The 50,453-nt window shown below is 67.1% G+C and carries 46 protein-coding genes and 2 pseudogenes; 30 read left to right on the top strand and 18 right to left on the bottom strand.

What is annotated here, in order from left to right:
* Nucleotides 1-706, top strand: a 706-nt coding sequence (locus I73_RS26500; RefSeq protein WP_022979972.1) for a 4'-phosphopantetheinyl transferase superfamily protein, incomplete at its 5' end; no start/stop codon positions are given.
* A 20-nt stretch (nucleotides 707-726) separates the two neighbouring features.
* On the opposite strand, the gene I73_RS07060 is transcribed toward I73_RS26500, so the two are convergent.
* Genes I73_RS07060 through I73_RS07050 form a run of 3 tightly spaced genes read right to left on the bottom strand, consistent with a single transcriptional unit; the run spans nucleotide 727 to nucleotide 3,237 of the window.
* Nucleotides 727-1,683 (bottom strand): glycosyltransferase family A protein, encoded by a 957-nt coding sequence (locus I73_RS07060; protein WP_022979971.1) that lies wholly within the window; start codon nucleotides 1,681-1,683, stop codon nucleotides 727-729.
* Nucleotides 1,684-1,700: 17 nt separating this feature from the next.
* Nucleotides 1,701-2,210 carry a serine O-acetyltransferase gene (locus tag I73_RS34570; protein ID WP_022979970.1) on the bottom strand — a complete coding sequence of 170 codons (510 nt, stop codon included), beginning with the start codon at nucleotides 2,208-2,210 and terminating at the stop codon, nucleotides 1,701-1,703.
* A 13-nt stretch (nucleotides 2,211-2,223) separates the two neighbouring features.
* The gene (locus I73_RS07050; RefSeq protein ID WP_255348159.1) at nucleotides 2,224-3,237 is read right to left on the bottom strand and encodes a glycosyltransferase family 2 protein; all 1,014 of its coding nucleotides are present in this window, start codon (nucleotides 3,235-3,237) and stop codon (nucleotides 2,224-2,226) included.
* 651 nt (nucleotides 3,238-3,888) lie between these two features.
* Between I73_RS07050 and I73_RS26495 the strand changes: the two genes are divergently transcribed.
* The 25 genes from I73_RS26495 (at nucleotide 3,889) to I73_RS06930 (ending at nucleotide 27,688) form a co-directional block, all read left to right on the top strand.
* A complete protein-coding gene (locus I73_RS26495) occupies nucleotides 3,889-5,064 on the top strand; it encodes a WecB/TagA/CpsF family glycosyltransferase (protein ID WP_234409439.1) in 1,176 nt (391 codons plus the stop codon).
* A complete protein-coding gene (locus I73_RS07040) occupies nucleotides 5,064-6,464 on the top strand; it encodes a Wzz/FepE/Etk N-terminal domain-containing protein (protein ID WP_022979967.1) in 1,401 nt (466 codons plus the stop codon). The genes I73_RS26495 and I73_RS07040 overlap by 1 nt, the downstream gene beginning before the upstream one ends.
* 2 nt (nucleotides 6,465-6,466) lie before the next feature.
* Nucleotides 6,467-7,369 carry a cellulose synthase operon protein YhjQ/BcsQ gene (locus tag I73_RS26490; RefSeq protein ID WP_022979966.1) on the top strand — a complete coding sequence of 301 codons (903 nt, stop codon included), beginning with the start codon at nucleotides 6,467-6,469 and terminating at the stop codon, nucleotides 7,367-7,369.
* 50 nt (nucleotides 7,370-7,419) lie between these two features.
* Nucleotides 7,420-8,589 carry a hypothetical protein gene (locus I73_RS26485; RefSeq protein WP_051049088.1) on the top strand — a complete coding sequence of 390 codons (1,170 nt, stop codon included), beginning with the start codon at nucleotides 7,420-7,422 and terminating at the stop codon, nucleotides 8,587-8,589.
* The gene (locus I73_RS30780) at nucleotides 8,577-8,948 is read left to right on the top strand and encodes a hypothetical protein (RefSeq protein WP_148289714.1); all 372 of its coding nucleotides are present in this window, start codon (nucleotides 8,577-8,579) and stop codon (nucleotides 8,946-8,948) included. Before I73_RS26485 ends, I73_RS30780 begins: the two co-directional genes overlap by 13 nt.
* A 69-nt stretch (nucleotides 8,949-9,017) precedes the next feature.
* Nucleotides 9,018-9,896 (top strand): hypothetical protein, encoded by an 879-nt coding sequence (locus I73_RS07025; RefSeq protein ID WP_022979965.1) that lies wholly within the window; start codon nucleotides 9,018-9,020, stop codon nucleotides 9,894-9,896.
* Between the two features lie 18 nt (nucleotides 9,897-9,914).
* Nucleotides 9,915-11,303 (top strand): oligosaccharide flippase family protein, encoded by a 1,389-nt coding sequence (locus I73_RS26480; RefSeq protein WP_159105856.1) that lies wholly within the window; start codon nucleotides 9,915-9,917, stop codon nucleotides 11,301-11,303.
* Nucleotides 11,300-12,064, top strand: a complete 765-nt coding sequence (locus tag I73_RS07015) for a hypothetical protein (protein WP_022979963.1) — start codon at nucleotides 11,300-11,302, stop codon at nucleotides 12,062-12,064. Before I73_RS26480 ends, I73_RS07015 begins: the two co-directional genes overlap by 4 nt.
* 18 nt (nucleotides 12,065-12,082) lie before the next feature.
* Entirely contained in the window at nucleotides 12,083-13,045 is a 963-nt protein-coding gene (locus I73_RS07010; RefSeq protein ID WP_083876601.1) for a glycosyltransferase family A protein, read from the top strand.
* A 58-nt stretch (nucleotides 13,046-13,103) separates the two neighbouring features.
* Nucleotides 13,104-13,943 carry a class I SAM-dependent methyltransferase gene (locus I73_RS07005; protein WP_083876595.1) on the top strand — a complete coding sequence of 280 codons (840 nt, stop codon included), beginning with the start codon at nucleotides 13,104-13,106 and terminating at the stop codon, nucleotides 13,941-13,943.
* A 36-nt stretch (nucleotides 13,944-13,979) separates the two neighbouring features.
* Nucleotides 13,980-15,209, top strand: coding sequence for a glycosyltransferase family 4 protein (locus tag I73_RS26475; RefSeq protein WP_022979960.1), 1,230 nt, complete (start codon nucleotides 13,980-13,982; stop codon nucleotides 15,207-15,209).
* 172 nt (nucleotides 15,210-15,381) lie between these two features.
* The gene (locus tag I73_RS32445; RefSeq protein WP_022979959.1) at nucleotides 15,382-15,600 is read left to right on the top strand and encodes a hypothetical protein; all 219 of its coding nucleotides are present in this window, start codon (nucleotides 15,382-15,384) and stop codon (nucleotides 15,598-15,600) included.
* A gap of 201 nt (nucleotides 15,601-15,801) precedes the next feature.
* Nucleotides 15,802-16,722: a septal ring lytic transglycosylase RlpA family protein gene (locus tag I73_RS06990; RefSeq protein ID WP_234409436.1), complete on the top strand. Its 921-nt coding sequence runs from the start codon at nucleotides 15,802-15,804 to the stop codon at nucleotides 16,720-16,722.
* Between the two features lie 127 nt (nucleotides 16,723-16,849).
* Nucleotides 16,850-18,268 carry a sensor histidine kinase gene (locus tag I73_RS26470; protein WP_022979957.1) on the top strand — a complete coding sequence of 473 codons (1,419 nt, stop codon included), beginning with the start codon at nucleotides 16,850-16,852 and terminating at the stop codon, nucleotides 18,266-18,268.
* A gap of 35 nt (nucleotides 18,269-18,303) precedes the next feature.
* Nucleotides 18,304-19,167 carry a LytTR family DNA-binding domain-containing protein gene (locus I73_RS06980; protein WP_022979956.1) on the top strand — a complete coding sequence of 288 codons (864 nt, stop codon included), beginning with the start codon at nucleotides 18,304-18,306 and terminating at the stop codon, nucleotides 19,165-19,167.
* A 64-nt stretch (nucleotides 19,168-19,231) separates the two neighbouring features.
* The gene (locus I73_RS06975; RefSeq protein WP_022979955.1) at nucleotides 19,232-20,140 is read left to right on the top strand and encodes an SMP-30/gluconolactonase/LRE family protein; all 909 of its coding nucleotides are present in this window, start codon (nucleotides 19,232-19,234) and stop codon (nucleotides 20,138-20,140) included.
* 155 nt (nucleotides 20,141-20,295) lie between these two features.
* Nucleotides 20,296-20,784, top strand: coding sequence for an ATP synthase subunit I (locus I73_RS06970; RefSeq protein WP_022979954.1), 489 nt, complete (start codon nucleotides 20,296-20,298; stop codon nucleotides 20,782-20,784).
* 20 nt (nucleotides 20,785-20,804) lie between these two features.
* Nucleotides 20,805-21,671: a F0F1 ATP synthase subunit A gene (gene atpB, locus I73_RS06965; protein ID WP_022979953.1), complete on the top strand. Its 867-nt coding sequence runs from the start codon at nucleotides 20,805-20,807 to the stop codon at nucleotides 21,669-21,671.
* Between the two features lie 80 nt (nucleotides 21,672-21,751).
* Nucleotides 21,752-22,015, top strand: coding sequence for a F0F1 ATP synthase subunit C (gene atpE, locus I73_RS06960; RefSeq protein ID WP_022979952.1), 264 nt, complete (start codon nucleotides 21,752-21,754; stop codon nucleotides 22,013-22,015).
* An 82-nt stretch (nucleotides 22,016-22,097) separates the two neighbouring features.
* Nucleotides 22,098-22,568, top strand: a complete 471-nt coding sequence (locus I73_RS06955) for a F0F1 ATP synthase subunit B (protein WP_022979951.1) — start codon at nucleotides 22,098-22,100, stop codon at nucleotides 22,566-22,568.
* A gap of 2 nt (nucleotides 22,569-22,570) precedes the next feature.
* On the top strand, nucleotides 22,571-23,104 hold the full coding sequence (locus I73_RS06950; RefSeq protein ID WP_022979950.1) for a F0F1 ATP synthase subunit delta: 534 nt from the start codon (nucleotides 22,571-22,573) through the stop codon (nucleotides 23,102-23,104).
* Between the two features lie 89 nt (nucleotides 23,105-23,193).
* On the top strand, nucleotides 23,194-24,747 hold the full coding sequence (gene atpA, locus I73_RS06945) for a F0F1 ATP synthase subunit alpha (RefSeq protein ID WP_022979949.1): 1,554 nt from the start codon (nucleotides 23,194-23,196) through the stop codon (nucleotides 24,745-24,747).
* A 79-nt stretch (nucleotides 24,748-24,826) separates the two neighbouring features.
* Entirely contained in the window at nucleotides 24,827-25,711 is an 885-nt protein-coding gene (gene atpG, locus I73_RS06940) for a F0F1 ATP synthase subunit gamma (protein WP_022979948.1), read from the top strand.
* 61 nt (nucleotides 25,712-25,772) lie between these two features.
* A complete protein-coding gene (gene atpD / locus I73_RS06935) occupies nucleotides 25,773-27,185 on the top strand; it encodes a F0F1 ATP synthase subunit beta (RefSeq protein ID WP_022979947.1) in 1,413 nt (470 codons plus the stop codon).
* Between the two features lie 83 nt (nucleotides 27,186-27,268).
* Complete coding sequence (locus I73_RS06930; protein ID WP_022979946.1) at nucleotides 27,269-27,688, top strand: F0F1 ATP synthase subunit epsilon; 420 nt, start codon at nucleotides 27,269-27,271, stop codon at nucleotides 27,686-27,688.
* 79 nt (nucleotides 27,689-27,767) lie between these two features.
* On the opposite strand, the gene I73_RS06925 is transcribed toward I73_RS06930, so the two are convergent.
* The 3 genes from I73_RS06925 to I73_RS06915 are packed head-to-tail and all read right to left on the bottom strand — an operon-like array spanning nucleotide 27,768 to nucleotide 29,854.
* Nucleotides 27,768-28,292, bottom strand: a complete 525-nt coding sequence (locus I73_RS06925) for a TPM domain-containing protein (RefSeq protein WP_022979945.1) — start codon at nucleotides 28,290-28,292, stop codon at nucleotides 27,768-27,770.
* A gap of 1 nt (nucleotide 28,293) precedes the next feature.
* Nucleotides 28,294-29,229 (bottom strand): TPM domain-containing protein, encoded by a 936-nt coding sequence (locus I73_RS06920; RefSeq protein ID WP_022979944.1) that lies wholly within the window; start codon nucleotides 29,227-29,229, stop codon nucleotides 28,294-28,296.
* A gap of 7 nt (nucleotides 29,230-29,236) precedes the next feature.
* On the bottom strand, nucleotides 29,237-29,854 hold the full coding sequence (locus I73_RS06915) for a LemA family protein (RefSeq protein WP_022979943.1): 618 nt from the start codon (nucleotides 29,852-29,854) through the stop codon (nucleotides 29,237-29,239).
* A 109-nt stretch (nucleotides 29,855-29,963) separates the two neighbouring features.
* Here I73_RS06915 and hemE point away from each other — a divergent pair, with 109 nt between their 5' ends.
* Nucleotides 29,964-31,058 (top strand): uroporphyrinogen decarboxylase, encoded by a 1,095-nt coding sequence (hemE, locus tag I73_RS06910; RefSeq protein ID WP_022979942.1) that lies wholly within the window; start codon nucleotides 29,964-29,966, stop codon nucleotides 31,056-31,058.
* 394 nt (nucleotides 31,059-31,452) lie between these two features.
* On the top strand, nucleotides 31,453-33,612 hold the full coding sequence (gene priA / locus I73_RS06905) for a primosomal protein N' (RefSeq protein WP_022979941.1): 2,160 nt from the start codon (nucleotides 31,453-31,455) through the stop codon (nucleotides 33,610-33,612).
* Nucleotides 33,613-33,651: 39 nt separating this feature from the next.
* On the opposite strand, the gene I73_RS06900 is transcribed toward priA, so the two are convergent.
* From I73_RS06900 to I73_RS26460, 6 genes are read right to left on the bottom strand one after another with little or no spacing between them, the layout of a single operon-like run.
* Nucleotides 33,652-34,479, bottom strand: coding sequence for a phosphodiesterase (locus I73_RS06900; RefSeq protein ID WP_026096409.1), 828 nt, complete (start codon nucleotides 34,477-34,479; stop codon nucleotides 33,652-33,654).
* 37 nt (nucleotides 34,480-34,516) lie between these two features.
* Nucleotides 34,517-35,584, bottom strand: a complete 1,068-nt coding sequence (locus I73_RS26465; RefSeq protein WP_022979939.1) for an ABC transporter ATP-binding protein — start codon at nucleotides 35,582-35,584, stop codon at nucleotides 34,517-34,519.
* A complete protein-coding gene (locus I73_RS06890) occupies nucleotides 35,571-36,392 on the bottom strand; it encodes an ABC transporter permease (protein ID WP_022979938.1) in 822 nt (273 codons plus the stop codon). Before I73_RS06890 ends, I73_RS26465 begins: the two co-directional genes overlap by 14 nt.
* On the bottom strand, nucleotides 36,389-37,204 hold the full coding sequence (locus I73_RS06885) for an iron ABC transporter permease (RefSeq protein ID WP_022979937.1): 816 nt from the start codon (nucleotides 37,202-37,204) through the stop codon (nucleotides 36,389-36,391). Before I73_RS06885 ends, I73_RS06890 begins: the two co-directional genes overlap by 4 nt.
* Nucleotides 37,201-38,163, bottom strand: coding sequence for an ABC transporter substrate-binding protein (locus I73_RS06880; protein WP_234409437.1), 963 nt, complete (start codon nucleotides 38,161-38,163; stop codon nucleotides 37,201-37,203). The genes I73_RS06885 and I73_RS06880 overlap by 4 nt, the downstream gene beginning before the upstream one ends.
* 47 nt (nucleotides 38,164-38,210) lie before the next feature.
* Nucleotides 38,211-39,248: a LacI family DNA-binding transcriptional regulator gene (locus I73_RS26460; RefSeq protein ID WP_022979935.1), complete on the bottom strand. Its 1,038-nt coding sequence runs from the start codon at nucleotides 39,246-39,248 to the stop codon at nucleotides 38,211-38,213.
* Between the two features lie 148 nt (nucleotides 39,249-39,396).
* On the opposite strand from I73_RS26460, the gene I73_RS06870 reads away from it, so the two are divergent.
* Nucleotides 39,397-41,463, top strand: a complete 2,067-nt coding sequence (locus I73_RS06870) for an ATP-dependent helicase (protein WP_022979934.1) — start codon at nucleotides 39,397-39,399, stop codon at nucleotides 41,461-41,463.
* A gap of 6 nt (nucleotides 41,464-41,469) precedes the next feature.
* Here I73_RS06870 and I73_RS06865 read toward each other — a convergent pair whose 3' ends face one another.
* The 3 genes from I73_RS06865 to gshB all read right to left on the bottom strand — a co-directional run bounded on the left by I73_RS06865 (nucleotide 41,470) and on the right by gshB (nucleotide 44,939).
* On the bottom strand, nucleotides 41,470-41,961 hold the full coding sequence (locus I73_RS06865; protein WP_022979933.1) for a GNAT family N-acetyltransferase: 492 nt from the start codon (nucleotides 41,959-41,961) through the stop codon (nucleotides 41,470-41,472).
* A gap of 70 nt (nucleotides 41,962-42,031) precedes the next feature.
* A complete protein-coding gene (locus I73_RS06860) occupies nucleotides 42,032-43,930 on the bottom strand; it encodes an ATP-binding cassette domain-containing protein (protein WP_022979932.1) in 1,899 nt (632 codons plus the stop codon).
* A 46-nt stretch (nucleotides 43,931-43,976) separates the two neighbouring features.
* Nucleotides 43,977-44,939 (bottom strand): glutathione synthase, encoded by a 963-nt coding sequence (gene gshB, locus I73_RS06855; RefSeq protein ID WP_022979931.1) that lies wholly within the window; start codon nucleotides 44,937-44,939, stop codon nucleotides 43,977-43,979.
* 165 nt (nucleotides 44,940-45,104) lie between these two features.
* On the opposite strand from gshB, the pseudogene I73_RS34680 reads away from it, so the two are divergent.
* A pseudogene (locus I73_RS34680) lies at nucleotides 45,105-45,671 on the top strand (glycine zipper 2TM domain-containing protein); the annotation flags it as partial.
* A 228-nt stretch (nucleotides 45,672-45,899) separates the two neighbouring features.
* On the opposite strand, the pseudogene I73_RS26450 reads toward I73_RS34680, so the two are convergent.
* The 3 genes and pseudogenes from I73_RS26450 to gshA form a co-directional block, all read right to left on the bottom strand.
* Nucleotides 45,900-47,062 (bottom strand): annotated as a pseudogene (locus I73_RS26450) (benzoate/H(+) symporter BenE family transporter).
* 23 nt (nucleotides 47,063-47,085) lie between these two features.
* Nucleotides 47,086-48,972 (bottom strand): potassium transporter Kup, encoded by a 1,887-nt coding sequence (locus I73_RS06840; protein ID WP_022979928.1) that lies wholly within the window; start codon nucleotides 48,970-48,972, stop codon nucleotides 47,086-47,088.
* A gap of 333 nt (nucleotides 48,973-49,305) precedes the next feature.
* The coding region (gene gshA / locus I73_RS06835; protein ID WP_022979927.1) for a glutamate--cysteine ligase at nucleotides 49,306-50,453 on the bottom strand (1,148 nt) is incomplete at its 5' end.

Below are 50,453 nucleotides of genomic sequence, written 5' to 3'. Positions count from 1 at the left end.
CCTGATGCCGGCCGGTCTTGGCGACCATCTCGCAACGGCGTTGACGGCAGCGCGCCGTGCCGCGCCGCGCGAGGATGTGACGCTCTGGTTGCTGGGGCTGGACGATCCAGTCTGCCAGGCCTGCGCCACGATGCTGTCAGACGCCGAGCGTGAGCGGATCGGGCGCATGGCGTTCGACCGGGACCGTCGGCGCATGGCTGCGGCACGCGGCACCCTGAAGGTGCTCCTGGGTGCTTGGGTTGGCCAGTCGCCTGAGCAACTGCGTCTGTCCGCGCGGGACAGCGGCAAGCCCTGGATGCCGGATCATCCCGGCGTGTTCTTCAACCTCAGTCACAGCCAGAGCAGTGCCTTGATCGCGATAACCGCCACGGGCGAAGTGGGGGTGGACTTGGAGGTCTTGAGGCAGGAGTCAGATCTGTTGGAGCTGGCGCGGCGGGTTCTGACCCCGCGTGAGCAGGCGGAACTCCTGTCCGACAAGGGTGCCATGGATCGCGATCGTCGCTTCTTTCAGGGTTGGACGCGCAAGGAAGCCTGCCTGAAGGCCGCGGGCTGGGGGCTGGCCCTGGATCCTCAGGAATTCGAGGTGGGCACGGGAGCGGACTCCCGTCGTATCCGGTTGGCCCATGCGGGCCAGTGCTCTGACATGGACCTGATGTCCCTCTCGCTGGCGCCCCAGGTGGTGGCGGCCTTGGCCATCCAGCGATGATGCGTCGGGAGCTGTGCGGATTACTTGTACTCGATCAGCCGGCCGTGCTGGCGGCGCAGGCGCAGGATCCAGTAGCGCAGGGCACCCTGCGCCTCCGCGAACTTTCCCAAGGTGTTGAAGAGTGACCACAGCCAACGCCGCGGAGAGTTTCTGGCGAGGGCCAGTCGCGCCCATTGCAGGGGGTACAGCAGCAGCAGGGCTGCGGCCCAGGTTCCGCCGCTGACGACGCTCACCAGGACCACTGCGGGCAGGAGAAGTCCCCAGCCCACGGCACGTCGCAGTTCACGCACCCCGTGCCGCTCCGGTGGCGCGCCGTGCATAGCGACGCCCTCGGCATAGGCATAGCCAGCACGCTTGCTGCGCTGCCACCACTGCCAGAAGCGATGCATGTCGGCGTCGTGCCAGGTCATCTCTGCCGACAGGATCTGGATCTTCCACCCGCTTTGCCGGAGCCGGACAGACCACTCGGGCTCCTCGCCCGCGATCAGGGCAGGGTTGTAGCCCCCGGTTTCGCGCAGCGCCTGAGCACGCACCATGGCGTCTCCGCCAAAGGCCCGGGCCTCTCCCGGCGGAACACCCCATTCCAGATCGCACAACTGGTTGTACTTGCTGCTCTCGGGGTGTCGCTCCCGGCGTCGTCCGCATACCACAGCCACATCGGGGTGTGCCAGGAGATGCGCGTGCGCGGTGGCAATCCAGTTCTCACGCACCTCGCAGTCGCCGTCCACGAATTGGACAAAGGCTGCTGCCGGCCACTGCTGCAGTGCCAGCTGCCAGCCTTCGTTGCGGGCGCGTGCGGCTGTGAAGGCCTGGGCGGGGTCGAGTTCCACCACCTGGGCTCCCAGCGTACGGGCCAACTCGGCCGAACCGTCAACGGAACCGGAATCGACATACACCATGGGGCAGCCCTGACGGACGACGGACTGCAGGCATCTGCGCAGGCGCTCGCCCTCGTTGCGGCCGATGACCACCGCCACGGTGTCTGGTGTCGCAGTCATAAGGCATCCTTGCGCGGTTTGATCACGGCAGGAACCCCGACGGCATAGCAGTTGTCCGGTACGTCGCACAACACCACGGCGTTGGCACCGATCAGGACGTTGTCTCCGATGCGGATGCGGCCCAGCAACTTGGCGCCGACGCCAATGTCGACGTTGTTGCCAATGGTGGGTGCACAGGGATCGTCGACACGGCTCAATCCGATGACCACGCCGGTCCGGATTCGGCAGTTGTCGCCGAACTTGGCATACCCGCTCACCACGATGCCATCAAAGTGATCGATGACGAAGTTGCGGCCAATTTCGACCTCGCAGGGCAGCTCGATACCGGTGAGGATCTGCACCAGCTTGAACAGGACCTTGTAAAGCAGGGAAAAGGGCTTGCGGATCCAGGGCTGGCCGATGTCATAACGCCAGCGTCCGAATCGGTAAACCACCAGCACCCAAAAGCCCTGGGCACTCCAGCGCCCCCCATGAGCCCGCAGGTCGGACCTTATGTTGTCAAACATCGACGTTGTGTTTTCATCGGGTCGGGCGGCTGCCAGCGCGTGTTTGCCACATCAGCCGGCAGATCATTCGGGCCTGTTGGGTGAAGGCGGACAAGCCCGAGATGCGGCGGCTCTTCAAGACGAACTTGAGTCCCAGGACGACTTCGGTCAGAAAACAAAGGGCTGCGTGTCGCCAGACGCCAAGCAAGCCCCCATGTTTGCGAAAGTAGAGCAAACCGCTCTCCTGCTGGAACAAGGAGATTTGCCGCCCGACCGAGAGCGCTCCTTCGGTGGCAGCGCTACCGCCACCCACGTGGGTCACGCATGCGGTGTTCAGGCATTGAACGCGCCAGCCAGCGGCGTGAACAGCCAGGCAATGGTCGACTTCTTCGTAGTAGAGAAAGTAGCGGGGATCGAACAGGCCCACCTGGTCAATCAAGGAACGGCGCACCAAGTAGTAGCACCCCACGACCCAATCACAGTCCTGCACCGGAGACTGCGTAGGAGCTTCTGCCGGCTCCGGGGGGCGTCGTCCCAGGCGGGGCAGCAGCCCCGTGCGGAGCAAGAATGTTTCCCAGGAAGAGGGAAACCTGCGACCCGAGAAGATGCCATGCCCTGTCTCATCGACCAGGTGTGCACCCAGCACCCCGCAATGTGGTTCGTTGGCCATGTGCTTCAGGCTTTGCCGGATCGCGTCGGGATACACATAGGCGTCGGCGTTGAGCAGCAGAATGTAGGGGGCTGTGCAGATTTGCACGGCTTGATTGTTGGCGCGTCCGAACCCGACGTTGATGGGGTTGGCAATCAGTTTTGCCCAGGGAAAATGCTCCCTGATATAGCTTGCGGACTCATCACGTGATGCGTTGTCCACGATCACCAATTCAAAGGACAAGCCTTCACATGCCTTGCGCAAAGCTTGCACACACCGTTCCAGTAGGTGGGCGGTGTTGTAGTTGACCACAATGACCGACAGGTCTGGGCTGCACAAGGGGTTTGCACAAGGGACCGGAGTCAGCGCGCGGTCCTGGACGGGATGTCCTGATGTCACAGCATTCCTCGGGGGGTGTCGCGGAATCTCCGGATGGCTTGGCTCCGCAACTGGGATGAAGTGGATGGCGGGGCCATCTTCAGCAGCCTGCCTTCAGGCGCTTCAAGCCCACGTACCTTCCCCCTGGGGGATGTTGCCTCCAGGGCTGCAGCGCCTGCATCACAGCAGGGTCTCGAAAGGCCAAACAAGTCGCCCCTCGACACACTCATTCAACAATCTGCATCCTGATCTGGCATTCACGGGACGGAGTGGATAACAACGCACAGCACCACCTCGCATCGGGCTGACACCGCATGGTCCGAATGCCTGAGAGTCTTGTCGCCACAAGATGACTCGTCAAGCCCCCCGATGAAGTACGTCAAATAGTAGACAGGAGGGGGGATACCCAAACGCAACAAGATGCGTCAGACTGAGATGCAGCGCACAAAACCGGCGCGCTGAGCCCGGTGCTCCCTGAGCGGCGGCGTGCATTCAACCGGCGTGGAAGATGTTCCAACGGCCTCAGCAGGGTGTTGTGGTGATCTCGGAGATCCGTTCCAGTTCCATTGGCAGTCTTTGGGCGGAGGGTGACCTTCTCGGTCGACATGAGGGAAGAAGCCCGTCGTCTGCTTGGTGCTCGGCGCCTGATCTTTGGGGATGGTGGGTGTGAACATGCTGCGCCCATCCTCTGTTCCAGACTTCACGCGCGACGTTGTCTGTGTGCTCGGCCTTCCGTTCGATGTGATCAGCCTTGAACAGGTGGCAGCGCGGGTGCGTTCCGCCCGACTTTCCCGGGCGCCTCTGCTGCTGGCCACGGCCAATCTCAACTTCATCGTGGCGGCGCGAAATAACGCCCCATTCCGGCAGGCCATCATTCACAGTCAGCTCAATCTTGCCGATGGCATGCCCATCGTGTGGGTGGCCAAGCTGCTGCGGGTTCCCTTGCCTGCGCGAGTGGCGGGCTCCTCCTTGTTTGAGCGGCTGCAGGAGGCCTCTTCCGAGGCTCCGGTGAAGGTGTTCTTTTTCGGTGCGCCGGATGGTGTGGCCGAGCAGGCCTGCCACCGTGTCAATGCGCTGCAGGGGGGGGTGTGCTGTGTCGGTTACGAGTCCCCTGGATTCGGCACTGTCGAGTCCATGAGTTCCGATGACCAGATTCGGCGCATCAATGAGGCGCAGCCCGACTTTCTCGTGGTCGCCCTGGGCGCTGAGAAGGGCCTGGCTTGGATCGAGCGCAACTTTGCCAGGCTAGAGGCTCCGGTGGTCAGTCATCTAGGGGCCGTGGTGGGCATGGCCGCCGGTCACATTCACCGAGCGCCCCCGCGCTGGCAACGGTGGGGATTGGAATGGCTTTGGCGAATCAAGGAAGAGCCTTTCTTGTGGCGTCGCTACTGGAACGATGCTAGGGTGTTTCTTCGGCTGCTGGCGGGCAGCGTTCTGCCACTCTGGTGGCATCAAATGGTCGAAGGGGCTGCGGCCAGGGCCTCAGGCGTGCGCGCAACAGGGATGACACGGGGGGGGGCTTTCCATCTCCGGCTGATTCGGGGCGAGGATGAAGAGGATGGTGAGGCGAAGAGCCTGTCGTCTTTGAGAGGGCAACTGGCGAGCGCCGCGGCATCTGGGCTGCCTGTGGTTGTGGAGGTTCAGGATTTGGTTCACATTGATGGCAGAGTGTTGGGGTTGTTGATGTTGTTGTATGGCCATCTGAGGGACCGAAGCATGTCGTTCACGATCCAGGGTGTCAGTGCGTGTCTTCGCCGACAGTTTCGCTGGCATGAAGCGCTGTTCCTCTTGGATGCCGATTCGGCGGTGGCCCCCACCAGTTGGGGTCAGCCGCGGGAGGTGGCGTGATGGCGGTGTCTTTTCGCCACCATCTGGTGGTGATCTGGCAACGGCGCTGGTGGGTGTTGATGTCGTGCCTACTGATGGGTGTCATCGGTACGGGCATGGCGCTGTGGCAGGCCCGTGCCTACACCGCAGAAGCCCAGTTGGTGCTGGACACGCGTCAGGACCCGATGACTGGTGGCTTCATGTCCGCCCTCAACATGTCCACGCAGTTGGAGGTCATCAAATCCGACAAGGTGACAGGTCGAGCGGCTACGCTGCTGCTGGATTCAAGTGATCTGCAGGTTCGTGCTGCCCTGCTGGGCCTCATGAAGGGCAAAGTGCCTTCGGTCAAGAGCTTGTCCGCCTTTTTGCAGACCGGGCTGACCGCAGAGCCGGTGCGGGGAAGCAATGTGATCGCACTGTCTTGCATAGCGCCGTCGCCCGAGTTGGCCATCGCCGCAGTGAATGCGGTGGCCCGTGCTGCCATGGACGTGTCCATCGAGATGAAGGTGGACCCCACCAAGGAGTCCGCCGTTTGGTTGCAGGGGCAGAGCAAGTCGGCGCGCGCTGCGCTGGAAGCGGCCCAGGCCAAGCTGTCTCGTTATCAGCAGGAGAAGGGCATTGTGGTCACCGATGACCGCATGAACGAGGAAAGCGCGCGACTCAGTGCCCTGGAGTCGGCTCTGGTGGATGCGGAGTCCAAGGCCATCGATGCGCGGGGCCCGGGCGGGAGCACGGGGACAGAGTCCGGGCAGAGTGCGACTGTGGCCAGTGTGCGGGCACAGCTGTCGGCTGCGGAACTCAAGCTTCTGGATGTCTCGGAGAAACTGGGCAAGGAACATCCCCAACGGATTGCACTGGAAGCGCAGGTGGCCAATCTGCGCCAACGCCTGGATGCCGAGACCGCCAAGGCGGATCGGTCAGGGTTCGCGTCCGCTCAAGCCAGCCGTGGCAAGGTGGCACAACTCAGGGCCATGATCGATGCGCAGAAGAAGCAGGTGCTTTCGTTGCGCGCGGCCCATGACGAGATCAGCGTGCTGCAGCGGGATGTGGACACCGCGCGGGCAGCCTATGAGTCCGTGAGCCAGCGCGCGAACCAGACCACGTTGGAAAGCCAGAGTACCCTGACGAGTCTGCGCGTGCTGAATTTGTCGGATGAGGCTGCGGACTCTTCGAGGAAAAGGCGGATGGTGCGTATCCTGGGTGGGTTCGCGGGGGGCTTTGCCTTGGCGGCCATCGCCGCGATTTTTCTGGAGATGCGCAATGCCAGGGTGCGCTGTCTGGAGGACTTCCAAGACATTGAGGGAATTGCCATCATCGGTGTCCTTCACCCTCCTGGTTTTCAACCACCGCAGTTGCTCGGGCTTCCCGGGCCAAGCAGCCCCGGCGGACCTCCTCGGTTGTCCATGGGGGCGACCGAATGAAAATGTCCTCGATTGAACTTGGGCCGCAGGCGCCGCCTCATCCGCCACTCGGTGCCCTGCTGGTGCAGTACGGATACATCCGGCAGGAGAACATCGACGCCATCCTTCAGTACCAGGCCACGCAGCGGATTCGCTTCGGCGAGGCCGCCATCCGGTTGGGTCTGGTCTCGGCCGAGAATGTTCGCTTTGCGCTGTCCAGGCAGTTCGAGTTTGCCTATCTGCGACCCGGGCACGAAGGCAGCCAGATCAGCTCGGAGGTGGTGTCGGCGTGCGACCCCTTCAGTGGGGCGGCAGATCAGATCCGGTCCATCCGCAGTCAGCTCATGCTGCACTGGTTCGACAAGCTCCAGGGGCGCAACGCGTTGGCCGTTCTTGGCGCCGTGGAAGGCGAGGGGCGCAGCTACCTGGCCGCGAATCTGGCGGTGGCCTTTGCCCAGGCGGGGGAGAACGTGCTGTTGGTGGATGCCAATTTCCGCTCTCCTCGCCAGCACACCCTCTTTGGCATCCAGAACGACATCGGCCTTTCGACCATTCTGGCGGGCCACCGGCACAGCGACGCGATTCTTCGTGTGTCTGAACTGTCCGGATTGTTTCTGCTGCCGGCTGGCGCACTGCCCCCCAATCCGCTTGAGCTTCTGACCCGAGCGACCTGGCAGGACTTCCTCGTTCGAGCGCGCAGCAACTTTGACATGCTGATCGTTGATACGCCGGCCCTGCACTGCGGGGAGGACGCGGTGTTCGCTGCATTCAAGACCGGTGCTGCCCTGTTGGTTGCCCGAACGGGGGTCACACCCGTGAAAGCCCTGGCCAACCCCGCCGCGGTTGCTGGCGCGGGCGCGGGTGCCCTGTTTGGGCACCATCTGGATTCATGTTGCGGACAGTTCTCCAGCGGACCTCGGTGGTGACTGAGCCCATGGCCGGCGGGTATCGGGCGCGCGGCTGAGTCGGCTGGAACATGCCAGAACATCTGCGTGCGCTTGTCATCATCCTGGCAGCGAGCTTGCCCATTTGGTTCTGGGGGCGACGGCTGTTCGCTGGGCTGGAGACCTCGGCGGTCTACACCCAGCGGTTTCGGCTGTGGATCTTTGCGCTGCTGTTGGCCTTTCTCTCGCATAGCTTCTGGCTGTTCGTGATCGGACTGCTGCTGTTCCTCTGGCTCTCGCCTCGGGATCCCTACCCCTTCTCTGTCTACCTGCTTCTGCTGTTTCTGTTGCCATCGTTTCCCGTGCGCATCGATGGCTTTGGTGGGCTCAACTACCTACTGGACATCAACCTGCCCAGGCTGCTTTCGCTGCTATTGCTGTTGCCCTGGTGGATCAGTCAGAGATCTTTGGCAGGGGGCGCCCGGTTCGGCAGTGCGTGGGCCGACCGTTGTCTGCTGATCTATTTGCTCCTGCAGTTCGTCCTGCAACTGTCTGTCGACACGTTCACGAACAGTGCGCGTTTCGCGATCTACAACTTCCTGGATGTTTTCCTGCCCTACGTGGCGGCCACCCGTGCCATGGCGAAGTTGGAGCGTGCTCAGGATGCGATCCTGTCGCTGCTTCTGGCGGTGGCGCTGATGTGTCCTTTGGCTGTCTTTGAGTGGGCCAAGAAGTGGCTGCTCTACAACAGCCTGATGGGTGCCATGGGCGCGGACCGCTGGGGCATGGGCGGCTACCTCATGCGAGGCGAGTCCCTTCGGGCGATGGTCACGACGGGGCATGCCCTCGTGCTGGGCTTTGTGATGGCCCTGGCCTTGGCCTTGTGCGCGGCCGTTCGGCCTCTGATGAATCGCCGGGATCACTGGACCCTCTGTGCATGCGTGGGCGCGGGCCTGCTGGCGCCGGTGTCCCGGGGCCCCTGGGTGGGCGGTGCTGCCATCATCGGTATGCTGGTCCTGACCAGCCCCGATCGGGGGCGTCGACTGGTGCAACTGGCGGGCGTGGTGCTTGGGGCGTCGCTGCTGTTGTCCGTCACACCGTGGGGGGCCTCGGTGGTGGACCTGCTTCCCTTCATCGGCAAGGTTGATGAATTCAACGTCACCTACCGTGAACGCTTGATCGATGCTTCGTTCGCGGTGATCGCGAAGATCCCTTTTTCGGTAGCTTTGACTTTCTCTCGGCCAGCGAAATGCAGGACATGATCCAGGGGGAAGGCATCGTGGACATCGTGAACAGCTATCTTCAGGTGGCGCTGGCCTATGGTGGTGTCGGTCTGGTCCTGTTCGCGGGAGTTTTTGTTTGCTCGCTTTGGGGTACGGTGCGAGCTTGGCTGGAGCTCAGAGAGGATCCGATGATGGGGGCCCTGGGGCGGAGCTTGATCGCAGCGATGATTGGTGTGATCGTGATGATCACGACCGTCAGCAGCATCAACAATATTCCCATCCTCTACTGGATGCTGTCGGGGTTGTGTGTGGGGTATGCGCGGCTGAGATATTCGCCGACCGGGTACAGGAGCATCCCTCGGCAACACATGACTGATTCGCTCCCAATGGGGGCCTGAGGAAGTTTCTTGCGGCAGTCCAGCGGTTGGACGCTGAGAGAGCGGGTTCGTGAGCGGAGATTGGCAGACATGCCCGAGTTTGGTGTTCTGACGTTGGCGACGGATGGCGATTACCTCAAGGCCATTGGGTTGGCCTTGTCGTTGCGGGTCACCAACCCCGATGTTCCCCTGGCCGTCGCATGCAGCGCATCGGTGGCCGAGAAGGTCGGGCGTTTCTTCGACCATGTGATTCCGGAGCAGGCGGGTCTGCGTGGCTTTGTCCACAAGGTCTACCTGGACCGGTATTCTCCCTTCGAGCGCACCCTGTTTTTCGATTCGGATGTGCTGGTGTTCAAGGATCTGCAACCCTTTGTTGAGCGCTGGAAGGGGCGTGCATACTGCGCTTGCGGTGACTACCTGTCAGAGGGGGTAAGTCCGTTTGGACTGGACCGCGCCATGGTGCTGTCAAAAATCGGCAAGAATCGTTTGGTCTTCATTGACGGGGCCGGCCATGCCTACTTTGAGAAGCCGGCCTGTGTTGAAGTTTTTGAGACGGCGCGGAAGGTGACCGCGCACTACAGGGAGTTGGCGGGTGATATTCGCTATGCCGACGAAGACGTCATGGCCATCGCGATGACGATGCTTGGCCTTCCGCCGGCCCCTGATCAGGACTTCATGGCGCGGTACCTCAGCGCAAGGCCGGGCACCATGCGCATGGACGCGGCGCACGGTATGTGTGAGTTCATCGCTGTCACCACCGGGCGGCCCTTTGCGCCCTGCATGGTCCATTTCGCCGCCAACGAAGCCGCGGTACCCTATACCCGCCAACTGCTTGCCTTGTTCAAGAAGTTCGGTGCGCCGACCCAGGGCCTCTGGACACAGGGTGCTCAGGACTGGTGGGCCTGGAATATCCGGTTGCCCATACACCGCGTCGCAAGCTGGGTCCGCAGGCAGTTGGGGCGGGCCTGAGGCGTGGGGAATGCTGTCGTGAACCCAAGCGGGCTGCTGCCTGAAGTCTCTGAGTCGGAGGAGGCAGCATTGCCTGCCGATGTGGCAGGAGCACCGGAGCCCGGTCTGATCCGCCGCTCACTGGCGGGTGGGGCTTGGACGCTCTTCGCCTATGGTGGCACGCAAGTGCTCCGATTGGTCAGCAACCTGGTGCTGACGCGCCTGCTGGCTCCGGAGTATTTCGGGCAGATGGCCCTGGTGAATGTGTTCCTCATTGGGGTGAACATGTTTTCCGACCTGGGGCTGGGCCCCAGTGTGGTTCAGAGCGAGCGCGGCGGAGAGCGCCGCTTCCTGAGCACCGCCTGGACCCTCCAGGGCATTCGCGGTGTGCTCATCTGGCTGCTCTGCATTGCCGGCGCCTGGCCCTTCGCGCACTTCTACCGCGATCCCATGCTGGTCCCGCTGGTCATCGTCACCGGTTTGACTGCAGTGATCTCCGGGCTGAACTCCACGAAGTTACTGACAGCCTTCCGGGAGATTTCCATCGGCCGGGTGACCCTGATCGAGCTGGGCAGTCAGATCCTCACGGTGGCTGTCACGGTGGCTTTTGCCAGCGTGTATTCCAGCGTGTGGGCCCTGGTCAACGCGGCCTTGTTCGGGGCCACTCTCAAGATGCTGGCCAGTCACTACCTGATTCCAGGTCCCAAGGACCGATGGGCTTGGGATGCCGCTGCTGTGCATGAGCTCATTGGCTTTGGCAAATGGATCTTCCTCAGCACTGTGCTGAGTTTTGCCACGAACAGTGCGGCCAGTCTCATCCTGGGTCGGTTTGTCAGCATGACCGAAGTGGGGGTCTTTTCCATCGCCGTCACCCTGGCCAGCGTGGTGGGACAGGCGTATGAGCAGATCGGCTCCAAGGTCCTGTTCCCGCTCTATGCCAAGGTCAAAACCGAGGCTTTGCCCCAGCTGCGGAAGAGAGTGGCCAAGATTCGCTTGAGCACGATGGCCCTGTTCGTTCCGCCGCTGTGGGTGCTGTCGGTGTTCGGGCAGCAGGTGGTCAATCTGCTGCTCGATCACCGTTACCACGATGGCGGGTGGATCCTGCGTCTGTTTGCCAGTTGTGCCATACCCTCGATCGTGACGGGCATCGGCCCCTTCTATCTGGCGCTGGGCAACTCCAGGCTGATGATGCTGAACTCTGCCATTCGCTTGGTGCTCTACGTTGCCAGTGCGTTCGCCGGGCTGTGGTGGGGTGGGACGCATGGCCTGATCGTGGGCATCGCCGCCCACAGCCTGGGCATGTACGTGGTGGATGCCACGATCCAGTGGCGGTACCGGATCTGGATTCCAGCGCTGGACGCGCTGGGGCTGGGGGTGTCGGCGGCCGTGGTGCTCATCGGTGCCCGTTGGCAAGGGGTCTTCTGGTGAGCGCCCTGCCTCAGGCCACCTCCCGTCATGTGTTGCTGCTGACGGCGACGGTGAGCCCGGCGGAGGGGCAGCCCACCTTGGCCCTGCGTGACCCCGCCGAGCGTTTGGCCGAATATGAAAATGCGCTGGCCTTCTACCAGGGGCTGTTGGCCCAGGGGGTGCTGCGGGCCATCGTTTTCGGGGAGAACTCCGGCTACGAGCTGGCTCGGCTGGCGGCCAAGTTTCCCCATCCAGGCATTGAGTGGGTTGCACTGGCACCGCAGCAGCAAGTGCTGCGTTTCCATCGGGGCTATGCAGAGTTCCAGTTGATCGATGCGCTGTTTGCGCGATCTCGTGTCCTGTCTTCCCTGGGGGACGATGCCCTGGTCTGGAAGGTATCCGGGCGCTACGTGGTGGCCAATTTCGCCGCACTGGCAAGCTCGGCACCGCGGCATGTGGATTTCTACGTGATGGCCGATCACCAGTGGGTCGAGATGAGCGTGATGGCATGGAGTGCCAAGGGATACCGGGCCATCGTCCGTGGCCTGTACACGCAGTTCGCGTCTCAGGAGCCGCCCGAGCTCATCCTGCGTCGGCACCTTGGTGCGCCGGCGAGGACCGATGTCAAATGCGTGCTGTCCTTCCGCTGGCCTGTCCGCCTTTTGGGGCGTCGAGGCACCGATGGCAGTCCGTATGAGGGCCGTCGCACACGCTACCGGTTTGCCTTGCAGGCCGGGTGGAAGTCGCTGTGCCTGCCATGGCGGTGGTGGCGGGATATCTGAAATGCCATGGAGGTGGCCATGAATTCGAGGGTTTCCGAGCCGGCGAGCAGCTTGGACTCCGGACGGGCGTTGCGTCAGGCCGGAGCGCGTTATGTGCTGATCTCGCCCTGTCGGAATGAGGCCGACTACATGCGACGGACGCTGGACAGCGTGATCGCGCAATCCTGCCCGCCCGCCTGCTGGGTGATCGTCGATGACGGCTCCACAGATGCCACGCCGGCGATTCTGGCGGAGTATGCGCAGCGGCATGACTGGATCCGGATCGTGACCCGTCCGGACCGTGGACGTCGTTCGGTGGGACCCGGTGTGATCGATGCCTTCTACGCGGGCTTCGACACCATCGACCCGAATGCGTTCGACTTCCTGTGCAAGTTGGATCTTGATCTCTCGCTGCCGCTGCGCTACTTCGAGCGACTGATGGAGAAGATGGATGCGGATCCGAGCATCGCCACTTGCAGTGGGAAGGCCTATCTTGAGGAGAATGGGGGGCTGGTCAACGAGCGCCATGGTGACGACACCTCGCTGGGCATGACCAAGTTCTACAGGACCCGCTGCTTCCTGGCCATCGGTGGCTTTGTCCGCGAGGTGATGTGGGATGGCATCGACTGCCATCGCTGTCGCATGCTCGGCTGGAAGGCCTGCAGCTGGGATGAGCCTGACCTGCGTTTCATCCATCTCCGGCCGATGGGATCCAGCCAGAGTGGCATCCTGACCGGGCGGATGCGCCATGGCTTTGGTCAGTACTTCATGGGGACAGGGCTTCTTTTCATGGTGGCCAGTGCCGTCGGGCGCATCAACCAGAAGCCTTATCTTTTTGGGAGCTTGGCCATGCTCTGGGGGTGGCTGCGCAGCGCCTTGCTGCGCCTGCCGCGTTATGAGGATCCGCAATTCAGGGCGTATTTGCGGCGCTATCAGTGGCTCGCACTTCGCCATGGCAAGCGACGTGCAGCAGAGCTGATGATGTCGGGAGCGCGCAATTGAATTCATCAGAGAGGTGGCGACACGTGCGGTGTGGAATGAAGCAGCAAGGACGGCTCCGATGAGACTTCCCAATCTCAGTTTCCTGGCGCGGGTGGGGCAGGTGAGGGCGATCCAATCCCGATACGAGACTCCAGAGAACCGCAACCCGGATCACATGGCGGTCCGCCTGCTGCCGGGCGGGAAGCGCCTGGAATGCGCGGTGCGGGGCCGCTGGTTCCTGAATCGCTTGAGGGCCGAGCCCTTCTACGCTTACCTGCTGGCGCGCACCCGCTACTACGATCAGGTCTTTCTGGACGCTGTGGACCGAGGCGTCGATCACATTCTGAATCTGGGTTGTGGTGGTGACACTCGGGCTTACCGTTTCGAGTCCCGATTGAAGGCACATGGTGTCGGGGTGGTGGAGCTCGACCAGCCCGAGGCGATTGCCAGCAAGCAGGCGCTGGCAAGAGTGCGCCTGGGTGGCGGCGCTCACGTGACCTATCTGCCGCTGGATCTCAATGCCCCTGTCTGCCCTGAGCTCAATGCCTGGATGGACGCCCATGCCGGAGAGCGTTGGCTGGTGATGCTCGAAGGCGTCAGTCCCTACGTCGAGAAGACCCGATTCGAGGCCTTTCTGAGAGATCTCGCGCGACGCCTGGGCCCAGAGGGTGTGCTCGCCTACGACTTCAAGCGTCCCGAGGTGGTCCAGGATTTCGGCCGCAGCGAACAGACTGCCGAGCCGTTTCGCCTGCCGGCAGACCGGGCGCAGGTGGCGGACGTTCATGCCCGACTCGGCTATCGCACGCAGCACTTCGAGACGAGTGCAGCGCTGTGCTCTCGCCTGGCAGGGCCACTGCTGGCCGATGGCTGTCCTGTTTTCGATGAAGACAGCCTGATCCAACTCTCGCCCAGCTCCTGAACGGGGCGACGTCTGCCGGCACGCCCAGAGCCATCCATGCGCATCGCTTATTTCGTCAACCAGTATCCCAAGGTGAGCCACACCTTCATCCGAAGGGAGATCCAGGCGCTGGAAGCCCTGGGCCTCTCGGTGGAACGCATCGCCCTGCGGTCACCGGTTGAGGAGCTGGTCGACCCGCAGGATTTGGTGGAGCTGGGGCGCACGCGGCTGTTGCTGGATGCGCCCGTGCGAGCGTTCCTGTGGGCCATTTTGGCGGCGCTGCCCCGCTGGCCCGCGGCGTGGCGGCTGATGGCAGGGCTGGCTTGGCGCAACCGCATCCCCCTTGCCAAGCTGGGCATCGCCTTTGCTGAAGCCTGCCTGCTCAAGGACTGGCTCCGCCAAGGTGCGGTCTCCCATGTGCATGTGCACTTCGGGACCAACTCGGCCCTGGTCATGCTGTTGTGTCGGTCCCTGGGGGGGCCAGGCTACAGCATGACGGTTCACGGCCCGGAGGAATTCGATGCACCCCACGCCCTGGCGCTGACGGAAAAGGCTCGGCGCGCACGGTTCGTTGTGGCCATTTCCTCGTTTGGCCGGAGCCAGTTGATGCGCTGGCTCGATCCCGCCGACTGGAGCAAGGTGCAGGTCGTGCATTGCGGGTTGGACAGCACCTACTGGGCCCGGCCCCGTGTACCCGTCCCCACTGGGGCGCCGGCCCAATTGGTTTGCGTCGGGCGGCTCAGCCCGGAGAAGGGGCAAGTCCTGCTGCTGCAGGCGTTGCGAAAGGCGCTGGACCAGGGCGCTGACCTTCGGGTGGTGCTCGCGGGAGATGGTCCGATGCGATCCCAGTTGGAGTCGGACATCCGCGCACTGAACTTGGCCGCCCATGTCCGCATCACGGGTTGGATCGGCAACACCGAAGTTCAGGATCTGCTGCTGGCATCACGTGCTCTGGTGTCTGCGAGCTTCGCCGAGGGTCTGCCGGTGGTGATGATGGAAGCCTTGGCCCTGCGGCGGCCTGTTCTCGGAACCTGTGTGGCGGGCATTCCCGAACTGGTGGAGCCGGGGCGCAGCGGCTGGCTGGTGCCGGCCGGGGATGTCGAGGCTCTTGCGCAGGCCATGCTTGCGGTGGCCCGCATGCCTGTGTCTGAACTGGACGCCTGGGGTGAACATGGGTTTGCCCGGGCGCGGCAGCAGCACGCGGCCGAGACCGAAGCAGCGAAACTGGCCCAACTCTTGAGAGCCTGTGTTCCCCACACCGAGCGCTTGCAGGAAGCCGTGCCATGAAACCTTCCTCCGGACAGTCGTAAGCCTGGCCTCCAACCATGGCGCCACCAATGCCTGCGGGGCCTTGGCGGCAACGGTGGCACCCATTGGGCAGGGCGTGGAACAACCATCCCAGGACATTGCTTTTGCGCCTGGTCTAGGGGCCAGGTCACTGGGGGAAACCTGCTTGCCCATGCGCTGGGACCACGCCGACCTGGCTGAGCAAGGCGAGCAACTTCTGGCGGATGATGCGCGTCGCCAAGCCATGGCGCGTCGTGCCCGGAATCTGCTGGCCCAGGCATTGGGCGAGGCGTGGTTTATGTTCCGGTTCGGTGAGTTGTTGTCACTTCCACACGGGAACCCTGATCGGCGTGATGCCGAGACCGCCCAGGAAGGCGATCGCGCAACGTAACATCGGGCCATGGCGAGTCGGTTCGAAGGGGCAGCCGCGCGTTGCCAGCGATGCACGCGAGGTCCCCGTTCCGCGCGGGCGGGCGACTTGCGCCCCTGGGGTCGCGGGGTGCGCCTGGGGCTGGTCGTGACGCTTCTGGTCCTGGTCGGGTGCACGTCCACGCCGCGTCGGGATGGCCCACCCGAGGGCGGAGCGGGCTCGGTGTCCGGGGCGTCCGACGCAGTGCCGCGGGTCGAGCCCATCCGCGTGGGGGGCCCCAACAAGCCCTACACCGTGCTGGGGCGCAGCTACACCCCGATGACGGCCGACCTGCCACTCTACGAGGAGGGGCTGGCGTCCTGGTACGGCACCAAGTTCCATGGCGCCCGCACGGCCAGTGGCGAGCCCTACGACATGAACGCGATGACGGCGGCCCACCGCACCATGCCGCTGCCCAGCTATGCCCGGGTGCGCAACCCGGCCAACGGTCGCGAGGTGATCGTGCGGGTCAACGACCGCGGGCCTTTTGTCGATGGCCGGGTGATCGACCTGTCGTATGCCGCGGCGGTGAAGCTGGGGGTGCAGAACGGCGTCGCGCCGGTGGAGGTGCGACGCCTCACCTTCGACGAGATCCGCGCCGGCAACTGGTCCGCCGGCGGTACAGCCCTGGCTGCTGCGGTGCCCGCCCCCGCCGTGGCCGCGCCGATGCCCGCGGCGCGCGCGCCTGTCCTGCTTGCTCCGGTGCCCCGAACCGCGCCCGCCGTGCCGCTGGCGGCGGCCCTCCCGGCGCCATCCGGCCCGCTGCCGGGGGAGGGGCCCCCTCCGGTGGATGCGGCCGCCCCGGCTTCTGCCACCGCGATGGCGGCGCAGGCTGCGAGCGAGGTGGCGAGCGAGGCGGCGGTCGGCGGTGCCGGTTTCTGGGTGCAGCTGGGGGCCTTCAGCCGCAGCGATGGGGCCGACGCTTTCCGGCAGAAGGTGGCCGACGAGCTGTCCTGGCTGTCGCCACGGCTGGCCGTCTTTGCTGAGAACGGCGTGCACCGTCTGCAGGCCGGCCCCTACAGCTCGCGCCAGCAGGCCAGTGATGCCGCCCAGCGGGTGCGTGAGGCGCTCCGGCTGGTGCCGGTGATCGTCGAGCGGCACTGACGCCAATCCAGGCTGGCTGCAGCCTGTCCCGCCCAATGGCGGTGCGTCGCATCGCCCACCGGCCGCTGGCGCCTTGGCTACAGTGCAGCACATGGCCCCGTTCGGGCCCAGTCGCGAGTCCCCTTCCATGACGCAGTCCAACTCACCCCAAGCCTCGGTCTGGCCGCAACGCTGGCAGCGCTTCTCCGCCGCGGCCGTGCGGGCCTTCCATGTCTATGGCACCTGGCTGGCCAGCATCAGCTGGAAGCGCTTTGCCCTGCTCTCGGTGTTGCTGCTGATCGTCGTGAACCTGCTGCAGAAGCTGCCGCCCTTCACCTGGACCATCACCGAGTCGATCACGCCCAGTGTGGGCCAGGTGAAGCTGCCGCCAGTGCCGCCGGTGCCGCCCGTGACCGTGCCGGACATTCACATCGAGGTGCCGGGGCCGGCCGCCTCGTCGGCCAGCGCCGCCGGCAAGGGCTTCGAGCTGTCGATCGACGGGCACGGGGTGAGGATCCTGAAGAAGGACGGCACGGAGGCCGCGGCCAGCGCAGCTTCTGCCGGCGTTGCCGCTGGCGGCGCGCAGGTGGTGATCCAGGCCGGCGACAAGCGGGTGGAGGTGAAGCTGCCCCCGGGTGCCCAGCCCGACGAGGTGCGCGACGCGATCGAGGAAGCCCGGCAGCAGGTCGTCGACGCGATGCAGGAGGCCCGGGACGCCGCCCAGGAAGCCCGCGATGCCGCCCAGGAGGCGGTGGACGAACAGCAGGCCGCCACCGTGCGCACCCGCAAGGTCCACTTCGGGGACTTCTTGAGCGATCTGGCGGCGCTGTGGGTGGTGGCCTCGGCGATCATCAAGATCACTTACAAGGGCCGCATGCAGGCCGAGGTCAAGGCGGCCCAGGCCACCGAGACGGCCGAGGCCGAGTCGCTCAAGCGCCAGGTGGTGGAAGCCCGCATGGCCGCCATGCAGGCCCAGGTCGAGCCGCACTTCCTGTTCAACACCCTGGCCTCCATCGACCACCTGATCGAGACCGACCCGCCGCGCGCCAGCCAGATGCAGAAGAACCTGATCGCGCTGCTGCGGGCCAGCATGCCCTCCATGCGCGACACGGCCGATGCCGGCAGCCGCGACCTGGGCCGCGAGCTGGCGGTGGTGCGGCCCTACATCGAGATCCTGAAGGTGCGCATGGAGGAGCGGCTGGACGCCCAGGTGGATGTGCCCGAGGGGCTGCTGTCGGCCGAGTTCCCGGCCATGATGATCCAGACCCTGGTCGAGAACGCGATCCGCCACGGCCTGGAGCCCAAGCCTGAGGGCGGGCAGCTGCGTGTGAAGGCCGAGATCGTGCACGGCAAGCTGCAGGTCACGGTGGCTGACACCGGCGTGGGCTTCGGCGCCGCGGCCACCTCGGGTACTGGCGTGGGCCTGGCCAACATCCGCGAGCGCTTGCAGCTGTTGCATGGCAGTAAGGCCAGTCTGACCGTGACGGCCAACCAGCCTTGCGGTACCGTCGTGACCATCACCGTGCCCTACCGCACGGTCGAGGGCGCCGGCACCACCCCGGCCTGAGCGCCTCCCGTTCAGACCCTGCCACCCACCCCCTGATGACCGTGAGCTCTGACGCCGATTCTTCCCACGAGTCTTCCCGCGTGCGCGCCGTGCTGGCCGACGATGAACGCCTGATGCGCGAGCAGCTGCGCGCCCGCCTGGGCGAGGTCTGGCCCGAGCTGGACATCGTGGCCGAGGCCAAGCATGGCGCCGAGGCCGTCGAGCTGGTGCAGCAGCACCGGCCGGACGTGGTCTTCCTGGACATCCGCATGCCGGGCATGACGGGTGTCGACGCGGCCCGCGAGATCGCCCAGATGGACGTGGGCGAGGAAGGCTGGCTGCCGGAGATCGTCTTCATCACCGCCTACGACCAGTACGCGGTGGAGGCCTTCGAACAGGGGGCGGCCGACTATGTGCTCAAGCCGGCCGAGCGCGAGCGCCTGCTGCGCACCGTCGAGCGCCTGCGCAAGCGCCTGGCCGCCCGCGCCAAGCTGGAGGCCGGTGCGCCGGTGGCCCCGGACGAGCTGCCCTCGGGGGCTTCCCTGCAGCTGCTGCTGCACCGTCTGGCGGGCCCGGGCGGCGCGCCCCGGCCCGCTCCGCTGCAGTGGATCCAGGCCACGGTGGGGCAGAGCATCCAGATGATCCCGGTGGACGAGGTGCTGTTCTTCATCAGCGACGAGAAGTACACCCGGGTCCAGACGCCGACGGTGGAGGCTCTGATCCGCAAGCCCATCAAGGAACTGGTGGACGAGCTGGATCCGCAGAAGTTCTGGCAGATCCACCGTTCCACGCTGGTGGCGGTCCATGCGATCGCGGCCGTGACGCGGGACTTCCGCGGCCGCCAGATCGTCAGCGTCAAGGGCAGCAACGAGAAGCTCGAGGTCAGCCGCAGCTACACCCACCTGTTCAAGGGCATGTGAGCGGTCGCTGGCGCCTGGCCCGACAATCGGGCCGGTCATCCGGCCCCGCATCTGTCAACCTGCCATGAGCGTCCCCCTGTTCGATCCTCAGCCCCTGCCTTTTGCCCCCTGTGAACTGGGCGAGTCTCCGTTCTGGCATCCCGAGGAGGCCTGTCTTTATTGGTGCGACATCCCGGGGCGCGAGGTCCACCGCGCCGATCCGGTGCGCCTGACCCACGAGCGCTGGCATTTCGACTGCGAGCCGGCCTGCTGCATGCCGGTGCTGGGGGGTGGATTGCTGCTGGCCATGCGCGACGGACTCTGGCGCTTCGATCCGGCCAGTGGCCAACGCGTCCGCCTGGCGTCGCCGCCCTACGATCCCGCGGTCCAGCGCTTCAACGACGGCAAGGCCGATGCGCAGGGACGTGTCTGGGTCGGCACGCTGCACGAACCCAAGGACCGGCCCGCCGCCGCCCTCTACCGCTGGTCGCATGGCGAGATCGAGCGCATGGCCGAGGGCATCACCACCAGCAATGGTCTGGCCTGGAGCCCGGACGGGCGCACGCTCTATTGGAGCGACACCCAGGCCCATTGCATCTATGCACTGGACGTGGATGCGCAGGATGGATCGCTGACGCGGCGGCGGGTGTTCCAGCAGTTCCCGCTCAAGGTCCCTGACCAGGATCTGGACCAGTACGGGGGGCGCCCGGATGGCGCCGCGGTGGATGCCGAGGGCGGCTACTGGGTGGCCATGTTCGAAGGGCAGTGCCTGCTGAGGCTGACACCCGATGGCGCGATCGACCGCCGGGTGGTGCTGCCGGTGCGTTGCCCGACGATGCCCTGCTTTGGGGGGCCGGATCTGCGCACGCTCTATGTCACCACGGCGCGCCACAAGCGGCCCGCGTCCGAACTGGCGCGCATGCCCTGGTCGGGGTGCGTGCTGCAGATGCGCGTGGAGGTGCCGGGCTTGCCGACAAACTTTGCTGTTCTGTAAACGGCGGGTGCCGTAACTGCGCCGTAACCGCGGTCCGGTCTGCGGTCAAGCACAAGCAGCCCGACGACCCGCGGGCGTGCTGGGGCATCCTAGATCATTGGGAATTGCCCCTATAATCGCCCGGCTTTGCCACCCCGGAACCTGGAAGCGACACGATGTCCGAGCGGCGTAACCTCCGCCCCGACGCGTGGGCAGACCTGGAAGATGAGGCGGACAAGCAGCCTTTCAAGGCCTTGACGCACGAAGAGGCGCAAGCCTTGATGGCCCGCGAACGGTCGGTCTCGCCGTGGCGGGTGATTGCGGTTCAGGCCGTGGTCGGCATGGTGATGGCTGGTTTGCTCTGGCTCATCACGCGACGTCAGGATTGGGCCGCGTCGGTGCTGTATGGCGCCGCCGTGGTGGTTGTGCCGGGTGCCTTGATGGCGCGCGGCGTGACCAGTCGGCTCTCCAGTCTGGCGCCGGCAGTTTCGGCTGTCAGCGTCATGTTGTGGGAGTTCGGCAAGATTGCGGTTTCGGTGGCCATGCTCGCGCTGGCCCCGAAGCTGGTGCCCGGTCTGAGTTGGCCAGCCTTGCTGGTGGCTCTGATCGTGTGCATCAAGGTGTATTGGGTCGCGCTCTTGTGGCGAGGCCGACGGAAGAGTTGAACTGAACTGAAACCCACGCCATGTCCGTAGAAGCACACGAAGCCGCCGAGCACGCGCCAACCGCTGGCGAGTACATCGTTCACCACCTGACCTTCCTTAGCAATAAAGGTTCCAGCGCCCCGTTCGACATGAGCGTGGTGCACTGGGATTCGATCTTCTTCTCCATCGTGCTGGGGGTGATCGGCTGCCTGCTGCTGTGGAAGGTCGCCCGCACCGCCACCTCGGGCGTGCCCGGCCGCTTCCAGGCGGCGGTGGAAATTCTGGTCGAGATGGTCGAGTCCCAGGCCAAGGGCATCGTCCACAACGCCCAGAGCCGCAAGCTGGTGGCTCCGCTGGCCCTGACCGTCTTCATCTGGATCTTCATGATGAACGCGATGGACTTGCTGCCCGTTGACCTGCTGCCCTTCATCTGGCAGACCATCCAGGGTGACCACGAGGCCAAGCTGCGCGTGGTGCCGACCGCCGACCTGTCCGTCACGATGGGCCTGTCGCTGGGCGTGCTGGTCACCTGCCTGATCTACAACATCAAGATCAAGGGCCTGGGCGGCTGGGCGCACGAGCTGATCGCCGCTCCGTTCGGCGACCACTGGGCCCTGTACCCCTTCAACTTTGCAATGCAGATGATCGAGTTCGTGGCCAAGACCGTTTCGCACGGCATGCGGCTGTTCGGCAACATGTACGCCGGCGAACTGATCTTCCTGCTGATCGCCCTGATGGGTGGCGCTTTCGCCTCGGTCGGTCTGGGCACCGGCATCGGTCTGGCGATCGGCCACATCATCGCTGGCTCTGCCTGGGCCATCTTCCACATCCTGATCATCACGCTGCAGGCCTTCGTGTTCATGATGCTGACGCTGGTGTACATCGGCCAAGCCCACGATTCGCACTGACTCTGTGCATTGATCCGGATCCCCGCTCTTTCCTTTCCCGTTTCTACCTTTCCAACCCAACCTCTCAACTAGGAGTCATCATGGAAGTCATCAGCTTTGTTGCCCTCGCCGCCGGCCTGATCATCGGTCTGGGTGCTGTCGGTGCTTGTATCGGCATCGGCATCATGGGCAGCAAGTACCTGGAATCGGCCGCTCGCCAGCCCGAGCTGATGGGCGAACTGCAGACCAAGATGTTCCTGCTGGCCGGCCTGATCGACGCGGCCTTCATCATCGGTACCGGTATCGCCCTGTGGTTCGCCACGGCCAACCCGTTCCTGGGCCAGCTCGCCGCCATCGCCAAGTAATCCGGCGTTTGTCGTGTTGAGAGGCCGGGGTGCGCTGCGGTGCACCCCTGCTGAATGTCCCGTCACCGTTTGAGGCAAAAAAGTGAGCATCACCGGTACCCTCATCGTCCAGATGATCGTGTTCCTGATCCTGGTCTGGTTCACGATGAAATTCGTCTGGCCGCCGATCACCGCTGCGCTCGACGATCGCGCCAAGAAGATCGCCGAAGGCCTGTCGGCTGCCGACAAGGCCAAGAGCGAGCTGGCCGTGGCCAACCAGCGCGTGGAGCAGCAGCTGTCCGCTGCGCGCGACGACGCTGCCAAGCGCCTGGCTGATGCCGAGCGTCTGGCCCAGCAGATGATCGAAGAAGCCAAGTCGCGTGCCAGCGACGAAGGCGCCAAGATCGTCGCCGCTGCCAAGGCTGAAGCCGAGCAGGAGTCCGTGAAGGCCCGCGAAGCCCTGCGTGAGCAGGTCGCCGTGCTGGCTGTCAAGGGCGCCGAAGCGATCCTGAAGCGTGAAGTCAACGCCGACGTGCACGCCGATCTTCTGAACCGTCTGAAGACCGAGCTGTAATCATGGCTGAGCTTGCAACCATCGCACGTCCCTACGCCGAGGCACTGTACAAGTCCATCGGCACGGACAGCGCCCAGGCCCTGGTCGACCAGCTCCACGCCGTGGGGCAGGTGAGCGCCGACGCCCAGCTGCGCCAGTTCGCGGACAACCCGAAGGTGACTTCGGAGCAGGTGTTCGATCTGGTCGCCGCGGTGGCCAAGGTCGCCCTGTCGCCCAAGGTCGCCAATCTGCTGAAGGTCGTCATCGAGAACGGCCGTCTGTCTGCCCTGCCGGAGGTCGACGCCCAGTTCCGGGCGCTGGTTAACGCCAGCAGCGGTGTGTCGGACGCGACCATCGTCAGCGCCTTCCCCCTGGACGCCGCCCAACTGGCCGACACGGTCGCCACGCTGGAGAAGCGCTTCGGTCGCAAGCTCAACGCGTCGGTGCAGATCGATGAGTCACTCATCGGTGGCATCCGCGTGGTGGTGGGCGACGAGGTGCTCGACACCTCCATCCAGGCCCGTCTGGAGCAGATGAAGGTCGCGCTGACCCACTGAGGCCCCGTCCCGCATCGGCACCCAACCCCAAGGCATAGCCCACCGGCAGCCAGTCGCCCCGTCTGACTGCCGCGCTTTCGGAGAAAGCAATGCAACTGAATCCTGCTGAAATTTCGGAACTGATCAAGAGCCGTATCGAAGGCCTCGGCGCTTCGACGGACATCCGCAACCAAGGCACCGTCGTCTCGGTGACCGACGGCATCGTCCGCGTCCACGGCCTGTCCGATGCGATGCAGGGCGAAATGCTGGAATTCCCGGCTGGCAAGGACGGTCAACCCTCCTTCGGCCTGGCCCTGAACCTCGAGCGCGACTCCGTCGGCGCCGTGATTCTGGGTGAGTACGAACACATCTCCGAAGGCGACACCGTCAAGTGCACGGGCCGCATTCTGGAAGTGCCCGTGGGGCCTGAACTGGTGGGCCGCGTGGTGAATGCCCTGGGCCAGCCGATCGACGGCAAGGGCCCGATCAACGCCAAGATGACGGACGTGATCGAGAAGGTCGCCCCGGGCGTGATCGCACGGAAGTCGGTGGACCAGCCCGTCCAGACCGGCCTGAAGTGCATTGACTCGATGGTGCCCGTCGGCCGCGGCCAGCGCGAGCTAATCATCGGCGACCGCCAGACCGGCAAGACCGCCGTGGCGATCGACGCGATCATCAACCAGAAGGGTCAGAACATGACCTGCGTGTACGTCGCGATCGGCCAGAAGGCCTCGTCGATCAAGAACGTCGTGCGCGCTCTGGAGCAGGCCGGCGCGATGGACTACACCATCGTCGTGGCTGCCTCGGCCTCCGAATCCGCCGCCATGCAGTACGTCGCCGCCTACTCGGGCTGCACGATGGGCGAATACTTCCGCGACCGCGGCCAAGACGCCCTGATCGTCTATGACGACCTGTCCAAGCAGGCCGTGGCCTACCGTCAGGTCTCGCTGCTGCTGCGTCGCCCGCCGGGCCGCGAAGCCTTCCCTGGCGACGTGTTCTATCTCCACAGCCGCCTGCTGGAACGTGCTGCCCGCGTGAACGCCGACTACGTCGAAGCCTTCACCAAGGGTGAGGTCAAGGGCAAGACCGGCTCGCTGACCGCGCTGCCGATCATCGAAACCCAGGCCGGTGACGTGTCCGCCTTTGTGCCGACCAACGTGATCTCGATCACCGACGGCCAGATCTTCCTGGAAACCAACCTGTTCAACGCCGGTGTGCGTCCCGCGATCAACGCCGGTATCTCGGTGTCCCGCGTGGGTGGTGCGGCCCAGACCAAGCTGATCAAGTCGCTGTCCGGCGGTATCCGTACCGACCTGGCCCAGTACCGTGAGCTGGCCGCCTTCGCGCAGTTCGCTTCCGATCTGGACGCTTCCACCAAGAAGCAACTGGACCGCGGTGCCCGCGTGACCGAGCTGCTGAAGCAAGCCCAGTACTCGCCGCTGTCGATCAGCCTGATGGGTGCCTCGCTGTACGCCGTGAACAAGGGCTACATGGACGATGTGGACGTGAAGAAGGTGCTGTCCTTCGAAAGCGGTCTGCACCAGTTCCTGAAGTCCAGCCACGCCGCCCTGCTGGCCAAGCTGGAAGCCGACAAGGCCATGGACAAGGCGGCCGAGGAAGAGCTGAACGGCGCGATCGCTGCCTTCAAGAAGTCCTTCGCCTGAAGCCACTGACTGACGGGACGGCACGCACGCGCTCCAACGACACGAACGGGTCGTCCCTCACCTACTAGGAGAAACAGTCATGGCAGTCGGAAAGGAAATCCGCGGCAAGATCAAATCGGTGGAGAACACCAAGAAGATCACCAAGGCCATGGAAATGGTCGCCGCGTCCAAGATGCGCAAGGCGCAGGACCGCATGCGTTCGGCCCGTCCGTACAGCGACAAGATCCGCAATATCACGGCCAACCTGTCGCGCGCGAATCCGGAATACAAGTCGCCGTACATGCGTGCGGATGGCAAGTCCGGGGTCGACGGCTTTGTGGTGGTCACCACCGACAAGGGCCTGTGCGGTGGTCTGAACACCAACGTGCTGCGCGCCGTCACCAACAAGATGCGCGAGCTGCAGGACCGGGGCCGCAAGGCCGAGGCCGTGGCCATCGGCAACAAGGGCCTGGGCTTCCTCAACCGCGTGGGGGTCAAGGTCGTGAGCCAGGCCACCCAACTGGGCGACATGCCCCAGCTGGAGAAGCTGATCGGCCCGCTGAAGGTGATGCTGGACGCGTTCGTCGAAGGCAAGGTCGATGCCGTCTACCTGTGCTACACCCGCTTCATCAACACGATGAAGCAGGAGCCGGTGGTCGAGCAACTGCTGCCTCTGCAGGCCGGCGCGCTGGCGCAGACCGAAGCCGAGAAGGCCGCGCACAGCTGGGACTACATCTACGAGCCGGATCCGGCGTCGGTGATCGACGAGCTGCTCAAGCGCTACGTCGAGGCGCTGATCTACCAGGCGGTGGCCGAGAACATGGCCTCGGAGCAATCCGCCCGCATGGTGGCGATGAAGGCCGCGACCGACAACGCCGGCACGTTGATCAATGAGCTCAAGCTCATCTACAACAAGACCCGCCAGGCTGCGATCACCAAGGAACTGTCCGAGATCGTGAGCGGTGCCGCCGCGATCAGCGGTTGATCCCGGCCGATCAACCCGCTCCAGTTTCGAATACAGCGAATCAAGATTGAAGGACCGAAAAATGTCGAACTCTCAAGCCCAAGGCAAGATCGTTCAGTGCATCGGCGCCGTGGTGGACGTGGAATTCCCGCGCGACCAGATGCCCAAGGTGTACGACGCCCTGAAGATGGACGGCTCGGCGCTGACGCTGGAAGTGCAGCAGCAGCTGGGTGACGGCGTGGTGCGTACCATCGCGCTGGGCTCCTCCGACGGCCTGCGCCGCGGCTCGGTGGTCTACAACACCGGCAACCCCATCACCGTGCCCGTGGGCAAGGCCACTCTGGGCCGCATCATGGACGTGCTGGGCAACCCCATCGACGAGCGTGGTGAGGTGTCGCAAGACCTGACCGCCTCCATCCACCGCAAGGCCCCGGCCTACGACGAGCTGAGCCCGTCGCAAGAGCTGCTGGAAACCGGCATCAAGGTGATCGACCTGATCTGCCCGTTCGCCAAGGGCGGCAAGGTGGGTCTGTTCGGTGGCGCCGGCGTGGGCAAGACCGTGAACATGATGGAGCTCATCAACAACATCGCCAAGGCCCACAGCGGTCTGTCGGTGTTCGCGGGTGTGGGCGAACGTACCCGTGAGGGCAACGACTTCTATCACGAGATGGCCGATTCCGGCGTCGTGAACCTGGAGAACCTGGGCGAGTCCAAGGTGTCCATGGTCTACGGCCAGATGAACGAGCCGCCGGGCAACCGTCTGCGCGTGGCCCTGACCGGCCTGACCATCGCCGAGTCGTTCCGCGACGAGGGCCGTGACGTGCTGTTCTTCGTGGACAACATCTACCGCTACACCCTGGCCGGTACCGAAGTGTCCGCGCTGCTGGGCCGCATGCCTTCCGCCGTGGGCTACCAGCCGACGCTGGCCGAGGAAATGGGCCGTCTGCAAGAGCGGATCACGTCGACCAAGGTCGGCTCGATCACCTCGATCCAGGCCGTGTACGTGCCGGCGGATGACCTGACCGACCCGTCGCCTGCCACCACCTTCGCCCACTTGGACGCCACCGTGGTGCTGTCGCGTGACATCGCCTCGCTGGGTATCTACCCCGCCGTGGACCCGCTGGACTCGACCTCGCGTCAGATCGACCCGAACGTGATCGGCGAAGAGCACTACGGCACCACCCGTGCCGTGCAGGCCACCCTGCAGCGCTACAAGGAACTGCGCGACATCATCGCCATCCTGGGCATGGACGAACTGTCGCCGGAAGACAAGCTGGCCGTGGCCCGTGCCCGGAAGATCCAGCGCTTCCTGTCGCAGCCCTTCCACGTGGCCGAAGTGTTCACCGGCTCGCCGGGCAAGTACGTGCCGCTGAAGGAAACCATCCGCGGCTTCAAGATGATCGTCGCCGGTGAATGCGATCACCTGCCCGAGCAGGCCTTCTACATGGTCGGCACCATCGACGAGGCCTTCGAGAAGGCCAAGAAGATGCAGTAAGCCGAGGCGCGGCCGCGCGGGTGAGCTCCACCCGCCAGCCGCCTTCTGTCTGCTGATCCATCTTCAAGTCAAAGGACCCGACCATGGCAACCATTCACGTCGACGTCGTCTCCGCCGAAGAGAACATCTTCTCGGGCGAGGCGAAGTTCGTCGCGCTGCCGGGCGAGGCGGGCGAGCTGGGCATCCTGCCGCAGCACACCCCGCTGATCACCCGCATCAAGCCGGGCGCGGTGCGCATCGAGCGGGCTGACAACGGCCAGGAAGAGTTCGTCTTCGTGGCCGGTGGCATCCTCGAAGTGCAGCCGCACTGCGTGACCGTGCTGGCGGACACCGCGATCCGCGGCCATGACCTCGACGAGGCCAAGGCCAACGAAGCGAAGAAGCTGGCCGAGGAAGCGATGAAGACCGCCAAGAGCGACATCGACTTCGCGCGCGCCCAGAGCGAGTTCGCCGTCATGGCGGCTCAGCTGGCCGCCATCCAGAAGCTGCGCAAGACCCGCTGATCCAGCCTCTGCCCGCCGGTCCGCCGGTGGGCCCGGAAGAACCCGTCGCCTCCTCGCGGAGCCGGCGGGTTTTGTTTTTTCAGCGCAGCACCGGGGTGTCGGGCAGCTCGTTGGATCGGGGCGAGCCCTCGGCGCGCGCAAAGCCCGCGCACAGCAGCCGGTCCACCTCGTCCAGCGCCGTCGTCAGCCCCGCCTCGACCTGGTCCTGGGCGAAGGCCTGGCCCAGCCCCTGGGCCAGCGTCTGCCAGCGCGCCTCGGGGACGTGGGGTCTCAGGCCGCGGTCTGCCACGATCTCCACCGCGCGGTCGGCCAGCAGCACGTAGATCAGCACGCCGACGTTGTCCTCGGTGTCCCACACGCCCAACTGGCCGAAGCATTCCAGCGCGCGCTGGCGCGGCGTGACACCGGCCCAGGCCGCGGCCACTGGCAGGCTGGCCTCCACGCACAGGCGGATCTGGCCACGGTGCCTGGCCTCGCTGGCCTGCACCTGCGCCGTCAGCCGCTGGAGCGCCGCGGGCGGCACGGCGCGTCGGCTGTCTCGTTCATCCAGCCAGAAGTGGCGCCAGGCACGGCGCAGGCGGGATCCCAAGGTGGCGTGGTTCATCTCACCACCGCCCCGAGGCGCCGCCGCCGCCGAAGTCACCCCCGCCGCCGGAGGAAAACCCACCGCCGCCTCCGCCACCGCCCCAGGAGCCACCCCCGCCACCGCCGCCCCAGATGATGGGCGGGCCGCCGGAGCCGCCGCCGCGTCCGCCGCTGCCCATCACGCCCACCAGGATCCAGGCCACGACGCCCGCGCCCAGGCCCAGCAGCCAGCTGGCGGCCAGCCAGCCGGCCAGCGTGCCGGCACCCAGGCCGGTCAGCAGGGCACCGGCGCGGCGGCCCAGGATGCCCGACAGGATGGAGCCGAGGATGGGCACACCGACGAAGAAGAACAGGCCCAGGCCCTGCCAGTCGTTTCCGGTGTTCCGGGCGGGACGCGCCGCCGGGGCGGGCAGGGCCTCGCCGCGGATCCGCGCGGCGAGCTGATCGACCGCGGCATTGAGGCCCCCGGCGTAGTCGCCCTGGCGGAAGGCCGGCACCAGGCTGCCCTGGATGATCTGGCTGGCGGCCAGGTCGGGGATCGCCCCTTCCAAGGTCTTGGCCACTTCAATGCGCACCGTGCGATCCTGCTTGGCCACCAGCAGCAGCACACCGTCGCCTACGTCCTTGCGGCCGATCTTCCACTGATCGGCCACACGCCAGCCATAGGCCGCGATGTCCTCCGGCGCCGTGGTGGGCACGATCAGCACCACCACCTGGCTGCCCGTGGATTGCTCCAGCGCCGCCAGTTTGCCTTCCAGGGCCTGTGTCTGAGGGGCGCTCAGGGTCCCGGTCTGGTCCATCACCCGGGCGGTGAGCGCCGGGATGGGCAGGCCGGTGGATTGGGCCCGGGCCGGAGTCCAGCCCCAGCCCAGGGTCGCCAGCAGCATCACCGCGGCCAGCCACAGCCCGCGCAGCCAGGGCCGGGCAGGGCGCCGCGGGGCAGAGGCCGCGTGCATGCCAGGCTCAGCGCGAGGCCGCCGGGGCCGCGCCGAAGTCCACCTTCGGCGGCTCGGCCAGCGCTTTCTCGTTCTCCACCGTGAAGTTGGGCTTCACTTCGTAGTGGAACATCATGGCCGTCAGGTTGGTGGGGAAGCTGCGCGCCAGCGTGTTGTAGTCGGCCACCGTCTTGATGTAGCGGTTACGCGCGACGGTGATGCGGTTCTCGGTGCCCTCCAGCTGCACTCGCAGGTCCTGGAAGCCCTGGTTGGCTTTCAGGTTGGGGTAGTTCTCGCTGACCACCAGCAGGCGGCTCAGCGCGCTGCTGAGTTCACCCTGGGCGGCCTGGAATTTCTGGAAGGCCTGCGGGTCGTTGATCAGCTCGGGCGTGGCCTGGATGGAGGTGGCCTTGGCGCGGGCCTCCACCACCTTGGTCAGGGTCTCCTGCTCGAAGTTGGCCTCGCCCTTGACGGTGGCCACCAGGTTGGGCACCAGATCGGCCCGGCGCTGGTACTGGTTCAGTACCTCGGACCAGTTGGCCTTGACGGCCTCGTCCTGGCGCTGAAATTCGTTGTAGCCGCAGCCCGACAGGCTCAGGCTGGCGGCCAGCAGCAGGGCGGCGGCTCCAAGACGGCGGGTGTTCATCGCAGCGTTTCTCCTCGTGTTCGGGCATGCCCATGATGACGGGCAAACGTTTCAGAAAATGGGGGCGGCGCGCGGCGCTTCAAGCGGGGGCGCCGGGGATAATCGCGCCATGTTCGCACCGCTGCACAACGACACCTTCCTGCGCGCCTGCCTGCGCCAGCCCACGACCCACACGCCCGTCTGGCTGATGCGTCAGGCCGGCCGCTACCTGCCGGAATACTGCGCCACCCGCGCCAAGGCCGGCAGTTTCATGGGCCTGGCCACGAACGTGGACTATGCCACCGAGGTGACCCTGCAGCCGCTGGAGCGCTATCCGCTGGACGCCGCCATCCTGTTCTCGGACATCCTGACCGTGCCCGACGCCATGGGTCTGGGCCTGTCCTTCCAGCAGGGCGAAGGCCCGCGCTTTGCCCAGGTGGTGCGCGACGAAGCCGCGGTGAACGCCCTGGCCGTGCCGGACATGGACAAGCTGCGCTACGTCTTCGACGCCGTCACCTCCATCCGCAAGGCCCTGAACGGCCGCGTGCCGCTGATCGGTTTCTCCGGCAGCCCCTGGACGCTGGCCTGCTACATGGTCGAGGGCGGTGGCTCGGACGACTACCGCCAGGTCAAGACCCTGCTCTACAGCCGCCCCGACCTGATGCACCGCATCCTCCAGGTCAATGCCGACGCGGTGGCGCTCTACCTGAACACCCAGATCGAGGCCGGTGCCCAGGCGGTGATGGTCTTCGACAGCTGGGGCGGCGTGCTGGCCGATGGCGACTTCCAGGACTTCTCGCTGGCCTACACCCGGCGCGTGGTGCAGCAGCTGCGGCGCGAGAAGGACGGCCAGCGCATCCCGGTCATCGTCTTCACCAAGGGCGGTGGCCTGTGGCTGGAGCAGATCGCTGACACCGGGGCCGATGTGGTCGGCCTGGACTGGACGGTCAACCTGGGCCGGGCCCGTGCAGCCGTGGGCGAGCGCGTCGCCCTGCAGGGCAATCTGGATCCGACCATCCTGTTCGCGCCGCCTGCGGCCGTGCAGGCCCAGGCCAGGCGGCTGTTGGACAGCTTCGGCCGCCCGCAGCGGGCCGACGGTGGCTGGGACGGCCACATCTTCAACCTGGGGCATGGCATCAGCCAGTTCACCCCGCCCGAGCATGTGGCCGCGCTGGTCGAGGCGGTCCACGCCCACTCGCGCACCTTGCGGGCGCCTGCCGCCTGAAAACGGTGCCTCGCGGCGCTTGCGTCAGGACAAACCCGCGTGAGATTGCGCCCCAAGTTGGTGGGGTGAGTGCTTGCTCAGTGCTTGACTTATCCCCATCTCCGGCGCAGCGAACATCTTGCTGCGCTGCGGAGCCCCTGCGCCGTGAAATTCTCAGGCGATGTGTTGCAAGTGCCTGTTTTGAAACAGCTTTCTGGGCAGGTCTCCCTCCGTCGAAGGATGGGGATATCCCGAGTGCCCGTCGCCGCGGCAGCGTGGCAAACGCGGGTTTCTCACAAAGTTATCCACAGAAATGTGGGCAAGTGGAAAAGCGCTTTTCAATCATGAACTTGGCGCCGGTTTCTCATCAAAAGTCCCACCGGCTGACGCGCCGCGGCAAGAAAGGCTTGGGCTGATGCGCCTGGGCGTGGCGGTCGATGCCCCGCAGTACGCCGCCTTGGGCGACGTGCTGCACTACCTGTCGGCGCAGGCCGTGCCGCCGGGCAGCCTGCTGCGCGTGCCGCTGGGCCGGCGCGACACCCTGGGCCTGGTCTGGGAACAGGTGCCCGAGGACGTCCCCCAGGACCCGGGCGTGACCTTGCGCCCGGTGGGCGAGGCGCTGGCCTGCCTGCCGCCGCTGGGCGAGCCCTGGCTGCGCTTGGTCGAGTTCACCGCCCGCTACTACCAGCGCGCCATCGGCGAGGTGGCGCTGTCGGTGCTGCCGCCCGAGCTGCGCAAGCTCGACGACACCGCCCTGGCCAAGCGCCTGGCCCGCCTGCGCCGCCAATGGGGCCTGCCGGCGCCCGAGGGCGAGGCGGCGCCCAAGAAGCGTCGCCGGGCCGCCGCGGCCGAGGAAGCGCTGCCCCCGGCGCCGCCGTCCGAGCCCGAACGTCCGCCGCTGATGCCGGACCAGGCTGCGGTGCTGGAGGCCATTGCCGCCCAGTTCGCGGCCGAGACGCCCACCTGCCAGCTGCTGCACGGCGTCACCGGCAGCGGCAAGACCGAGGTCTATCTGCGCGCCGCCGAGGCCGCGCTGGCCGTCGGCAAGCAGGCCCTGGTGCTGGTGCCCGAGATCAACCTCACGCCCCAGCTGGAAGCCCGCTTTGCCGAGCGCTTCCCGGGCCGGCGCCTGGTGTCGCTGCACAGTGGCCTGACGCCGGCGCAGCGCCTCCTGAACTGGCTGGGCGCCCACCTGGGCCATGCCGACCTGGTGCTGGGCACCCGGCTGGCCGTCTTCTGCCCGCTGCCGCGCCTGGGCCTGATCGTGGTCGACGAGGAACACGACCCCAGCTACAAGCAGCAGGATGGGGCCCGCTACTCGGCGCGTGACCTGGCCGTCTACCGCGGCCGGCTGGAAAAGGTGCCCGTGCTGCTGGGCTCGGCCACCCCCTCGCTCGAAAGCTGGCAGCAGGCCCGCACCGGCCGCTACCAGCTGCTGGCCATGCCGCACCGGGTGGGGCAGGGCGAGCTGCCCAAGGTGCGCGTGGTGGACATGGCCCAGCAGCCCAAGCCACCGCAGGGGCGAGAGCCGCCGCCGCTGTGCCCGCCGGTGCTGGCGGCCGTGCAGGAGCGGGTCAACCGCGGTGAGCAGAGCCTGCTGTTCCTGAACCGGCGTGGCTTCGCGCCGGTGCTGCACTGCGCGGCCTGTGGCTGGAAGAGCGGCTGCCCGCACTGCAGCGCCTGGCGCGTCTTCCACAAGGGCGACCGCACGCTGCGCTGCCACCACTGCGGCTTCACCGAACGGGTGCCCACCGCCTGCCCGGACTGCGGCAACCTGGACATCGAACCCATGGGCCGCGGCACCGAGCGCCTGGAGGAGCAGATGGTGGCCCTGCTGGAAGGCGTGCAGCGCCCGGACGGCAGCCCGGCCCGTGTGGCCCGCATCGACGCCGACACCACCCGTCTGAAGGGCAGCCTGGAGCAGCAACTGGCCGCCGTGCATGCCGGCGAGGTGGACGTGCTGGTGGGCACGCAGATGATCACCAAGGGCCACGACTTCCGCAACGTGACCCTGGTGGCCGCGGTCAACCCCGACAGCGCGCTTTACGCGGCGGACTTCCGTGCGCCTGAGCGCCTGTTCTCCTCGCTGATGCAGGCCGCCGGCCGGGCCGGGCGCGACGCCGAGGCCGCTGCGCGCAGCGAGATGTGGATCCAGACCTGGACGCCCGGCCACGCCCTGTTCGCCGCGCTGCGCCAACACGACTACGCCGCCTTCGCCGCCAGCCAACTGGAAGAGCGTGAGATGGCCGGCCTGCCGCCCTTCAGCCACCTGGCCCTGCTGCGGGCCGAGGCCCGCGACCCGGCCGTGGCCGAGGCCTTTCTGCGCGCCGCCCGTGAAACCGCCCGGGCCTGGCTGGCCGAACACGGCGAGCCGCCGGTGATGCTCTACGCCCCGGTGCCACCGCAGATCGCCAAGGTGGCCGGGCTGGAGCGCCGCCAGATGCTGCTGGAGGCCGGCCACCGCGGCGCGCTGCAGCGCCTGCTGGCCGACTGGGTCCCGGGCTTGCATGCCCTGCGCGCGGCCCACCGCGGCCTGGCCCGCTGGGCCATCGACGTGGACCCGCTGTCCATCTGAACACCGCGGCCATGGCGGCGGGTCGGCGGTGCCCGCGGCTCAGTCGATCAGGCCGTGCGCGTCGTGGAAGGGGAAGGGCCCGGCGAACTCGCCCACGGGCATCAGGTGGGTGACCAAGCCGCTGTGGGCGGTCCAGGCATGGACCCTGAAGGCGGGCGGTTCCAGCGCAAAGCAGGAGGCGGCCTGCGGCGCGAGGTCCAGGCAGACCTGGTGGGACGTGCCGGGGCAGGTGGCCGCCAGCGTGCCGCCAAAGCGGCGTTCGATCGCGCGGTGCAGATGCCCGCAGATCACGCGCTCCACCTGGGGGTGGCGGCGCACCAGGGCTTCCAGCGCGGCGGCCCCTTCGCGCAGGCCGATGCGGTCCATGTGGCCGATCAGGGTCTCGAAGGGTGGGTGGTGCAGGGCGATGACCGTCGGCACTTCCGGCGCGTCGGCCAGCGTCTGCTCCAGCCAGGTGAGTTGAGCCGCATCCAGTGCCCCGTGGCTGCAACCGGGCTGGTGGCTGTCCAGGGCGATCAGGCGCAGCGGGCCCAGATCCACGGCGTAGTGCAGCGGGCCGGTCGGGGGCAGGTAGGCATGGTCCGCAAAAGCCGCACGCAGGGCCATGGGCTCATCGTGGTTGCCCGCCAGCAGGTAGACCGGCACCGACAGCGGGGCCAGCAGGCGGCGCAGGTGGGCGTACTCCTCGGGCCGCCCGAAGTCCACCAGGTCCCCGGTGATGACCACGGCGTTGGCCGGCTGCGGCAGGCGCTGGATGGCCGCCACGGTGCGCTGCAGGGCGGCGGCGGTGTCGACCTGACCGTAGGCCAGCTTGCCGGGCTGGCGGATGTGGGGGTCGGAAATCTGGACCAAGATCATCGGTGTCATGCCAGGGGTGGGTGAGGGCGTGTCAGGGGGCATGGCGTCAGTAGGGGGCATCGCTGCGGACGGCCATCCAGGCGCCGTCGGGCACGCTGACGCGCACCCGCTCGCCGGCCCGCACCGGATGGTCCCGGCTCAACTCGGCCATCCAACGCGGGCCGCCGTCGTCGAACTGCAGCACCTGGCGCACCCGGTCGCCCAGGAAGATGCGCCGCAGCACCGTGGCATTGGCCGCTTCGGGGCAGTGGGGCTTCTCGAGCTGGAGGTCTTCCGGGCGCACCATCAGCTGGGCATGCGCGCACAGCGGGAGCGGGCAGGGCTGGGACCGTCCGCCCAGCGACAGCATGCCGGCGACCAGGTCGGCGGGGCTGCGCTCCAGGCGGTTGATGCGTCCCAGGAAGCCGGCCACGAAGTCCTGCCCCGGTTGGCGGTACAGCGCCTCGCCGCTGCCCACCTGCACGATGCGTCCGGCTTCCATGATGGCCAGGCGGTCGGCGATGGCCAGGGCCTCCTGTTGATCGTGGGTGACATGCACGGCCGTGACCCCCAACTGGCGGACCAGTTCGGCCAGCTCGTCGCGCACCGACTCCTTGAGCTGGACATCCAGCGCGGTCAGCGGTTCGTCCAGCAGCAGCACCCGGGGCCGGGTGGCCATGGCGCGGGCCAGGGCCACGCGCTGGCGCTGGCCGCCGGAGAGCTCGTGCGGCAGGCGTTGGGTGAGGCCTTGCAGCCGCACCAGCTCGACCATCTCGCCCACGATGCGCTCGCGCTCGGCGGCGGCCATGCCGCGCACGCGCAGCCCGTAGCCGATGTTGGCGGCCACCGTCATCTGGGGGAACAGCGCGTAGTGCTGGAACACCATGCCCACGCCGCGCTGCTCGGCGGGGCGGTGCGTGACGTCCTCGTCGCCGAAGAGCACGCGCCCCGCCTCAGGGGTCTCGAGCCCCGCGATCAGGCGCAGCAAGGTGGTCTTGCCGCAGCCTGAGGGGCCCAGCAGGGCCATCACCTCGCCGGGCTCGATCTGCAGCGAGGTGGGGTGCAGCGCCTGGTGGGCGCCAAAGCGCTTGGCGACGTCTTGGATCTGGATGCGGGTGCGGTCAGGCAGGATCATGGCGGTGTTGCAGATGGTGGGCGAGGGCCTGCAGGGCCCAGAGCATGGGCAGCGACACCCCGAAGAACAGCAGCGTGTAGGCCGAGCCCACCTCCAGGCGCATGGAGGCATAGCTGTCCGCCAGTCCCACGGGCAGGGTGCGCGTCATGGGCGTGTGCAGCATCCAGGTCAGGTTGAACTCGCCGATGGACAGGGTGAAGACCATGAGGGAGGCCGCGACCATGGCCGGCAGCACGGCGGGCACGAGCACGTGCAGGAAGCGCTGCGTGAAGCTGGCGCCCAGGGTGCGGGCGGCTTCTTCCAGGGCCCGCAGTTCGGGGCGGGCGAAGCTGGCCAGCACCGGGCGCACCATGAAGGGCAGGGTGAACACCGCATGGCCTGCCAGGATGAAGCCCAGGCTCTGGCGGAACTCCGGCCAGCGGCCAAAGCACAGCAGCATGGCCAGCGCGGAGGCCAGGCCCGGCACGGCCACGGGCAGGGTCAGCAGCTCTTCCAGCAGCCTGGCCCCGCGGGACGGCGAGCGGGCCAGGCCATAGGCCGCGGGCACGCCCAGCAGCACGGTGCACAGCACGCAGGCCAGGGCCAGGCCCAGGGAGCGCCAGAGTGTCTGGCTGTACTGGGCCCACACCTCTTCCAGCCAGCGCGTGGTCCAGCCGCCGGCCGGGCCGCTGGCGTAGTCCTGCAGGAAGCCGGCCAGCACGCTCCAGACCATGGGCAGCACGGTGAAGAGCGTGACGGCCAGGGTCAGGGCCATCAGCAGGGGGGAGCGGCGGCGTGGGCCGCTGCGCAGGGGACGGTGAGGGCTCATGCGAGTGCCGCCTTGTCCCCCGGCTGCCTGCAGGCGAACAGCACCAGCCAGGTCATCAGGCCCAAGGCCAGTGAGAGCGAGGCCGCCAGGGGGAAGTTGGCGTAGTTGGTGAACTCGTTGTAGATGCTGATGGGCAGGACCTCGAAGCGGCTGGACAGCGTGAAGGCCGTGCCGAAGGCGCCCATGGCGGTGGCGAAGACGATGGCCCCGCAGGCCACGGCGGTCGGGGTCAGTGCCGGCAGCCAGACGTCGCGCGCCACCTGCCAGGGGCGGGCGCCCAGCATGCGGGCGGCATCTTCCAGTCCGCCGTCCAGGGCCTGGCTGGCCGCCGCGAACTGGCCGATCGTCCGGGGCAGCGAGAAGTACAGATAGGCCAGGAACAGGCCCGTGAGCCCATAGGCGAAGGACCAGCGGCTCCAGCCCAGCCATTGGCTGAGCAGGGCGAAGGCGCCCTGACGGCCTCCCGCCATGATGACGAAGAAGCCCACCACCACGCCGGGAAAGGACATGGGCAGCGTCAGCAGCGAGAGCAGCAGCGCCCGCCCCGGGAACCGGGTGCGGCCCAGGAACAGGCCCACCAGGCTGCCCACCAGCAGGGTGGCCGCCGTGACGGCCAGCGACAGCGCCGTGGTCTGCAGGAGGCTGCTCAGGTAGCGCGGCTGCGTGAGCACGGCCGCATAGGTGGCCCAGCCCTGCTGGGCCGGCAGCACCGCCAGCCAGGCCATGGGCAGCAGCCAGAAGGCGCCGAACACCGCCATGGCCGGGGCCAGGCAGGCGCTGCGCAGCCAGCGCTCACGCGTGCCGGGGCTCATGGCACCTCGCGCAGATAGCGTTCGGAGAAGGCCTTCTGCACAGCCGCCATGCGGCCGTAATCGACGCTCTTGGCGCGGGCGTATTCGCTGGCCGGCAGGAAGTGCGACTGGGCTTCCGGTGACAGTGCGGAGGTGCGCACCGGGCGCAGGAAGGCATGGGCCCAGATCGACTGTCCTTCGTCGGAGAGCACGAAGTCGAGCACCTTGCGGGCCTCGGCCGGGTGCGGGGCGCCCGCGACCAGGCTCATCACATAGGGCACCATCACCGTCCCCTCCTGGGGAATCACGAAGGTCACCTGGGCCTTGTCCTTGTACTTGGCGCGGTAGGCGTTGAAGTCGTAGTCCAGCAGGATGGGGATCTCGCCCGACAGAACGCGCGCGTAGGCGGTCTGCTTGGGCACGATGGGCTCGTTCTTCTGCAGCGCCTTGAAGTAGCGCAGGGCCGGGCCGAAGTCGTCCAGCGTGCCGCCCAGGGCCAGGTTGGCCGCCACGGCGCCGGCATAGCCGACGAAGGCCGAGGCCGGGTCCAGGTAGCCGATCATCCCCTTGTACTCGGGCTTGAGCAGGTCGGCCCAGCTCCGGGGCACCGGCTTGCCTTGCAGGGCTGCGGTATTGACCATGAAGCCCAGGGTTCCGGAGTGGATGGCGAACCAATGCCCCTGGGGGTCCTTCAGGCCGCTGGGAATCTCATTCCAGTGGGCCGGCTGGTAGGGGGCGCTCAGGCCCGTCTTCTGGGCTTCGATGCCGAAGGTCACGCCCAGGTAGGTGACGTCGGCCACCGGATGGGCCTTTTCGGCGGTCAGCTGGGCCAGGGACTGGCCCGAGTTCTTGTTGTCCGGCGGCACGGTGATGCCCGTGCGCTGCTGGATGGCATGCAGCTGCGTGCCCCAGTCCGCCCATTCCGGCGGGCAGTTGTAGCAGATGGCGGTCTGGGCGAAGGCCGTGGAGGCCAGGCACATCGCCGTGCCCGCGACCAGGCGGCGGGCGGCTCGGATCAAAGGGTGGGTCATAGAGGGCTTTCAGCGTGGCAGGGAAAGGGCGTTGAAGGCATGGGGTGAGGCAGGGGGAAGGACTCGCCCGGCCGGACCTGGTGCGGCAGGGTGATGCTGTGGGCGGGCCGGGGCAGCTCGTGGCGAGACAGGGCGTCGATCAGCCACTGGACGCCGCGCAGGCCGATGTCGCGATTGGGTTGCGCCACCGTGGTCAGCGTGGTCACCAACTCCTGCCCCAGGGCGATGCCGTCGAAGCCGATCACCGCCACGTCCTCGGGCACCCGCAGCTGCGCCATGGCCGCGGCGCGCAGCGAGCGGATGGCCAGCAGGTCGTTGGAGCACAGCAGCGCGGTCGGGCGGTCCGCCTTGCCCAGCGGCTGCGTCAGCGCGGAAGGCAGTGCCTCCATGAACGGCACTTCGATCAGCCGCGGTGCCAGACCGAATTCGTGCATGGCCGTGAGGTAGCCCTGGTGGCGCTGCTGCGCGCGGTCGGAGGCATTGCGCTGGCCACTGACCATGGCGATGCGCCGATGCCCGGCGGCGTGTGCCAGCGAGACCAGCTGGCGCATGGCGGTTTCGCCGTCCACGCAGACGCAGGGGTGCTCGGGGTGGCGGTTGTAGGTCAGCACATAGGGCAGGCCCGAGCGCCTCAGGCGCGCCAGCAGGGCCGACTGCTGGGCGTTGGCCACGGTCAGCAGCAGGCCGTCCACGTCGCGTGCGATGAGCTTGACCAGGGCATCGCTTTCTCGGGCTTCCACATAGTCGGTGGCGACGGGGACGATGGAGTAGCCCGCCGAGCTCGCGGCATCGGCCACGCCGGACAGGTACTCGGCGAACACCGGATTGAGCAGGGTGGGCAGCAGCACGCCCAGGCTGCGGGTGCGCCGCGTGCGCAGGGTCTGCGCACTGGCATTGGGGGTGTAGGCCAGGAACTGCGCGGCGGCTTCAATGCGCGCCCGGGTGGCGGGGGCCACGGTCTGGGGGGCATTGAAGGCCCGCGACACGGTGGCGGGCGAGACCCCGGCGCGTTGGGCCACGGCGGCGATCGACATGGTGAGGGGCGTGCGTGAGCAAGAATGAAATCGATTTCATTCATTGGACTTCAGGCACATGGCAGGGATGTGACGGTGGTGCAGGGGGCCGGGAGCCTCGCCTCGACCGGGCTGTCGCTATGATCCCGGCCTTCACTGCGGAACCTCGATGTCCTCCTCCGGCCCCTCCACCCTCAACCCCGCCCAGATGGAGGCGGTGAACTACCTGCGGGGGCCCTGCCTGGTGCTGGCCGGCGCGGGTTCGGGCAAGACGCGGGTGATCACCCACAAGATCGCGCGGCTGCTGCAGGAGGGCCTGCGGCCCAAGCAGATCGCGGCCATCACCTTCACCAACAAGGCCGCGCGCGAAATGCGCGAGCGGGCGCAGTCGCTGGTGGGGCCGCGCGCGGCCAAGGACCTGGCCATCAGCACCTTCCACTCGCTGGGCGTGCGCATGCTGCGCGAGGACGGCACCAAGCTGGGCCTGAAGGAGCAGTTCTCCATCCTGGACGCCGACGACGTGCTGGGTGTGCTGCGCGATGCCGGCAGTTGCACCGACAACAAGATCGCCCGGCAGTGGCAGTGGACGATCAGCCTGTGGAAGAACCAGGGCATCAACAGCAGCACCGCGCCTTCGGTGGCCAAGGACGACAACGAGCTGGTGGCGGCCAAGGTGATGCGGCTCTACGAGGAGCGGCTGGCGGCCTACCAGGCGGTGGACTTCGACGACCTGATCAGCCTGCCGCTCAAGCTGCTGCAGACGAACGACGAGGCGCGAGCCAAGTGGCAGAACCAGTTCGGCCATGTGCTGGTGGACGAGTACCAGGACACCAACGCCGTGCAGTACGAGCTGCTCAAGGCCCTGGTGGACCACCCCGACGAGCGCCAGCGCGGCCTGTTCACCGCCGTGGGCGACGACGACCAGAGCATCTACGGCTGGCGCGGCGCGACCATCGAAAACCTGAAGCGCCTGCCCGAGGAATTCCCCAGCCTGAAGGTCATCCCGCTGGAGCAGAACTACCGCTCCACCAGCGCCATCCTGCGCGCAGCCAACGAGGTGATCGGCCTGAATCCCAAGCTCTTTCCCAAGAAGCTCTGGAGCGACCTGGGCGAGGGCGAGCCGGTGCGGGTGGCCGAGTGCGACGGCGAGGAACACGAGGCCGAGCGGGCCGTCACCCGCATCCAGGCCCTGCGGGCGCAGGACCCGCGCATCAAGTTCGCCGACTTCGCCATCCTCTACCGCGCCAACCACCAGGCCCGCATCTTCGAGCAGAAGCTGCGCATGGCCCAGATCCCCTACAAGGTCTCGGGCGGCCAGAGCTTCTTCGACAAGGCCGAGATCAAGGACCTGTGCGCGTGGCTGCGCCTCCTGGTGAACCAGGACGACGACCCGGCCTTCCTGCGCGCGGTGACCACGCCCAAGCGCGGCATCGGCCACCAGACGCTGGGCGCGCTCGGCGAGTTCTCGGCGCAGTGGAAGATGTCCATGTACGAGGCCCTGTTCGCGCAGAGCCTGTCGGCCAAGCTCTCGGCCAAGGCCATCGGCTCGCTGCACGAGTTCGGCCGCTACGTGAACGACCTGGAATACAAGGCCCGCCACACCGTGGGCGGCGAGGACGCCAAGAAGTTGCTGATCGAGTGGCTCAAGGACATCGACTACGAGAAGCACCTCTTCGAGCACGAGGACAGCGAGAAGGTGGCCCAGGCGCGCTGGAGCAATGTGCTGGACTTCGTGGACTGGGTGGCCAAGCGCTGCGGCGGCCAGATCCTGCAGGAAGGCGGCACCTTCGAGACCGAGAAGAAGAGCGTGCTCGAGGTGGCCCAGAGCATCAGCGTGATCCTGAGCCTGGCCGAGCGCGACGAGGACCAGGACCAGGTGGTGCTGACCACGCTGCACGCCAGCAAGGGCCTGGAATGGCCGCACGTCATCCTGGCCGGCGTCAACGAGGGCCTGCTGCCCTTCAAGGCCGACGAGGAGCAGATGACGCCCGAGCGGCTGCAGGAGGAGCGCCGCCTGATGTACGTGGGCATCACCCGCGCCCAGCGCTCGCTGGTGGTCAGCACGCTGCGCCGGCGCAAGAAGGGGCGCGAGACCATCGCCGGCATCCCCAGCCGCTTCATCGCCGAGATGAAGCTGCACGAGGCCGCCGGCCGCGAGGACCCCAAGGACCGCTTGAAGCGCCTGCGCGCCGAACTGGCGGCCAAGTCCGCCGCCGCGCCACCCCCGGCGGCCTGAGCCGGTTCAGCCCAGCTCGGCCTTCAGGTAGTGGGCGCCGGGCAGGGGGTTGAAGTAGTAGGGCGGGATCTCTTCGAAACCCAGCGAGGCGTAGAGGCCGCGCGCGGCTTCCATGTCGTCCAGCGTGTCCAGCAGCATGGCCGAGTAGCCGGCCTGGGTGGCCTGGTCCATCAGCGCCTGCGCCAGCAGCCGGCCCAGGCCGAAGCGGCGGAAAGCCCGGCGCACGAACAGCCGCTTCATCTCGCAGGCGTTGGCGTAGTCCACGTCGGGCAGCGGGCGGAAGGCGCCGCAGCCGGCCAACTCTCCGTCAACATAGGCCAGCAGCAGCTGGCCATGCGGCGGGGCGTAGTCGCCGGGCAGGCCGGCCAGCTCGGCCTCGAAGTTCTGGAAACACAGGTCCACGCCCAGGGTCTGGGCGTACTCGGTGAAGATGACCCGGACCTGGTCCAGGGCCGCTTCTCCGTCGGGAGGGGTCAGCCGTATCTCGGGGGTGTCCATCGCCGCGGGGCGAAGTGGCGGGACCGACAGTCTAGCGGTTGGGCCGCTGCCCTGCCGAGTCGTCATCGCCTTAGCTGCGCTGGCCCAGGGCTTCCCAGCGTTCGAGCAGGGCCATGAGTTCCTCCTCGATCTGGGCGTGGCGCTGGGTCACCTCGGCCACCCGCTGCGGGGCCCGGGTGTAGAAGCCGCTGTCGGCCAGCAGGGCGCCCAGCTCGGCCTGCTCCATCTCCAGGGCTTCGATCTTGCCGGGCAGTTCGTCGAACTCGCGCTGCTCCTTGTAGCTGAGCTTGCGCTTGGGCTCAGCAGGCGCAGCCACCGGGGCGGCGGCCGGGGCAGGCGCCGGCTCGGCCTTGGCGGTCGCCCTGGCCGCGGCCTTCTGGGCAGCGTCCTGCGCAGCCGCGCTGCGGGCCGACTGGGCCTGCCAGTCGCTGATGCCGCCTTCGTACTCGCGCCACAGGCCGTCGCCTTCGGCCACCAGGGTGCTGGTCACCACGTTGTCGACGAAGCGCCGGTCGTGGCTGACCAGGAAGACGGTGCCGTCGTAGTCCTGCAGCAGCTCCTCGAGCATCTCCAGCGTCTCGATGTCGAGGTCGTTGGTGGGCTCGTCCAGCACCAGCACATTGGCCGGGCGGGCGAACAGCCGGGCCAGCAGCAGGCGGTTGCGCTCGCCGCCCGACAGGCTCTTGACCGGCGAGTGGGCCCGGGCCGGCGAGAACAGGAAGTCGCCCAGGTAGCTCATCACGTGCTTGCGCTGGTTGCCGATCTCGATCCACTCACTGCCGGGGCTGATGGTGTCGGCCAGCGTGGCCTCGGGGTTGAGCACCTCGCGCATCTGGTCGAAGTAGGCCACCTCGACGCGGCTGCCCTGGCGCACCGTGCCGCTGTCGGGTGCCAGCTGGCCCAGGATCAGCTTGAGCAGCGTGGTCTTGCCGGCGCCGTTGGGGCCGATCAGGCCGATCTTGTCGCCGCGCAGCACGGTGGTGGAGAAGTCGCGCACGATGACCTTGTCGCCATAGGCTTTGCTGACCTTGTCCAGCTCCGCGACGATCTTGCCGCTGGCCGCGCCGGTGTCCAGGTCCAGTCGCACCTTGCCCACCACGTCGCGTCGCGCGGCACGGGTTTCGCGCAGCTTCTCCAGCCGGGCGATGCGGGCCACGCTGCGGGTGCGCCGGGCTTCCACGCCCTTGCGGATCCAGACCTCCTCCTGCGCCAGCAGCTTGTCGGCGCGGGCGTTCTGCAGGGCCTCGGCCTCCAGCTCGCGTTGCTTGGCGGCCTCGAAGGCGGCGAAGTTGCCGGGGTAGCTGCGCAGCTGGCCGCGGTCCAGTTCGATGATGCGGGTGGTCACCGCGTCCAGGAAGGCCCGGTCGTGGGTGATCAGCAGCAGCGCGCCGCGGAAGTTGTTCAAGAGGCCGGCCAGCCAGTCGATGGCGTCCAGGTCCAGGTGGTTGGTGGGCTCGTCCAGCAGCAGCACGTCGGGCGTGGCCACCAGGGCGCGGGCCAGGGCCACGCGCTTGCGCCAGCCGCCGGAGAGGGAGTCCACCGGGGCCTGCGGGTCCAGCCCCAGGCGCTGCAGGGCCTCGTCCACCCGCTGTTCCCAGTTCCAGCCGTCCAGGGCCTCCAGCCGGGTCTGCAAGGCGTCCAGGTCCTCGTCCGGCGCGTGGTTCTCGAAGCGCTCGCGCAGGGCCTTGGCCTCGGCCACGCCTTCGCTGACCACCTCGAACACGCTGGCGCCCGGTTGCAGAAAAGGCTCCTGCGGCACATATTCGCGGCGCACGCCGCCCTGCACCTGCAGCAGGCCGTCGTCGGGCTTTTCCAGCCCGGCCAGGATCTTCAGCAGCGAGCTCTTGCCAGCGCCGTTGCGGCCGATCAGGCCGATGCGTTCGCCGTGGTCCAGCGAGAGGTCCGCCCCGTCGAGCAAGGGCACATGGCCGAAGGCGAGGTGGGCTTGGGTGAGGGAGAGCAATGCCATGGGGCGATTGTCTCCCGCGCCGCAGCCACCGGGGCGGCGGCGCGGCTCAGCGGGCGGCTACGGCGGCTTCCAGCGCGTCGACGAAGCAGGCCGCCACGTCGAAGCCAGTCTGGTCGGTGATCTCCTGGAAGCAGGTGGGGCTGGTGACGTTGATTTCGGTGAGGCGGTCGCCGATCACGTCCAGGCCCACCAGCAGCAGGCCGCGGGCGGCCAGCACCGGGCCCAGGGCTTCGGCGATGGCGCGGTCGCTGTCCGACAGGGGCTGGGCCACGCCCTTGCCGCCGGCCGCCAGGTTGCCGCGGATCTCGCTGCCCTGCGGGATGCGGGCCAGGCAGAAGGGCACCGGCCGACCACCGATCACCAGCACCCGCTTGTCGCCCTGCACGATCTCGGGCACGTAGCGCTGCACCATCACCGTCTGCGCGCCGTCGCGGTTGAGCGTCTCGATGATGCTGCCCAGGTTCAGACCGTCCTCGCGCACGCGGAAGATGCCCATGCCGCCCATGCCGTCCAGGGGCTTGAGGATGATGTCGCGGTGCTCGGCGTGGAAGGCGCGGATGGCTGCCGCGTTGCGGGTGACCAGGGTGGGCGAGGTGAACTGGGGGAACTCGAGGATGGCGAGCTTTTCCGGGTGGTCGCGCAGCGCCTGGGGCGAGTTGAAGACCCGCGCGCCCTCGGCCTCGGCCCGGCCCAGCAGGTGGGTGGCGTAGAAGTATTCGCTGTCAAAGGGCGGGTCCTTGCGCATGATGACCGCGTCGAAGGCGGCCAGGGCCTCGGTGGCCTCGCCCGCCACGGTGTACCAGTCCTTCACGCCCGCGCCCGATCGGCCGGTCAGGGTGAGGGCCTGTGTGTGGGCGCTGACTTTGCCGCCGGTGACCCAGGACAGGTCTTCGGGCCCGCAGTGGTGCAGGCTGTGGCCACGCCGGGCGGCCTCGCGCATCATCGCGAAGGTCGAGTCCTTGTGCGTCTTGAAGGTGGACAGGGGGTCGGCAACGAACAGGAGTCTCATGGCGCGGGACGGCAGGCTGAAAACGCCAGTGTGCCCTGAAGCCGTGCGTCGTGCTGGACGCGGGATGTCACGTTTGCTCACGTCTCAAGGGCGGGGCGGTCGGCGGAAACGGGAGGGCCGGCGTTACATCTTCACAGCGACCCGATCCATTTCACAGGACACGTCATGAACGCTCCGCTTGCCTCCTCCTCCAACCCGGTGCCCGGCATGGCGCCGGCCCGTCGCACCTCGCCGGCCCTGCTGGTGGGGGCCGGGCTGGCCGCAGGGGTGTTTGCTGCCGCTGCGGGGGCACTGGTCTGGCAGAAGGTCTCCACCCCCACCGCGCTGCCGCAGCCCGAGCCGGTGGCTTCCGCCGTGATGGCCCTGCCGGCCAGCGCGCCCGCCTCCATGGCGGCCGTGGCTTCGGCGCCGGTGGTGGCCCAGGCGGCTTCGCCAGTGGTGACGCCGGTGCCCGTCCACAAGGCCACCCACAAGCCGGTGAACAAGACGCACGCTCCGGCAGCCGTCACCGAAGCCCCGGCATCGTCCGCCCCCGTCACCACGGCGCAGACGCCCCCTCCCGCCCCGGTCAAGGCCGTGTGCACCAACTGCGGGGTGGTGGAGTCGGTGCAGGAAGAGAAGCACAAGGGCCATGGCACCGGCATGGGCGCGGTGGCTGGCGGCGTCGTCGGCGGGGTGGTGGGCAACCAGTTCGGCAAGAACTCCCGCATCATCGGCGCCATCGGTGGTGCGCTGCTGGGCCACCAGATCGAGCGCGATGTGCGCTCGACGATGGACTACAAGATCTCCGTGCGCATGGAGGACGGCAGCCGCCAGACGGTGACCCAGGCCCAGAGCGTGCCCGTGGGGACCCATGTGACCGTGCAGAAAGGGGGCGTGGGGGTTCAACAAAGGTGCGGCCGACAGTGGCGGCAGCGGATCGTACTGATCCCGCAGGCCGTCCGAGCGTGCGGGGCCGCCTCAAGTGCCGCGCTTGCTGGCCAGCAGGGCCAGGGCACGGGCCAGCACGCCCCAGAGGCCGAGCCGATGCCGGCGATGGACAGACCCGAGAGCGTGACGACATAGGTCAGCAGTGCCGCATCGCGGTGGCGCTCCTGCTGCAGGGCACTGGCCAGGCCGCCACCGATGGTGCCCAGCAAGGCCAGGCCGGCGATGCCGATCACCAGTTCCTTCGGGAAGGCGCCAAGCAGGCCCGCCACGGCCCCGCCGGCCAGACCCACCGCGATGTAGAACACGCCGGCCGCCACCGAGGCGGTGTAGCGCCGGTCGGCCTGCTCGTGGGCCTCGCGGCCCATGCAGATGGCGGCGGTGATGGCCGCCAGGTTGAAGGCGAAGCCGCCGAAGGGCGCCAGCGCCAGCGAGGCCAGACCGGTGGCCCCCACCGTGCGTGAGACCGGTACCTGGTAGCCCGCGGCGCGCTGGGCTGCCACGCCGGGCAGGTTTTGCGAGGCCATGGTCACGACGAAGAGCGGCAGGCCCAGGCCCACCAGGGCGTGCAGGTTGAACTGCGGTGTCACCCAGACCGGCTGTGCCAGGCCCCAGGACACCCCGCCCAGGTGCAGCAGGCCCTGGGCCGCCGCCAGCGCGACGCCGGCCAGCAGCACCCCGGGCACGGCGTAGCGCGGCCACCAGCGGCGTCCGGCCAGGAAGGCCGCGGCCATGCCCACGATGAGCAGCGGCTGGCTGCGGGTGGCCAGGGTGGCGTCCAGTGCGAAGCGGGTCAGCACCCCGGCCAGCAGGGCCGCGGCGATCGCCATCGGGATGCGGTCCATCAGCTTTTCGAACCAGCCGGTGACGCTGACCAGCAGGATCAGCACCGCGCAGACGATGAAGGCGCCCACGGCCTCGGGCAGGGAGATGCCCTGGCTGGCCGCGATCAGCGCCGCGCCAGGGGTGGACCAGGCGGTCAGCACGGGCTGGCGGGTCCACAACGACAGGCCCAGGCTGGTCAGGCCGGTGCCCAGGCCCAGCGCCCAGATCCAGCTGGCCGTCTGCGCGGTGTCGGCGCCCAGGGCCTGGGCGGCCGCGAAGATGATGGCGATGGAGCTGGTGAAGCCGACCAGCACAGCGACAAAGCCGGCCACGACGGCCGACAGCGAGACATCTTTCCAGAACGAAGGCATCGGGCTCGGCGGGCGGAGAACAGTCAGATCTCGACCTTGGCACCCAACTCGACGATGCGGTTGGTGGGCAGGTTCAGGAAGTCGGCCATGTCGGTGGCGTTGCGGTGCATGCTGGCGAACAGCTTCTCGCGCCACATCGCCATGCCCGCGCCGCGGGTGGGCACCACCGTCTCGCGCGAGAGGAAGTAGCTGGTGTCCATGTCGTCCAGCGGCACGCCGCGGTCCTTGAGCAGCTTGATCGCCTCGGGCAGGTCCGGGTCGTTCTTGAAGCCGAAGTTGACGGTCACCTGCCAGCAGTCGTGGCCCAGTGAGTGCAGGGACAGGCGCTTGTCGAAGCCGATCCAGGGCACCTCGTGGTGGCGCACGGTCACGAACAGGTTGTGCTCGTGCAGCACCTTGTTGTGCTTGAGGTTGTGCATCAGCGCGTTGGGCACCAGGTCTTCCTCGGACACCAGGAACACTGCGGTGCCGGGCACCCGGGTGGGTGGGTTGATGAAGACCGCATCCAGGAAGCCCTCGAGCTTGATGGCGTCGTTGCGCACCTGCTCGCGCATGATCTGGCGGCCCTGCTTCCAGGTCAGCATCAGCATGAACATGCCCGAGCCGATGACCAGCGGGAACCAGCCGCCGGCGATCAGCTTGAGCAGGTTGGAGAAGAAGAAGGTGATGTCGATCGTGAAGAAGAAGCCGGTGGCCAGCAGGCACAGGGCCAGCGGGTAGCCCCAGCCGTAGCGGATCACGTAGAAGGTCATCACCGTGGTGATGGTCATGTCCAGCGTCACCGCGATGCCATAGGCCGAGGCCAGGTTGGACGAGGACTTGAACAGGGCCACCGCCAGCACGATGAAGACGTACAGCCCCCAGTTCACGAAGGGCACGTAGATCTGACCGGTGTCCTTGACCGAGGTGTGGCGGATGGTCATGCGCGGCAGGATGCCCAGCTGGATGGCCTGCTTGGTGACCGAGAAGGCGGCCGAGATCAGGGCCTGTGAGGCAATGACCGTGGCGGCGGTGGACAGGAACACCAGCGGCAGCCGGGCCCAGTGCGGGGCCATCAGGAAGAAGGGGTTGTCGATGGCCTCGGGGTTGCCCAGCAGCACCGCGCCCTGGCCGAAGTAATTCACCACCAGGGCCGGCATCACCAGGCCGTACCAGGCGATGCGGATGGGCAGGCGGCCGAAGTGACCCATGTCGGCATACAGCGCCTCGCCGCCGGTCACGCACAGCACCACCGCGCCCAGGGCGATGAAGGCCACCAGCGGCTGCTGCACGAAGAAGCCGATGGCATAGAGCGGGTTCAAGGCCACCAGCACGGCGGGGTTCTCGACGATGTGGGGCAGGCCCAGGGCGATCAGCGCGAAGAACCAGATCAGCGTGATCGGCCCGAAGAACTTGCCGATGCCGCCGGTGCCGAAGCGCTGCACGGCGAACAGGCCGGTCAGCACCACCAGGGTGATGGGGATCACCAGGCTGTGCAGGGCGGGGGCGGCCACCTCCAGGCCCTCGACGGCCGAGAGCACCGACACCGCCGGGGTGATGACGCCGTCGCCGTAGAAGATGGCGGTGCCGAACAGGCCCACCACCATCAGGATGCGGCGCAGCAGCGGGCGGTCCTTCACCGCGGTGGTGGCCAGGGCCAGCATGGCGATCAGGCCACCTTCACCGTTGTTGTCGGCCCGCAGGATGAGCAGCACGTATTTCAGCGAGACGATGATGGTCATCGTCCAGAAGATGAGGCTGAGCACGCCCAGGATGTTCTCGTCCGAGGCCGGCACATGGCCGGCGTGGAACACCTCTTTCAGCGCGTAGAGCGGGCTGGTACCGATGTCTCCGTAGACCACGCCAAGTGCCGCCAGAGTCAGGGTGGCCAGGGCTGCCGGTGTCCGGGGGGCAGGGGTATGAGAACTCAAAGGGGGGCGGCTCGTTGGAGAAACCCTTATTGTGCGCCCGCCCCTGGCCGGTCTGTCCAGCAGAACGGGCCCTGCAGGGCGTGCACGCCACGGCACAATCCGCGCTTGTGCAGGCCTTGTGCAAGCCTTGTGCGGCCTGCCGGCCCAGTGGCGCCGCAAGGCCCCCTCGTGTGTCTGCTCACGGTGGATGGAGAGCTCCGGGGCGAGCCCGTGGTGTGCTGGATCGGCAGGACACGCGCTTCATCCGCTGGGACATTCCAGCGACGTTGCCGCGTTGCGGGCGGAGGGCGTGCGCGTGTTGGCGAGCGAGGTCGCGCCGGCCTCGCCCTGGGCTCACTCGTAGACTTCGGCGTCCGGGTCGGTCGCTTCCAGCTCGTAGGACGCGGCCAGCATGGCCAGTCTGCCGATCACGCCGTACATGTAGAAGCGGTTGGGCGCGCTGGCCCCGGGGCGCATGCCGGGCTTGGGCAGGTGGTGGCTTTCCGAGAAGGCCAGGGGCACGAAGCTGGCGCCCGGGGCGTTGAGGTTCTCGTCGATGCCGCGGTCCGCATGGACCCGGTAGAAGCCGCCCACCACATAGCGATCGATCATGTAGACCACCGGCTCGGCCACGGCCTCGTTGACCCGCTCGTAGGTGGGCACGCCTTCCTGGATGATCAGGTCGGAGACGGTCTGGCCGTCCTTGACCACGCCCATCTTGTTGCGGGTGCGGCGGCTCACATCTTCCAGCTCCTTGGCGTCGCGCACGGTCATGATGCCCATGCCGTAGGTGCCGTTGTCGGCCTTCACGACCACGAAAGGCTTCTCGTTGATGCCGTATTCCTTGTGCTTGCGCCGGATCCTGGTCAGCAGCGCATCGACCTGGGTCTGCACCCGGTCCAGGCCGGTGCCTTCCTGCCAGTCCACCTCGCTCACATGGGTCGACATGGGGTTGATCAGCCAGGGGTCCATGCCCAGCAGCTTGGCGAACTTTTTGGCCACTTCCTCGTAGCTGTCGAAGTGCTGGCTCTTGCGGCGCACCGCCCAGCCGGCATGCAGCGGGGGCAGCAGGTACTGCTCGTGCAGGTTCTTCAGCACTTCGGGGATGCCGGCCGAGAGGTCGTTGTTCAGCAGGATGGTGCAGGGATCGAAGTCCTTCAGGCCCAGGCGGCGCGGGGTGCGCAGCAGCGGCTCCAGCGTCAGCTCGCTGCCATCGGGCAGCTGCAACCGGGTGGGTTCAGTGATGGACTCGTCGAGGGTGCCCAGGCGCACGTTCAGGCCGGCCAGGCCGAAGATCTCGATCAGCCGCTGCACGTTCATCAGGTAGAACATGTTGCGGGTGTGCTTCTCGGGGATCAGCAGCAGGTTCTTGGCCTCGGGGCAGATCTTCTCGATGGCCGCCATCGCTGCCTGCACCGCCAGCGGCAGCATCTCGGGCGTGAGGTTGTTGAAGCCGCCCGGGAAGAGGTTGGTGTCCACCGGTGCGAGCTTGTAGCCGGCAT

Source organism: Ideonella sp. B508-1 (genome assembly GCF_000333615.1).
In the GTDB taxonomy this organism is placed as follows: domain Bacteria; phylum Pseudomonadota; class Gammaproteobacteria; order Burkholderiales; family Burkholderiaceae_C; genus Ideonella.
Note: the sequence above shows the minus strand (reverse complement) of the source record. Positions and strands in the feature narration are given on the sequence as shown.

Bases quoted from the DNA above. Each gene is read 5' to 3' on its own strand.
- I73_RS34570 (WP_022979970.1), bottom strand. From the start codon at position 2,210: ATGTTTGACAACATAAGGTCCGACCTGCGGGCTCATGGGGGGCGCTGG.
- I73_RS26495 (WP_234409439.1), top strand. From the start codon at position 3,889: ATGCTGCGCCCATCCTCTGTTCCAGACTTCACGCGCGACGTTGTCTGT.
- I73_RS07040 (WP_022979967.1), top strand. From the start codon at position 5,064: ATGGCGGTGTCTTTTCGCCACCATCTGGTGGTGATCTGGCAACGGCGC.
- I73_RS26490 (WP_022979966.1), top strand. From the start codon at position 6,467: ATGTCCTCGATTGAACTTGGGCCGCAGGCGCCGCCTCATCCGCCACTC.
- I73_RS26485 (WP_051049088.1), top strand. From the start codon at position 7,420: ATGCCAGAACATCTGCGTGCGCTTGTCATCATCCTGGCAGCGAGCTTG.
- I73_RS30780 (WP_148289714.1), top strand. From the start codon at position 8,577: ATGCAGGACATGATCCAGGGGGAAGGCATCGTGGACATCGTGAACAGC.
- I73_RS07025 (WP_022979965.1), top strand. From the start codon at position 9,018: ATGCCCGAGTTTGGTGTTCTGACGTTGGCGACGGATGGCGATTACCTC.
- I73_RS07010 (WP_083876601.1), top strand. From the start codon at position 12,083: ATGAATTCGAGGGTTTCCGAGCCGGCGAGCAGCTTGGACTCCGGACGG.
- I73_RS07005 (WP_083876595.1), top strand. From the start codon at position 13,104: ATGAGACTTCCCAATCTCAGTTTCCTGGCGCGGGTGGGGCAGGTGAGG.
- I73_RS26475 (WP_022979960.1), top strand. From the start codon at position 13,980: ATGCGCATCGCTTATTTCGTCAACCAGTATCCCAAGGTGAGCCACACC.
- I73_RS32445 (WP_022979959.1), top strand. From the start codon at position 15,382: ATGCGCTGGGACCACGCCGACCTGGCTGAGCAAGGCGAGCAACTTCTG.
- I73_RS26470 (WP_022979957.1), top strand. From the start codon at position 16,850: ATGACGCAGTCCAACTCACCCCAAGCCTCGGTCTGGCCGCAACGCTGG.
- I73_RS06980 (WP_022979956.1), top strand. From the start codon at position 18,304: ATGACCGTGAGCTCTGACGCCGATTCTTCCCACGAGTCTTCCCGCGTG.
- I73_RS06975 (WP_022979955.1), top strand. From the start codon at position 19,232: ATGAGCGTCCCCCTGTTCGATCCTCAGCCCCTGCCTTTTGCCCCCTGT.
- I73_RS06970 (WP_022979954.1), top strand. From the start codon at position 20,296: ATGTCCGAGCGGCGTAACCTCCGCCCCGACGCGTGGGCAGACCTGGAA.
- atpB (WP_022979953.1), top strand. From the start codon at position 20,805: ATGTCCGTAGAAGCACACGAAGCCGCCGAGCACGCGCCAACCGCTGGC.
- atpE (WP_022979952.1), top strand. From the start codon at position 21,752: ATGGAAGTCATCAGCTTTGTTGCCCTCGCCGCCGGCCTGATCATCGGT.
- I73_RS06950 (WP_022979950.1), top strand. From the start codon at position 22,571: ATGGCTGAGCTTGCAACCATCGCACGTCCCTACGCCGAGGCACTGTAC.
- atpA (WP_022979949.1), top strand. From the start codon at position 23,194: ATGCAACTGAATCCTGCTGAAATTTCGGAACTGATCAAGAGCCGTATC.
- atpG (WP_022979948.1), top strand. From the start codon at position 24,827: ATGGCAGTCGGAAAGGAAATCCGCGGCAAGATCAAATCGGTGGAGAAC.
- atpD (WP_022979947.1), top strand. From the start codon at position 25,773: ATGTCGAACTCTCAAGCCCAAGGCAAGATCGTTCAGTGCATCGGCGCC.
- I73_RS06930 (WP_022979946.1), top strand. From the start codon at position 27,269: ATGGCAACCATTCACGTCGACGTCGTCTCCGCCGAAGAGAACATCTTC.
- I73_RS06925 (WP_022979945.1), bottom strand. From the start codon at position 28,292: ATGAACCACGCCACCTTGGGATCCCGCCTGCGCCGTGCCTGGCGCCAC.
- I73_RS06920 (WP_022979944.1), bottom strand. From the start codon at position 29,229: ATGCACGCGGCCTCTGCCCCGCGGCGCCCTGCCCGGCCCTGGCTGCGC.
- I73_RS06915 (WP_022979943.1), bottom strand. From the start codon at position 29,854: ATGAACACCCGCCGTCTTGGAGCCGCCGCCCTGCTGCTGGCCGCCAGC.
- hemE (WP_022979942.1), top strand. From the start codon at position 29,964: ATGTTCGCACCGCTGCACAACGACACCTTCCTGCGCGCCTGCCTGCGC.
- priA (WP_022979941.1), top strand. From the start codon at position 31,453: ATGCGCCTGGGCGTGGCGGTCGATGCCCCGCAGTACGCCGCCTTGGGC.
- I73_RS06900 (WP_026096409.1), bottom strand. From the start codon at position 34,479: ATGACACCGATGATCTTGGTCCAGATTTCCGACCCCCACATCCGCCAG.
- I73_RS26465 (WP_022979939.1), bottom strand. From the start codon at position 35,584: ATGATCCTGCCTGACCGCACCCGCATCCAGATCCAAGACGTCGCCAAG.
- I73_RS06890 (WP_022979938.1), bottom strand. From the start codon at position 36,392: ATGAGCCCTCACCGTCCCCTGCGCAGCGGCCCACGCCGCCGCTCCCCC.
- I73_RS06885 (WP_022979937.1), bottom strand. From the start codon at position 37,204: ATGAGCCCCGGCACGCGTGAGCGCTGGCTGCGCAGCGCCTGCCTGGCC.
- I73_RS06880 (WP_234409437.1), bottom strand. From the start codon at position 38,163: ATGTGCCTGGCCTCCACGGCCTTCGCCCAGACCGCCATCTGCTACAAC.
- I73_RS26460 (WP_022979935.1), bottom strand. From the start codon at position 39,248: ATGTCGATCGCCGCCGTGGCCCAACGCGCCGGGGTCTCGCCCGCCACC.
- I73_RS06870 (WP_022979934.1), top strand. From the start codon at position 39,397: ATGTCCTCCTCCGGCCCCTCCACCCTCAACCCCGCCCAGATGGAGGCG.
- I73_RS06865 (WP_022979933.1), bottom strand. From the start codon at position 41,961: ATGGACACCCCCGAGATACGGCTGACCCCTCCCGACGGAGAAGCGGCC.
- I73_RS06860 (WP_022979932.1), bottom strand. From the start codon at position 43,930: ATGGCATTGCTCTCCCTCACCCAAGCCCACCTCGCCTTCGGCCATGTG.
- gshB (WP_022979931.1), bottom strand. From the start codon at position 44,939: ATGAGACTCCTGTTCGTTGCCGACCCCCTGTCCACCTTCAAGACGCAC.